Source organism: Paracoccus alkenifer (assembly GCF_900108405.1).
Lineage (GTDB): Bacteria > Pseudomonadota > Alphaproteobacteria > Rhodobacterales > Rhodobacteraceae > Paracoccus > Paracoccus alkenifer.
On the sequence record NZ_FNXG01000002.1, the window covers coordinates 112,338 to 166,292 of the forward strand.

At 68.8% G+C, this 53,955-nt stretch carries 56 protein-coding genes and 2 tRNA genes (2 of these 58 running past the window's edge); 32 read left to right on the forward strand and 26 right to left on the reverse strand.

Features of this window, described 5'->3' with window-relative positions; genetic code table 11:
* The 7 genes from bamA to lpxB all read left to right on the forward strand — a co-directional run.
* A protein-coding gene (gene bamA, locus BLW83_RS04685; protein ID WP_090846161.1) for an outer membrane protein assembly factor BamA crosses the window boundary here: on the forward strand, nt 1-2,041 show its 3' portion. 329 nt of this gene lie to the left of the window's left edge; only the last 2,041 of its 2,370 coding nucleotides appear in the window; its start codon lies beyond the left edge, outside the window; its stop codon occupies nt 2,039-2,041.
* Nucleotides 2,042-2,073: 32 nt separating this feature from the next.
* Entirely contained in the window at nt 2,074-2,964 is an 891-nt protein-coding gene (locus tag BLW83_RS04690) for an OmpH/Skp family outer membrane protein (protein WP_177172494.1), read from the forward strand.
* A 1-nt stretch (nt 2,965) separates the two neighbouring features.
* On the forward strand, nt 2,966-3,589 hold the full coding sequence (locus tag BLW83_RS04695; RefSeq protein WP_090846165.1) for a nicotinate-nucleotide adenylyltransferase: 624 nt from the start codon (nt 2,966-2,968) through the stop codon (nt 3,587-3,589).
* 64 nt (nt 3,590-3,653) lie between these two features.
* Complete coding sequence (gene fabZ / locus BLW83_RS04700; protein ID WP_090846167.1) at nt 3,654-4,139, forward strand: 3-hydroxyacyl-ACP dehydratase FabZ; 486 nt, start codon at nt 3,654-3,656, stop codon at nt 4,137-4,139.
* On the forward strand, nt 4,132-4,920 hold the full coding sequence (gene lpxA / locus BLW83_RS04705) for an acyl-ACP--UDP-N-acetylglucosamine O-acyltransferase (protein WP_090846169.1): 789 nt from the start codon (nt 4,132-4,134) through the stop codon (nt 4,918-4,920). Before fabZ ends, lpxA begins: the two co-directional genes overlap by 8 nt.
* On the forward strand, nt 4,917-5,735 hold the full coding sequence (locus BLW83_RS04710; RefSeq protein WP_090846171.1) for an LpxI family protein: 819 nt from the start codon (nt 4,917-4,919) through the stop codon (nt 5,733-5,735). The genes lpxA and BLW83_RS04710 overlap by 4 nt, the downstream gene beginning before the upstream one ends.
* A 49-nt stretch (nt 5,736-5,784) precedes the next feature.
* On the forward strand, nt 5,785-6,939 hold the full coding sequence (gene lpxB / locus BLW83_RS04715) for a lipid-A-disaccharide synthase (RefSeq protein ID WP_090846173.1): 1,155 nt from the start codon (nt 5,785-5,787) through the stop codon (nt 6,937-6,939).
* Here the strand turns inward: lpxB and BLW83_RS04720 are convergent.
* From BLW83_RS04720 to BLW83_RS04735, 4 genes are all read right to left on the reverse strand, one after another.
* Nucleotides 6,923-7,270 carry a RidA family protein gene (locus tag BLW83_RS04720; protein ID WP_090846175.1) on the reverse strand — a complete coding sequence of 116 codons (348 nt, stop codon included), beginning with the start codon at nt 7,268-7,270 and terminating at the stop codon, nt 6,923-6,925. The genes lpxB and BLW83_RS04720 overlap by 17 nt on opposite strands.
* A 2-nt stretch (nt 7,271-7,272) precedes the next feature.
* Entirely contained in the window at nt 7,273-8,028 is a 756-nt protein-coding gene (locus BLW83_RS04725) for a sulfite exporter TauE/SafE family protein (RefSeq protein ID WP_090846177.1), read from the reverse strand.
* A gap of 133 nt (nt 8,029-8,161) precedes the next feature.
* A tRNA-Gly gene (locus BLW83_RS04730) sits at nt 8,162-8,235 on the reverse strand.
* Nucleotides 8,236-8,353: 118 nt separating this feature from the next.
* Nucleotides 8,354-8,776, reverse strand: a complete 423-nt coding sequence (locus tag BLW83_RS04735) for a DUF1489 family protein (protein WP_090847456.1) — start codon at nt 8,774-8,776, stop codon at nt 8,354-8,356.
* A gap of 145 nt (nt 8,777-8,921) precedes the next feature.
* Between BLW83_RS04735 and BLW83_RS04740 the strand changes: the two genes are divergently transcribed.
* From BLW83_RS04740 to BLW83_RS15675, 5 genes are all read left to right on the forward strand, one after another.
* On the forward strand, nt 8,922-10,130 hold the full coding sequence (locus tag BLW83_RS04740; RefSeq protein WP_245728638.1) for a multidrug effflux MFS transporter: 1,209 nt from the start codon (nt 8,922-8,924) through the stop codon (nt 10,128-10,130).
* A gap of 146 nt (nt 10,131-10,276) precedes the next feature.
* Nucleotides 10,277-10,894, forward strand: coding sequence for a 30S ribosomal protein S4 (rpsD, locus tag BLW83_RS04745; protein WP_090846180.1), 618 nt, complete (start codon nt 10,277-10,279; stop codon nt 10,892-10,894).
* Nucleotides 10,895-11,076: 182 nt separating this feature from the next.
* Nucleotides 11,077-11,841, forward strand: coding sequence for a segregation and condensation protein A (locus tag BLW83_RS04750; protein WP_090847460.1), 765 nt, complete (start codon nt 11,077-11,079; stop codon nt 11,839-11,841).
* Complete coding sequence (scpB, locus tag BLW83_RS04755) at nt 11,838-12,458, forward strand: SMC-Scp complex subunit ScpB (protein ID WP_090846182.1); 621 nt, start codon at nt 11,838-11,840, stop codon at nt 12,456-12,458. Before BLW83_RS04750 ends, scpB begins: the two co-directional genes overlap by 4 nt.
* Nucleotides 12,459-12,510: 52 nt before the next feature.
* On the forward strand, nt 12,511-12,717 hold the full coding sequence (locus tag BLW83_RS15675; RefSeq protein ID WP_090846184.1) for a hypothetical protein: 207 nt from the start codon (nt 12,511-12,513) through the stop codon (nt 12,715-12,717).
* A gap of 3 nt (nt 12,718-12,720) precedes the next feature.
* Here BLW83_RS15675 and BLW83_RS04765 read toward each other — a convergent pair whose 3' ends face one another.
* The 4 genes from BLW83_RS04765 to ihfA form a co-directional block, all read right to left on the reverse strand.
* Nucleotides 12,721-13,791, reverse strand: coding sequence for a 2'-deoxycytidine 5'-triphosphate deaminase (locus BLW83_RS04765; RefSeq protein ID WP_090846186.1), 1,071 nt, complete (start codon nt 13,789-13,791; stop codon nt 12,721-12,723).
* A gap of 62 nt (nt 13,792-13,853) precedes the next feature.
* Nucleotides 13,854-13,931 (reverse strand) — tRNA-Pro (locus BLW83_RS04770).
* 100 nt (nt 13,932-14,031) lie between these two features.
* Entirely contained in the window at nt 14,032-14,652 is a 621-nt protein-coding gene (locus tag BLW83_RS04775) for a MerR family transcriptional regulator (protein ID WP_090846188.1), read from the reverse strand.
* Nucleotides 14,653-14,676: 24 nt separating this feature from the next.
* Complete coding sequence (gene ihfA / locus BLW83_RS04780) at nt 14,677-14,976, reverse strand: integration host factor subunit alpha (RefSeq protein ID WP_073060500.1); 300 nt, start codon at nt 14,974-14,976, stop codon at nt 14,677-14,679.
* A 222-nt stretch (nt 14,977-15,198) separates the two neighbouring features.
* Here ihfA and BLW83_RS04785 point away from each other — a divergent pair, with 222 nt between their 5' ends.
* Nucleotides 15,199-15,468: a DksA/TraR family C4-type zinc finger protein gene (locus BLW83_RS04785; protein WP_090846190.1), complete on the forward strand. Its 270-nt coding sequence runs from the start codon at nt 15,199-15,201 to the stop codon at nt 15,466-15,468.
* A gap of 4 nt (nt 15,469-15,472) precedes the next feature.
* Here BLW83_RS04785 and BLW83_RS04790 read toward each other — a convergent pair whose 3' ends face one another.
* Entirely contained in the window at nt 15,473-16,159 is a 687-nt protein-coding gene (locus tag BLW83_RS04790; RefSeq protein ID WP_245728687.1) for a response regulator, read from the reverse strand.
* Nucleotides 16,160-16,331: 172 nt separating this feature from the next.
* Here BLW83_RS04790 and mce point away from each other — a divergent pair, with 172 nt between their 5' ends.
* On the forward strand, nt 16,332-16,736 hold the full coding sequence (gene mce, locus BLW83_RS04795; protein ID WP_090846194.1) for a methylmalonyl-CoA epimerase: 405 nt from the start codon (nt 16,332-16,334) through the stop codon (nt 16,734-16,736).
* Entirely contained in the window at nt 16,736-17,005 is a 270-nt protein-coding gene (locus BLW83_RS04800) for a DUF1467 family protein (protein ID WP_090846196.1), read from the forward strand. The genes mce and BLW83_RS04800 overlap by 1 nt, the downstream gene beginning before the upstream one ends.
* Before the next feature lie 35 nt (nt 17,006-17,040).
* Here BLW83_RS04800 and BLW83_RS04805 read toward each other — a convergent pair whose 3' ends face one another.
* Nucleotides 17,041-17,604, reverse strand: coding sequence for a nitroreductase family protein (locus tag BLW83_RS04805; RefSeq protein WP_090846198.1), 564 nt, complete (start codon nt 17,602-17,604; stop codon nt 17,041-17,043).
* Nucleotides 17,605-17,704: 100 nt separating this feature from the next.
* Between BLW83_RS04805 and BLW83_RS04810 the strand changes: the two genes are divergently transcribed.
* Nucleotides 17,705-17,968 carry a DUF167 domain-containing protein gene (locus tag BLW83_RS04810; protein ID WP_090846200.1) on the forward strand — a complete coding sequence of 88 codons (264 nt, stop codon included), beginning with the start codon at nt 17,705-17,707 and terminating at the stop codon, nt 17,966-17,968.
* A gap of 3 nt (nt 17,969-17,971) precedes the next feature.
* Here BLW83_RS04810 and BLW83_RS04815 read toward each other — a convergent pair whose 3' ends face one another.
* Nucleotides 17,972-18,214, reverse strand: coding sequence for a hypothetical protein (locus BLW83_RS04815; protein WP_090846202.1), 243 nt, complete (start codon nt 18,212-18,214; stop codon nt 17,972-17,974).
* A 142-nt stretch (nt 18,215-18,356) separates the two neighbouring features.
* Between BLW83_RS04815 and BLW83_RS04820 the strand changes: the two genes are divergently transcribed.
* Complete coding sequence (locus BLW83_RS04820; RefSeq protein WP_245728639.1) at nt 18,357-19,199, forward strand: M48 family metallopeptidase; 843 nt, start codon at nt 18,357-18,359, stop codon at nt 19,197-19,199.
* A 109-nt stretch (nt 19,200-19,308) separates the two neighbouring features.
* Here BLW83_RS04820 and ilvN read toward each other — a convergent pair whose 3' ends face one another.
* The 3 genes from ilvN to BLW83_RS04835 form a co-directional block, all read right to left on the reverse strand.
* Complete coding sequence (gene ilvN, locus BLW83_RS04825; protein WP_090846204.1) at nt 19,309-19,869, reverse strand: acetolactate synthase small subunit; 561 nt, start codon at nt 19,867-19,869, stop codon at nt 19,309-19,311.
* Between the two features lie 9 nt (nt 19,870-19,878).
* Entirely contained in the window at nt 19,879-21,642 is a 1,764-nt protein-coding gene (locus BLW83_RS04830; RefSeq protein ID WP_090846206.1) for an acetolactate synthase 3 large subunit, read from the reverse strand.
* A 207-nt stretch (nt 21,643-21,849) separates the two neighbouring features.
* Nucleotides 21,850-22,659 (reverse strand): arginyltransferase, encoded by an 810-nt coding sequence (locus BLW83_RS04835; protein WP_090846208.1) that lies wholly within the window; start codon nt 22,657-22,659, stop codon nt 21,850-21,852.
* Between the two features lie 284 nt (nt 22,660-22,943).
* Here BLW83_RS04835 and BLW83_RS04840 point away from each other — a divergent pair, with 284 nt between their 5' ends.
* Complete coding sequence (locus BLW83_RS04840; protein ID WP_090846209.1) at nt 22,944-25,769, forward strand: [protein-PII] uridylyltransferase family protein; 2,826 nt, start codon at nt 22,944-22,946, stop codon at nt 25,767-25,769.
* A 13-nt stretch (nt 25,770-25,782) separates the two neighbouring features.
* On the opposite strand, the gene BLW83_RS04845 is transcribed toward BLW83_RS04840, so the two are convergent.
* Nucleotides 25,783-27,747, reverse strand: coding sequence for a glycosyltransferase (locus BLW83_RS04845; protein WP_245728640.1), 1,965 nt, complete (start codon nt 27,745-27,747; stop codon nt 25,783-25,785).
* Between the two features lie 130 nt (nt 27,748-27,877).
* Complete coding sequence (carA, locus tag BLW83_RS04850; protein ID WP_090846212.1) at nt 27,878-29,029, reverse strand: glutamine-hydrolyzing carbamoyl-phosphate synthase small subunit; 1,152 nt, start codon at nt 29,027-29,029, stop codon at nt 27,878-27,880.
* 135 nt (nt 29,030-29,164) lie between these two features.
* On the opposite strand from carA, the gene BLW83_RS04855 reads away from it, so the two are divergent.
* Nucleotides 29,165-29,626, forward strand: a complete 462-nt coding sequence (locus BLW83_RS04855; RefSeq protein ID WP_090846214.1) for a GatB/YqeY domain-containing protein — start codon at nt 29,165-29,167, stop codon at nt 29,624-29,626.
* 89 nt (nt 29,627-29,715) lie between these two features.
* On the opposite strand, the gene BLW83_RS04860 is transcribed toward BLW83_RS04855, so the two are convergent.
* Nucleotides 29,716-30,312 carry a (d)CMP kinase gene (locus BLW83_RS04860; protein ID WP_090847464.1) on the reverse strand — a complete coding sequence of 199 codons (597 nt, stop codon included), beginning with the start codon at nt 30,310-30,312 and terminating at the stop codon, nt 29,716-29,718.
* A gap of 189 nt (nt 30,313-30,501) precedes the next feature.
* On the opposite strand from BLW83_RS04860, the gene BLW83_RS04865 reads away from it, so the two are divergent.
* From BLW83_RS04865 to BLW83_RS04875, 3 genes are read left to right on the forward strand one after another with little or no spacing between them, the layout of a single operon-like run.
* Nucleotides 30,502-30,876: an NADH:ubiquinone oxidoreductase subunit NDUFA12 gene (locus tag BLW83_RS04865; RefSeq protein ID WP_090846216.1), complete on the forward strand. Its 375-nt coding sequence runs from the start codon at nt 30,502-30,504 to the stop codon at nt 30,874-30,876.
* A gap of 7 nt (nt 30,877-30,883) precedes the next feature.
* Nucleotides 30,884-31,375 carry an outer membrane lipid asymmetry maintenance protein MlaD gene (mlaD, locus tag BLW83_RS04870; RefSeq protein ID WP_090846218.1) on the forward strand — a complete coding sequence of 164 codons (492 nt, stop codon included), beginning with the start codon at nt 30,884-30,886 and terminating at the stop codon, nt 31,373-31,375.
* Nucleotides 31,372-31,920, forward strand: a complete 549-nt coding sequence (locus BLW83_RS04875) for a DUF2155 domain-containing protein (RefSeq protein ID WP_090846220.1) — start codon at nt 31,372-31,374, stop codon at nt 31,918-31,920. The genes mlaD and BLW83_RS04875 overlap by 4 nt, the downstream gene beginning before the upstream one ends.
* 12 nt (nt 31,921-31,932) lie before the next feature.
* Here BLW83_RS04875 and aat read toward each other — a convergent pair whose 3' ends face one another.
* The 3 genes from aat to BLW83_RS04890 all read right to left on the reverse strand — a co-directional run bounded on the left by aat (nt 31,933) and on the right by BLW83_RS04890 (nt 35,994).
* Entirely contained in the window at nt 31,933-32,577 is a 645-nt protein-coding gene (gene aat / locus BLW83_RS04880; RefSeq protein ID WP_090846222.1) for a leucyl/phenylalanyl-tRNA--protein transferase, read from the reverse strand.
* 67 nt (nt 32,578-32,644) lie between these two features.
* On the reverse strand, nt 32,645-34,813 hold the full coding sequence (gene purL, locus BLW83_RS04885; RefSeq protein WP_090846224.1) for a phosphoribosylformylglycinamidine synthase subunit PurL: 2,169 nt from the start codon (nt 34,811-34,813) through the stop codon (nt 32,645-32,647).
* A 284-nt stretch (nt 34,814-35,097) separates the two neighbouring features.
* Nucleotides 35,098-35,994, reverse strand: a complete 897-nt coding sequence (locus BLW83_RS04890; RefSeq protein WP_090847467.1) for a LysR family transcriptional regulator — start codon at nt 35,992-35,994, stop codon at nt 35,098-35,100.
* 147 nt (nt 35,995-36,141) lie between these two features.
* On the opposite strand from BLW83_RS04890, the gene BLW83_RS04895 reads away from it, so the two are divergent.
* From BLW83_RS04895 to BLW83_RS04925, 7 genes are all read left to right on the forward strand, one after another.
* On the forward strand, nt 36,142-39,555 hold the full coding sequence (locus BLW83_RS04895; RefSeq protein ID WP_090846226.1) for an indolepyruvate ferredoxin oxidoreductase family protein: 3,414 nt from the start codon (nt 36,142-36,144) through the stop codon (nt 39,553-39,555).
* 162 nt (nt 39,556-39,717) lie between these two features.
* Nucleotides 39,718-40,530 carry a glutamate racemase gene (locus BLW83_RS04900; protein WP_090847469.1) on the forward strand — a complete coding sequence of 271 codons (813 nt, stop codon included), beginning with the start codon at nt 39,718-39,720 and terminating at the stop codon, nt 40,528-40,530.
* An 18-nt stretch (nt 40,531-40,548) separates the two neighbouring features.
* Nucleotides 40,549-40,989 (forward strand): cytochrome c maturation protein CcmE, encoded by a 441-nt coding sequence (gene ccmE, locus BLW83_RS04905; protein WP_090846228.1) that lies wholly within the window; start codon nt 40,549-40,551, stop codon nt 40,987-40,989.
* A gap of 99 nt (nt 40,990-41,088) precedes the next feature.
* On the forward strand, nt 41,089-41,700 hold the full coding sequence (locus BLW83_RS04910; RefSeq protein ID WP_090846230.1) for a holin-associated N-acetylmuramidase: 612 nt from the start codon (nt 41,089-41,091) through the stop codon (nt 41,698-41,700).
* Nucleotides 41,691-42,251, forward strand: a complete 561-nt coding sequence (locus tag BLW83_RS04915) for a 3TM-type holin (RefSeq protein WP_090846232.1) — start codon at nt 41,691-41,693, stop codon at nt 42,249-42,251. Before BLW83_RS04910 ends, BLW83_RS04915 begins: the two co-directional genes overlap by 10 nt.
* 218 nt (nt 42,252-42,469) lie before the next feature.
* Complete coding sequence (locus tag BLW83_RS04920) at nt 42,470-44,431, forward strand: heme lyase CcmF/NrfE family subunit (protein WP_090846234.1); 1,962 nt, start codon at nt 42,470-42,472, stop codon at nt 44,429-44,431.
* A 17-nt stretch (nt 44,432-44,448) separates the two neighbouring features.
* On the forward strand, nt 44,449-44,913 hold the full coding sequence (locus BLW83_RS04925; protein WP_177172522.1) for a cytochrome c-type biogenesis protein: 465 nt from the start codon (nt 44,449-44,451) through the stop codon (nt 44,911-44,913).
* A 2-nt stretch (nt 44,914-44,915) separates the two neighbouring features.
* On the opposite strand, the gene BLW83_RS04930 is transcribed toward BLW83_RS04925, so the two are convergent.
* From BLW83_RS04930 to BLW83_RS04950, 5 genes are all read right to left on the reverse strand, one after another.
* Complete coding sequence (locus BLW83_RS04930; protein WP_090846238.1) at nt 44,916-45,578, reverse strand: NUDIX hydrolase; 663 nt, start codon at nt 45,576-45,578, stop codon at nt 44,916-44,918.
* On the reverse strand, nt 45,575-45,985 hold the full coding sequence (locus tag BLW83_RS04935) for a DUF983 domain-containing protein (RefSeq protein ID WP_090846240.1): 411 nt from the start codon (nt 45,983-45,985) through the stop codon (nt 45,575-45,577). The genes BLW83_RS04930 and BLW83_RS04935 overlap by 4 nt, the downstream gene beginning before the upstream one ends.
* 233 nt (nt 45,986-46,218) lie before the next feature.
* On the reverse strand, nt 46,219-47,496 hold the full coding sequence (gene eno / locus BLW83_RS04940; protein WP_090846242.1) for a phosphopyruvate hydratase: 1,278 nt from the start codon (nt 47,494-47,496) through the stop codon (nt 46,219-46,221).
* Between the two features lie 40 nt (nt 47,497-47,536).
* Nucleotides 47,537-48,337 carry an endonuclease/exonuclease/phosphatase family protein gene (locus BLW83_RS04945; RefSeq protein ID WP_090846244.1) on the reverse strand — a complete coding sequence of 267 codons (801 nt, stop codon included), beginning with the start codon at nt 48,335-48,337 and terminating at the stop codon, nt 47,537-47,539.
* Between the two features lie 17 nt (nt 48,338-48,354).
* A complete protein-coding gene (locus BLW83_RS04950; protein ID WP_090847471.1) occupies nt 48,355-49,767 on the reverse strand; it encodes a protein adenylyltransferase SelO in 1,413 nt (470 codons plus the stop codon).
* 179 nt (nt 49,768-49,946) lie between these two features.
* Between BLW83_RS04950 and obgE the strand changes: the two genes are divergently transcribed.
* Nucleotides 49,947-50,975 carry a GTPase ObgE gene (obgE, locus tag BLW83_RS04955; RefSeq protein WP_090846246.1) on the forward strand — a complete coding sequence of 343 codons (1,029 nt, stop codon included), beginning with the start codon at nt 49,947-49,949 and terminating at the stop codon, nt 50,973-50,975.
* Nucleotides 50,972-52,108: a glutamate 5-kinase gene (proB, locus tag BLW83_RS04960; RefSeq protein ID WP_090846248.1), complete on the forward strand. Its 1,137-nt coding sequence runs from the start codon at nt 50,972-50,974 to the stop codon at nt 52,106-52,108. Before obgE ends, proB begins: the two co-directional genes overlap by 4 nt.
* Before the next feature lie 175 nt (nt 52,109-52,283).
* Here proB and BLW83_RS04965 read toward each other — a convergent pair whose 3' ends face one another.
* Entirely contained in the window at nt 52,284-52,787 is a 504-nt protein-coding gene (locus BLW83_RS04965; protein WP_090846250.1) for a type III secretion system chaperone family protein, read from the reverse strand.
* Nucleotides 52,788-53,022: 235 nt separating this feature from the next.
* Between BLW83_RS04965 and BLW83_RS04970 the strand changes: the two genes are divergently transcribed.
* Nucleotides 53,023-53,955 carry the 5' portion of a glutathionylspermidine synthase family protein gene (locus BLW83_RS04970; RefSeq protein WP_090846252.1) on the forward strand. 285 nt of this gene lie beyond the right edge of the window, so 933 of the gene's 1,218 nt are visible here — the first part of the coding sequence; its start codon is at nt 53,023-53,025; its stop codon lies off the right edge, out of view.

Here is a 53,955-nt window from a genome sequence, read left to right on the forward strand (position 1 = left end):
CAATTTCGAGGGCAACCGCCGCATCAAGGACGACCAGCTGGCCGAGGTGGTGCAGTCGCGTTCGCGCCGGGTGTTCTCGCCCAGCACGGCGGAACAGGACGCGCAGGCCATCGCCGCCGCCTATGCCTCGCAGGGGCGCTATGCCGCGCGCGTCGATCCGCGGGTGATCCGCCGCTCGGGCAACCGCGTCGATCTGGTGTTCGAGATCCGCGAGGGCAAGGTCACCGAGATCGAGCGGATCGGCTTCACCGGCAACCGGGCCTTTTCGGACCGCAAGCTGCGCGACGTGCTGTCGACCAAACAGGCCGGGCTGCTGCGCGCATTCGTCCGCCGCGACACATTCGCGCCCGAACGGATGCAGCTGGATGAAAAGCTGCTGACTGATTTCTATCGCTCGCGCGGCTATGCCGATTTCCGCGTGCAGGCCGTCGCCCCCGAGGTCGCGCGCGAACGCGACGCGTTCTTCGTCACCTACAACATCTACGAAGGCCCGCGTTACAGCTTTGGCAATGTCGCGGTCGTCAGCGAGATTGCGGGTCTGGATGTCGCCCCCTATCAGGCGCAGAACAAGGTGCGCCGCGGGCAGGTCTACAGCCCCTCGGCCGTGGAAAACACCATCCAGCGGATGGAGACGCTGGCCCTGCAACAGGGGCTGAATTTCGTCAGCGTCGAGCCGCGGGTGACCCGCAACATGCGCAACCAGACGCTGGACCTGACGCTGGCGCTGGTGCGCGGCCCGCGCATCTTTGTCGAGCGCATCGACATCGAGGGCAACACCACCACCCTGGACGAGGTTATCCGCCGCCAGTTCCGCACCGTCGAGGGCGACCCCTTCAACCCGCGCGAGATCCGGGCCTCGGCCGAGCGCATCCGGGCGCTGGGGTATTTCAGCGACGCGCAGGTGGAAACACGCGCCGGGTCCACGCCCCAGCAGGTCATTGTCGATGTGAACGTCGAGGAACAGCCCACCGGCACGCTGAGCTTTGGTGCCAGCTACGGCGCGGATGCGGGCGTCGGCTTCAACGCCTCGCTGTCGGAAAACAACTTTCTGGGCCGCGGCCAGACCGTGCAGCTGGGGTTCTCGACGGTCAGCGGCTCGCGCAGCTTTGATTTCAACTTTGTCGAGCCGTATTTCCTGGGGCGCGACCTGCGGGCGCGGTTCTCGGCGTGGTATCGGACCTCGGATTACTACAATGCGCGCTACAACACCCGCAGCATCGGCCTGTCCTCGGGGATCGAATTTCCGGTCAGCGACAACGGCCGGCTGGAACTGCGCTATCGGATCAGCAAGGACAAGCTGTTCGACGTGACCGAGATTCCGGCTTGTAATGAAGAAAGTCCCGTGCCCGCAGACTGCGAATGGATCGGCTCGTCCGATATCCTTGTGCAGGAAGTGGGCGAGCGGATCACCTCGGCGCTGGGCTACAGCTACGGCTATGACAGCCGCATCGTCGGGATCAATCCGCTGACCGCCTACAAGCTGCGCTTCGGTCAGGATTTCGCCGGGCTGGGCGGGGATGTGAAATCGGTCACGACCACGCTGCTGGCGGGGGTCGAAAGCCGCGCCTGGCGCGAGGAAATCACCCTGCGCGCCGAATTCGAGGCCGGCGCCCTGCACATGCTGGGCGACGAGGACAGCCGCATTACCGACCGCTTCCGCAGCACCGGCCGCATCCGCGGGTTCGAGGCCAACGGCTTTGGCCCGCGCGACCTGAACGCGCCCTATCAGGACGCCCTGGGCGGCAATTATTTCTGGGCGCTGCGCACCGAGGCGCAATTCCCCATCGGCGTGCCCGAGGAATACGGCATCTCGGGCGGGTTGTTCGCCGATGCGGGGTCGATCTGGGGGCTGGACAACACCATGGGCGGGACCGGCACCGACCCCGTTGACGACGGCATGAAGGTTCGCGCCGCCGTCGGGGCCTCGCTGTTCTGGACCACGCCCATCGGGCCGCTGCGCTTCAACTTTGCCAAGGCGGTCCGCAAAGAGGACTATGACAAGGACCAGAGCTTCGACCTGTCCATCACGACTCGGTTCTGATGCGCGGGCGGGCGGGGCTGTGCCGGTTATGGGTGCCGGCTGTCGTCGCGCTGCTGGTCGCGGGCGCACCCTTGGGGGCGCAGGAACCCGGCAGCGCGCGGCCGGTCCCGCGCACGGGTGACGCGCCGGCCGCCCAGCCCGTGCAGGGTGCGCCGGGGCTGAACGATGCGGCCAGCGATCTGGCCGGGCCGGCGGCGGCTTTGCCCGCCACCGATGCCCCGGATGCCGCGCCGCAGCCCGACGCGCGGCTGCGGCTGGCGCCTTTGGCCGGCGGACCGGGCGCCGATTCGCTGGCCATGGCCGTGGTCACGGTCGATCAAGAGGCGCTTTACCGGCAGTCGCGCTGGGGAATGCGCGCGCAGGCCGAGCTTGCCGCGCAGTCGCGCCAGGTCGCCGCCGACAACGACCGCGCCTTTGCCGATCTGGTCGCCGACGAGGATGCGCTGACCGCCGCCCGCGCCCGGCTGTCCCCGGCCGAATTCCGCATCCGCGCGGCCGAGTTCGACGAGCGGGTGATGGCCATCCGCCGCGAACGCGACGAGGCGCGCGAGGCGCTGTCCGACACCGCCGAACGCGACCGCGCCATCTTCTTTCAGGCGGCGGCGCCGGTGCTGGGGCGGGTGATGGTGGCGCGTGGCGGGCTGGTGATGCTGGATCAGCGCATGGTGCTGATCGCGGATGAACGCATCGACGTCACCGCCGATTCCATCGCCGCGCTGAACGCCGAGCTGGGCGACGGCCGCGAGATCATCGCCGCCGCGCTCAAGGCGCAGGCCGAACAGGAACGCGCCCGGCCGCAGGAGGCAGAGCCTCCGTCGTCTTCGGGGACCGACCTCGATACCGCCGAGGACGCGCCGCCCGCGGATCCGTCCGCGCCGGACGCCGCACCCGACCCTGACGCCGCCCAGGGCAGGGCCGACTGACATGCGGGCCGTCGCGGGCGACACGCTGATCGCCCTGCCGGGGCAGCGGATCGGGCTGCTGGGCGGTTCGTTCGATCCGCCGCACGCCGGGCATCTGCACATCACCGAAATGGCGCTGCGCCGGTTCCGGCTGGACCGGCTGTGGTGGCTGGTCAGCCCCGGCAACCCGTTGAAACCCCACGGCCCCGCCCCGCTGGCCGACCGCATCGCCTCGGCCCGCGCGCTGGTCCATGACCCCCGCATCCGCGTCACCGGGATCGAGGCGCAGCTGGGCACGCGCTGGACCGCCGACACCATCGCCGCGCTGCGGGCGCGCTGGCCCGGGGTGCGCTTTGTGTGGCTGATGGGGTCGGACAACCTGATCCAGTTCAGCCGCTGGGATCGCTGGCGCGGGATCGCAGCCCAGGTGCCGATCGGGGTGATCGCGCGCCCCGGCACCCGCACGCAGGCGCGCACTTCGCGGGCGGCGCGCATCATGTGGGGCGCGCGTCTGCCCGAATCCCGCGCCGGGCTGCTTGCGGACGCGCCCGCGCCGGCCTGGGTGATGATCAACGGGCCGATGACCGCGCTGTCGTCCTCGGCGATCCGGGCCGCGCGGAACCTCGCCCCCGGCAGCCGGGGCTGAGCGGGCGTCGCTTGCCAAGGCTCCGGCGCATTTGATAGCACGTCCAAAACACCGGAGTGACAGCATGTCCCAGCCAGAGCGCGCGCCCGCCCCCTACACCATCGCCGATCTGGCCCTGATCAAGCGCATCATTCCGCATCGTTATCCGTTCCTGATGATCGACCGGGTGCAGGACATCGTGCCGTTCGAGGGCGGGGTGGGGATCAAATGCGTGACCTCGAACGAGCCGCATTTCCCGGGGCATTTTCCCGATCAGCCGGTGATGCCGGGCGTGCTGCTGGTCGAGGCGATGGCCCAGACCGCGGCCGTGGTGGTGGGGATCACCTGCAACTATATCGACGAAAAGCTGCTGACCTATTTCATGGGCGTGGACAACTGCAAGTTCCGCCGCATGGTCCAGCCCGGCGACGTGGCCGAGCTGCATGTCAAGGTCAAGCGCCCCGGCGGCAAGATCTGGAAATTCACCGGCGAGGTGAAGGTGGACGGGCAGGTCTGCGCCAGCGCCGAATTCACCGCGATGATGGCCGTAAGCGACGCGACCGATGCCTGACACGCAGATTCACCCCTCGGCCATCGTCGAGCCGGGGGCGGAACTGGGGCAGGGGGTCCGCATCGGGCCTTTCTGCCATGTCGGCCCGCAGGTGCGGCTGGGCGACGGCGTCGAGCTGAAATCCCATGTCGTCGTCGCCGGCGAGACCGAGATCGGCGCGGGCACCGCGATCTTTCCCTTTGCCTCGATCGGGCAGGCGCCGCAGGATCTGAAATTCAGCGGCGAGCGCACGCGGCTGATGATCGGCGCCCGCAACCGTATCCGCGAATATGTGACGATGAACCCCGGCACCGCCGGCGGCGGCGGGCTGACGCAGATCGGGGATGACGGGCTGTTCATGTCCAGCAGCCATGTCGCGCATGACTGCCGGATCGGAAACGGGGTGATTCTGGTCAACAGCGTCGCCATCGCCGGGCATTGCGTGATCGAGGACGAGGTGATCGTCGGCGGGCTGTCGGGCGTGCATCAGTTCGTCCGCATCGGCCGCGGCGCGATGATCGGGGCGCTGAGCATGGTCACCGCCGATGTGCTGCCGCACGGTCTGGTGTCGGGTCCGCGCGGGCAGTTCGAGGGGCTGAACCTGGTCGGGCTCAAGCGCCGGGGCGCCAGCAGGGCCGAGATCGCGGACTTGCGCGGGTTGCTGGCGGCGCTGGCATCGGGATCGCTGCGCGAGACCGCGCAGCTGCGCGCCGGGGACGAGGTCACGGCGATGGAACGCGAGGTTCTGGATTTCATCCTCGGACCCAGCGACCGCAGCTTTCTGCGCCCGCAGCTGCGATGAGCGGGGCGCCGAAAACCGCGGTTCTCGCCGGCGAGGGCGCGCTGCCCGGGCTGATCGTGCGCGCGCTGGGCGATGCAGGGACCGCGCCGCTGGTGCTGGCGCTTGAGGGGATGCCCGTCGCCGTTCCCGCCGAGGGTTTCCGGCTGGAACAACTGGTGCCGCTGCTCGACCGGCTGGTGGATCAGGGGTTCGCGCGGGTGGTGTTCGCCGGCGCGATCCGCCGCCCGCGGCTGGACCCGGAACGGTTCGACGCGCGCACCGCCTCGCTGGTGCCGCGGATCCTGACCGCCATGCAGCACGGCGACGACGGCGCGCTGCGCGAGGTGATCGCGATCTTTGAGGAATGGGGGCTTGAGGTCGTGGGCGTCGATGAGGTCTGCCCCGCACTGGTCCCTGACGAGGGCGTGCTTGCGGGCGAGCCTTTGACCGCCGACCGCGCCGACGCTGCCCGCGCCGCTGCGATCCTGTCGGCCACCGGCGCGCTGGACATCGGGCAGGGCTGCGTGGTGGTGCAGGGGCTGTGCCTGGCCTTTGAAACCCTGCCGGGGACCGAGGCGATGCTGGATTTCGCTGCCCTGCACCAAGGGCTGCGCCCCCGCCCCGAGGGCGCACGCGGCGTGTTGTTCAAGGCGCCGAAGCCTGGGCAGGACCGCCGCATCGACCTGCCCGCCATCGGTCCCGACACGGTGGCGCAGGCCGCCCGCGCCGGGCTGGCCGGGATCGCATGGCAGGCCGGCGGCGTTCTGCTGCTGGACCGCGAGGCGACGATCGCCGCGGCCCAGTCGGCGGGGGTGTTTCTGTGGGCAAGGGCGTGATTGGGTATTTGAACCAGAAAGAAGCATCCGGGCCTGCGCGGGTGGCCGCATGAAGGCGTTTCTGATCGCGGGCGAGCCCTCGGGCGACCGCTTGGGCGGCGCGCTGATCGCGGGGCTGCGCGAGCTGGACCCGGGGCTGGAGATCGCCGGGATCGGCGGCGAGGCGATGGCGGCGCAGGGGCTTTCCAGCCTGTTTCCCATGTCCGAGCTGTCGCTGATGGGGATCTGGGAGATCCTGCCCAGATACCGCGCGCTCAAGCGCCGTATCGCGCAGGCCGCACAGGCGGTGGTGGCGGCCGCGCCCGATGTGCTGATCACCATCGACAGCCCCGATTTCGGCCTGCGGGTGGCGCGGCTGGTGCGGGCGGCGGCGCCGGGGATCCGCACGGTGCATTACGTGGCGCCCTCGGTCTGGGCATGGCGGCCGGGGCGGGCGGCGAAAATGGCCGAGGTTGTGGACCATGTGCTGGCGATCCTGCCGTTCGAGCCGCCCTTGATGCACACCGCCGGGATGAGCTGCGATTTCGTCGGCCATCCGGTGGTGGCCGAGCCGGTGGCAACCCCGGCCGAGGCCGCAGCTTTCCGCGCCCGCCACGGCATCGCGCCCGAGGCGCCCCTGGTGCTGTGCCTGCCCGGCTCGCGGCAGGGCGAGGTCGCCCGGCTGGCCCCGCGTTTCGACGAGGCGTTGATCCGGCTGCGCGACCGGGTGCCCGAGCTGCGGGTGGTGCTGCCCACGGTGCCGGGGGTGTCCGCGATGGTGGGGCAGATGGTCAGGCGCTGGCCCACCGCCCCGGTCGTCGTGCAGGACAGCGCGGACAAGCGCGCGGCTTTTGCGGCGGCGGATCTGGCGCTGGCGGCGTCGGGGACGGTCAGTCTGGAACTGGCGGCGAATCAGGTGCCGATGGTGATCGGCTACGACATGGCGCCCATGACGCGGGCGCTGCTGGGGATGCTGCTGAAAACCGACACGGTGACGCTGGTCAACCTGGTCACCGACACCCGCGCGGTGCCTGAATTCCTGGGCAGGCGCTGCCGCCCCGAGCTGATGGCGCCGGCACTGCTGCAACTGCTGGACGACCCGGAGGCGCGCGACGAACAGCTGGCGGCGATGGAGCTGACCATGAACCTGCTGGGCCGGGGGGGCGAGCCGCCCGGCCTGCGCGCGGCCCGCTCGGTCATCAAGGCGGTCAGAGCGCCGCGGTGACGATCACCTCGACCCGGTAGTCCGGGGTCGCCAGCCGCGATTCGCCGGTGGCGCGGGCCGGGCAGTGACCCTGCGGCACCCACGCGTCCCAGACCGCGTTCATTTCCGCGAAATCCGCCATGTCGGCCAGCCAGATCTGGGCGGTCAGCATCCGGGTGCGGTCGGTCCCGGCCTCGGCCAGCAGCCGGTCCACCTCGGCCAGCGCGGTGCGGGTCTGCTGGGCCACGTCGTCGCCCGCCTGGCCGACCTGCCCGGCCAGATAGACGATGCCGTTATGAACGACGCCCATGCTCATCCTGGGGCCGCATTCGATCCGTTCGATCCTGGTCATGGTCACGCTCCGCTTGCCAACCGCCAAAAGAATAGCGCCGTCATGCCGAAACCCACGACCGCGATCAAGCCGCGCAGCACCGGCGCGGGGATGCTGCGCGCGACCGGCGCGCCCATATAGCCGCCGATGATGGTGCCGCCCGCCACCCACAGCGCCGGCCACCACGCGACCTGCCCCCCGGCGGCAAAGATCCCGAGGCTGATCATCGACAGGGCAAAGGACAGCCAGGTCTTCAGCCCGTTCATCTCGACCAGATCGGTCATCCCCCACAGCGCAAACAGCGCCAGCAGCACGATCCCCAGCCCGCCGTTGAAATACCCGCCGTAGACCGCGACCGGAATCATGGTGCCGGCCCCGAACGCCGCGACGCCCCCGCGATAGCGCGAGGCAAAGTCGCGCAGCCGCCCGCCCGCCATGAACACCAGCGTCGCAGCCAGCAGCAGGAACGGGACCAGCACGGCGAAAGCCTCGTTCGAGGACACCAGCAGCAGCGCCGAGCCGGCGGACCCGCCCGCCATTGTCAGCACCGTCAGGCGCAGAAACAGCCTGCGCGGCAGGCGCGCGATTTCCCGGCGGAACCCGATCGCGGCCGACAGATACCCGGGCAGCGCCGCCACCGTGCTGGTCGCATTGGCCGACACCACCGGCACCCCCACGAACACCAGCGCGGGAAAGGTGATGAAGGTGCCGCCCCCGGCCACCGCATTGAGCATCCCCCCGACAAATCCGGCGATGAGCAGCAAGAGGATTTCGGTCACGGACAGCTCCTGTCAGTTGCAGCGCGCGCCACACTGGCCGCAGCCGAGGGGCAGGGCAAGAGCCGCCGCCGGATGGTTTCCGGCAGGCGGGAACGGATGATCCGGCTTGGCCCGGCATCTCGCTGCATGGGATTGGAGCGGGTGAAGGGAATCGAACCCTCGTCGTAAGCTTGGGAAGCTTCTGCTCTACCATTGAGCTACACCCGCGGCTTGGCTGCGATATACAATGCCGCCGCCCGGGTCAAGCGGGCAGTCGGCCGCCGCCGCCGCTTCTTCCTTGGGAAAATATTCCCGCCGGAGGCTCTGGCGCGCGCTCGCGGACCTGCTAGAGCAGCCCCATCTCGGTCAGTTCGCGGACCAGTTCCGGGGGCAGGGCGTCCTCGCTGGCGCGGCCGGGCGGCAGGTCGGGGGGCGCGTCCTTGGGTTGCAGGTAGCGCCAGCCCTGGAACGGCCGGCGGGGCAGGGCGGCCACGCGCACCAGATCCCGGTCGAGGATCAGCGCGCATCGGGTGATGCCGTCGGCGCCGATCCGCTCTTGCAGATCCAGCAGCCGCTGCCGTGCCAGCATCACGCCCCGGAACACCCAGTAGATCGAGCCGCCGTCCAGCAGTTCTTCGGCGCGTTTCGGGCGCATCCGCGTGACATGGACCGCGGGGCCTGCGCCAAAGCGTTCCCGCTGCCATTGTTCCAGATCCTCGGGGCCGTCGGCGCCGACGCACAGCTTCATCATGTGGATGGGGGCGGTCATGGGGCCCATATAATCCCCCTTGCGGCGGGTTAACAGGGGCCGCCCGGTCCGGGCGGAAACCGGCGCAGCCTGGAAAAAGCGCCCGCCTGCCGCGGGTTGCGACCGCCTGCCGCAGGGCGTAGGGGATCGTGGAAAGGATGCTCTCATGACTTCGCAAAACTCTGGTGGTGCCGGGCTGCGGCAGGGGGAACTGATTGCCATGCTGGCATTCCTGTTCGCCACGGTCGCCTTTTCCATGGATGCCATGCTGCCGGCGCTGCCCCAGATCGCGGCCGAGCTGATCCCGGGCGACGTGAACCGTGCGCAGCTGGTGCTGACCAGTTTCATGGCGGGCATGGGGGTGGGCACGCTGTTTGCGGGGCCGGTCTCGGACGCGCTGGGGCGCAAGCCGGCGATGGCGATCGGGCTGACCATCTATCTGGTCTTTTCGATCGTGGCGATGTTCGCCAACTCGCTTGAGGCGCTGCTGCTGGCCCGTTTCGCGCAGGGGCTGGGCGCGGCCTCGCCCCGGATCGTGGGCACCGCGCTGGTGCGCGACCTGTATTCGGGGCGCGAGATGGCGCGGATCACCAGCTTTATCATGATGGTGTTCATGATCGTGCCGGCCATGGCGCCGCTGATCGGGCAGGGCTTCATCGCGGTGCTGGGCTGGCGCGGCGTGTTCATCGGCTGCTTCATGTTCGGGACGATAGGCTGGTTGTGGCTGGGCCTGCGCCAGCCCGAGACGCTGGCCCCGCAGGCCCGCCGTCCCCTGCGTCTGGGCCATCTGTGGGCCGGCATGCGCGAGGTGCTGTCGGACCGGCAGGTGGTGCTGAGCACGATCACCATGACGATGGGGTTCGCGCAGATGTTCGCGCTGCTGTCCACCGCCCAGCAGCTGTTCGGCGAGACCTATGGGCAGGGAGACCGCTTTCCCCTGTGGTTCGCCGCCATGGCGCTGCTGGCGTCGCTGGGCACGTTGATCAATTCGCGGCTGGTGATGCGGGTGGGCATGCGGATGATCGCGCGCACCGCCTATCTGGCGCAGATTTTCGTCTCGGGCGCGTTCCTGCTGGTGCTGGAGGGCGGGCTGCTGCCGCCGGCGCTGCAATTCCCCGTGTTCTTTCTGTGGGCGGTCGGCATCTTTACCATGGCGGGGCTGACGTTTGGCAACCTCAACGCGCTGGCGATGCAGCGGATGGGACATATCGCCGGGCTGACGGCCTCGATCGTGGCGGCGCTGTCCACGCTGGGGGCGGTGCTGATCGCGGCACCGGTGGGGCTGGCCTATGACGGCACCGCCATGCCCGTGGCGGTCGCGGCGCTGGCCTGTTCGGCGCTGGCCTGGGCGATCATGGGGCTGATGCGGGGCTGACGGCCGGGCCGGGCGGTTGACTCTGCCCGCCCCGCGGCTATAAGCGCCGCTTCCATTGGTGTTGGTGGACCCCGCAAGGGGAAGCCTGTCGCCCCATGCGGGGGAAAGGACAACGCCCTTCTGCAACGAACTGAAGGAGATCAGCGATGACCAAACGCACCGCTGCCAAATACAAGATCGACCGCCGCATGGGCGAAAACATCTGGGGCCGTGCCAAATCCCCGGTGAACAAGCGTGAATACGGCCCCGGCCAGCACGGCCAGCGCCGCAAGCAGAAACTGTCGGATTTCGGCACCCAGCTGCGGGCGAAGCAAAAGCTCAAGGGCTATTACGGCGACCTGACCGAAAAGCAGTTCCGCCGCATCTACGCCGAGGCCGTGCGTGTGCGCGGTGACACCGGCGAAAACCTGATCGGCCTGCTGGAGCGTCGGCTGGACGCGGTGGTCTATCGCGCGAAATTCGTGCCGACCATCTTTGCCTCGCGCCAGTTCATCAACCACGGCCATGTGACCGTGAACGGCAAGCCGGTGAACATCGCGTCCTATCGCGTCAAGGAAGGCGACGTGATCGCCGTGCGCGAGCGTTCGCGCCAGCTGGCCATCGTGCTGGAGGCCGTGGGCCTGGCCGAGCGTGACGTGCCCGATTACATCGACGCCGACCACAACAAGATGACCGCGACCTTTGTGCGCACCCCGGAACTGGGCGACGTGCCCTATGCGGTGGTGATGGAACCGAACCTGGTCGTCGAATTCTATTCGCGCTAAGAAGTTCATCCTATTTGCGCAGATTTGGCGCAAACGGGTTGCAAGGGCCGTCCTTCGGGGCGGCCCTTTTTCCTTGCGTCGCCGCCGGACCGGGGCTCTGCCCCGGACCCCGGGATATTTGGGGCAAGATGAAGCAGCGGGCAGAGGTTGACAGCGCGGGCGTCGGTTTCCATGGGTGGGGGATGCAGCAAGTGCCCGCCAATACCGACAGCATCCCGCGCCCCGACGAGGCGCTGATCGTCGATGTGCCCGGTTACGACGGGCCGCTGGACCTGCTTTTGACTCTGGCGCGGACGCAAAAGGTCGATCTGATGCAGATCAGCGTTCTGGCGCTGGCCGAGCAGTATCTGGACTTTATCGAGCGCGCGCGCAGCCTGCGGATCGAGCTGGCGGCGGATTACCTGGTGATGGCGGCGTGGCTGGCCTATCTCAAGTCGCGGCTGCTGCTGCCGCCCGATCCGCTGGCCGAGGGGCCTTCGGCCGAGGATCTGGCCGCGCATCTGGCCTTTCAGCTCGAACGCTTGCAGGCGATGCGCGAGGCGGCGGCGCGGCTGATGGGGCGGGCGCGGCTGGGGCAGGACCGTTTCGCCCGCGGGGCGCCGGAAACCGTGGCGCGGACGCGCGAAATCAGGTGGCAGGCGGGGCTGATCGAGTTGATGCAGGCCTATGCGCGCTTGCGCACCCGCGACGAGTTCCGCCCCTATGCCTATGACCGCCGCGACATCTGGTCGCTTGAGGATGCGTTGGACCGGATGCGCCGGATGATCGGCCACAGGGGCGGCTGGACCGATCTGATGGGCTTTCTGCCCGAGGGCTGGGCCACGCCGGCGCGGCGACGCTCGGCCACGGCGGCGACATTTGCGGCCTCGCTGGAGCTGGCGCGGCAAGGGCGGGTCGAGCTGCGGCAAGAGGCGGTTTTCGCCCCCATCTCGGTGCGCCCGCGATGAATCCGCCACCCGAGGATCAGCAGGAACGCATGGTCGAGGCGCTGCTGTTTGCCGCAGCCCAGCCGCTGAGCGTGCAGGATCTGGCGCGGCGGATGCCGGCGGGCTGCGATCCGGCCGAGGCGCTGCGCCGGCTGCGCGCGCGCCATGTCGGGCGCGGGGTCGAACTGGTCCGCGTGGGTGATGCCTGGGCGTTCCGCACCGCCGCCGACCTGGGATTCCTGATGCAGGAGCAGGTGGTCGAGACCCGCCGCCTGTCCCGCGCCGGGACCGAAACCCTGGCCATCGTCGCCTATCACCAGCCCGTTACCCGCGCCGAGATCGAGGAAATCCGCGGCGTCTCGGTCAGCCGTGGCACGCTGGACCAGCTGATCGAAATGGGCTGGGTCCGGCTGGGCCGCCGCCGCCAGACCCCCGGCCGCCCGGTGACCTTTGTGGTGACCGAGGCGTTTCTGGACCACTTCGGGCTGGCCAGCGCCAGCGATCTGCCGGGGCTGGCAGAGCTGCGAGCGGCCGGGCTGCTGGACAGCCGGGCAGGCGCGATGCCGGGGCTTGCGCCGGATCCTGAGGACGCCGATAGTCATGCGGACGGGCCGGGGGACGATCTTTTCGGCGATTGAGTCGCGCAATCACAATGGCTTGCGCCGAATCCTGCGCATGAGAGGCTGCACCATGAATGCCAATCGCCTGATCTCCATGCTGATCCGCCGCCTGATGAACTGGGGCATGGACAAGGGGATCGACCTCTATGCCCGGCGCAGCGGTGGCACCGCGGCCGACGGCAAGCCCACCCCCGCCGCGCAGAAACAGGCCCGGACCGCGCGTGAGACCGCCAAGCGCGCCCGGCAGGCGGCGCGGATCACCCGCAAGCTGCGCTAGCCCTTAGCCGCGGAACTGCTTGGCGAGCTTCAGCCCCTGGCCCTGGTAGTTCGAGGCGATGCCGGCGCCGTAAAGTCGGTCGGGCGGCGCGGCCATGCGTTCATAGACCAGCCGGCCGACGACCTGCCCGTGTTCCAGCGCGAAAGGCGCCTCGTGGCAGCGCACCTCCAGCACGCCGCGCGCGCCCGCGCCGCCGGGGCCGTGGCCGAAACCGGGGTCGAAGAAACCGGCGTAATGGACCCGGAATTCGCCCACCATCGCCAGATAGGGCGACATTTCCGCAGCATATCCGGGCGGGATCGTCACTGATTCGCGGCTGACGAGGATGTAGAACGCGCCGGGGTCGAGGATCAGGCGGCCTTCGTCCGTGCGCAGCTCGTCCCAGAAGTCCCGCGCGCGGTAGCCGCCGATGCGGTCGAGGTCGATCACCCCGCTGTGCGGGCGCGCCCGATAGCCGACCAGATCGCCCGAAACCGGCCTCAGATCGACCGAGAACCCCAGCCCGCCGTCGATCAGCGGCTCGCCATCGACCAGCGGCTGCGTGCCGTGCAGAGCCGCCAGCGCCGGGTCGTCCAGCGCAGCCTGACCGTGCCGCAGCCGCAGCTGGTTCAGCCGCATCCCCGGCCGCACCAGCACCGAAAAGCTGCGCGGGCAGATCTCGGCGTAAAGCGGGCCGTCGTAGCCGGGGGGAAGGCGGTCGAACTCGGTCCCGTCGTCGGTCACCAGCCGTGTCAGCAGGTCGAGCCGCCCGGTCGAGGATTTGGCGTTCGCGACCGCCTCGACCGCTTGCGGCAGGGCCAGCCGTTCCTGCAACGGCACCAGATAGACGCAGCCTTTTTCCAGCACGGCGCCGCCCGACAGATCCATGCGGTGCATCTCGAAATCCGCCAGCCGGTCGGCGACGCTGCGCCCGCGGCCGGCAAGAAACGACGCCCGCAGCCGCCAGGCGGTCGCGCCCAGCCGCAGGTCAAGGCTGGCCGGCTGGATCTGGTCCGCGGTGATCGGTGTTTCGGCGGTGATGGCACCCTCGGCGATCAGCCGGCGCAGGGCGCTGTCGGGAAGGACTCCGTTCACATCAACCCCGCATCAATCCTGCCATAAGCGAACGCCCACCCCTCGGGGTGGGCGTTTCGTGATGGTCGGGCCGGCGAGATTCGAACTCACGACCTTCCGTCCCCCAGACGGACGCGCTAACCAGACTGCGCCACGGCCCGACGCCGGCCATATAGAGCGAAGCATGAGGGCTGCACAAGGGGGGCGGTGCATCGAAATCGGGTTTCTTCGCCGTTGATTTCATTGGCGGCGACGAACCGGTCACACGGGCTGGCCGGGGGTGCGGTCCATGGCGTCGCGGATCGCGTCGCGCAGGGGGCGGGCCGCGGGCGGCAGGGCCGCGGAATGCTGGCGCAGCGCCCCGGCGGTGGCGGCCAGCCGCGCCAGCCATCCGTGCGAGCCGCCGGCTGAGTCGGCGGCGGGCGTTTCCGCCGGCACCGAGGGGCGGTCGAGTTCGGGAAACAGCGGCAGGTCGCTGCCGGATCGCTGCGGGGCAGGCTGTGAAAGGCGCGCGGTCGCGGGCTTGCGGGTGTTCGGGGCCTTGCGGGCCGGGCCGCGGCCCGAGGCGCGCGAATCACCCGACATCTCGGGCGGGGCAGGGGCCGCGGCCAGACGCTCGCGCCCGCGCTCGCGCAGCCCCTCGCCACGGTCCAGCGCGATCAGCCGGCGGGCGCCGCGGATGGTCAGCCCCTCTTCGCGCATGACCACGCAAAGCCCGGCGGCCAGCTGCACGTCATCGGGGCGGTAATAGCGGCGCCCGTCCGGGCGGCGCACGGGGGCAAGCGCGGGGAACTGGGTTTCCCAGTAACGCAGAACATGGGTCGCGACCCCGATCAGCTGCGCGACCTCGCCGATACTGCGAAAAGCTTGCGGCGATTTCATGTCCCCGGCTCCTGTCGCGCCTTTTTAGCGGTTTCCGGCGGCGATCCGCTCTTTCATCAGATGCGACGGCCGGAATGACAGGACGCGCCGCGGGGTGATCGGGACTTCCTCGCCGGTCTTGGGGTTGCGGCCGATACGCTCGTTCTTGTCGCGCACCGAAAACGTGCCGAAGGACGAAATCTTCACCTGTTCGCCACGCACCAGTGCGTCGGAAATATGCCCCAGCACGCTTTCCACAAGCTGGGCACTTTCGTGGCGGGACAGTCCGACCTCGCGGAAGACCGCCTCGGCCAGATCCATTCGGGTCAGTGTCTTGTCGCTCATTCGCCAGCCTTTCGTTTCTGACAGACTGTTGATCCTCAAGTGCAAAGTCAACATGCCCCAAGGCGGGATCGTTCCGCATCTGGCCGCGATAATCCATCCCGCCCGCGCGACGGGGCCGAAATTCCGCCGCCGGGCGGGCGGCGATACCCCTTGCCTGCGCCGGCAATCACGCCCATTTCTACCTATCGGGCAATGTATTCTTTCCTGGCACGGAGGGTTGCCATGGCCGGCGGATGGGCCACCGATGGCGCGGTGAACGAACAGATCGAGGTCAGCACCGAAGAGGCGCTGGCGCGGATGCGGCTGCGCAACCGCCGAGGCGGCGAAAGCCTGAGCGAATGCGCCGAATGCGACGAGCCGATTCCCGAGGCGCGGCGCCGGGCCGTGCCGGGGGTCACGCTATGCGTCGCCTGCCAGTCCGAGTCCGACCGCCGCTTTGTCCCCGGCGCCGGCATCAACAGGCGCGGTTCCAAGGACAGCCAGCTGCGCTAAGCGACTAGCCGCGCCCCGCCGCCAGCCGATCCTGCACCAGCCCGCTGATCCGCGCGAGATCGGCGGCCAGCGCCCGCCCGGCTGAATGATCCCGCGCCAGGGCGACAGCGGCCTGTTCCAGCGGCTCGTCCCGCGCCGAGCGGGCGACGCCCGCGAGGAACCTGACGATATAGTCGATGGCGCCGGTATCCGAGGCGCTGGCAAGCACATCGGCCACATGGGCCAGGTCGTCGTGCAGGACGCTGGCGTCGGGGCGCAGGGTTTCGCTGGGCACCGCGCGCGGCCCCATCGGCCGTGCGTCGGCGGGCAGGTTGGACAGGATCATGTGCTGGAACAGCGCCAGGCTTTCCACCGGCTTGGCCAGAAAACCGTTCGCGCCCGCGGCCATTGCCCCGGCCTCGGTGTCGGGGTCGCCGGACATGCCCAGCACCACCGGCACCAGCCCGGCCAGCGTCGCGATCAGCTGCGCGCCGTCGCCGTCCGGCAGCCCCATGTCGACGATGGCCACGGCAGGCCGATAGATCTGTAGATGCCGCGCGGCCGTGCGCAGGCAGTCCGCGCGGCGGATCCGCGCGCCCGAGCGCAGGCACAGCAGGCGCACCGCCTCGGACGCAAAGCGCGAATCCTCGACCACCAGCACGGTCAGCCCGGCCAGCGGCCGCCCCGGCGGCGCCACCGGCCACAGCGGCATCGGTGCGTCATGCGCGGCAATCTGATTGGAATTCATGGCAGCATCCCCTCGAATCATCCGTAAGCCCAGATTAACCGCCATTGTCCTAACGCTCGGTTAAGCGCGCTGGCCCCGCGGGACTTTTCCTTGGCCCCCGTCCGGCCTATTGAGGGTGAAAGCTGAGGAGCCTCGCATGATCGGACGCCTGAACCACGTCGCCATCGCCGTGCCGGACCTGGCCGCGGCGGCCGACCAATACCGCAACACGCTGGGCGCAAAGGTCGGCGCGCCGCAGGACGAACCCGACCACGGCGTCACCGTCGTGTTCATCGAGCTGCCCAACACCAAGATCGAACTGCTGTATCCGCTGGGCGAAAACAGCCCGATCAAGGGGTTTCTGGACAAGAACCCCTCGGGCGGCATCCATCACATGTGCTATGAGGTCGAGGATATCCTTGCCGCCCGCGACACGCTGAAATCGCAGGGCGCGCGCATCCTCGGCGACGGAGAGCCGAAGATCGGCGCCCATGGCAAGCCCGTGCTGTTCCTGCATCCCAAGGACTTCAACGGCTGCCTGATCGAGCTGGAGCAGGTCTGATGACGATCACCGGCGGTGCGGTCATGTTCGCAAGTATCTGGTTTCTCGTGATGTTCCTGCTGCTGCCCTGGGGGCAGCAAACCCAGGAAGAGGCCGGGCACATCGTCCCCGGCACGCCCGCCGGCGCCCCGGTGCGCCCGGGGCTGGGGAAAAAGGCGATCTGGGCTACCGTCATTTCGGTGCTGCTGGTCGGGGCGATCTGGATGTTCCTTGCCTCGGGGATCGTGACCCGGGCCGACATGATGGATTTCAACCGGCTGACGCCCTGAGCTGCGGCCCCGCGCGGGGGCCGCAGCCGGCGGTGTCACAAAAAGACCGTCCGCGCCGCGACGTCGGGGCGGGGGCGGTCGGGAACCTCGTCGGGGCCGGTGCCGATATGGATCAGCCCGACGACGCGTTCGCCCTCGGCCACGCCCAGGTGCGCGCGGGCGAAATCGTCGCTTGCCGCGGGGCCTGACAGCCACGCCGCCCCCCAGCCCGCCGCCAGCGCCGCGTTCAGCAGCGACAGGCACACCGCGCCGGCCGACATCTGCTGTTCCCACAACGGGATTTTCGGGCTATCCACCGGCGTCGACACCACCGCGACGATCAGCGGAGAGGCAAAGGCGCTGCTTGCCTTTTCGGCGGCGGCCTCGTCCCCTCCGGTCGCGCGCACATGCTGGGCCAGCAGCGGCGCCAGCCGGTCCAGCGTCGCCCGCTCCAACACCACAAAGCGCCAGGGTTCCAGCTTGCCGTGGTCGGGCACCCGCGCGGCGACGGTCAGCAGCCGGGCCAGTTCCTTGCGATCGGGTCCGGGCGCGTGCAGCAGCTTGGGCGGGCGCGAGCGACGGCCGGCAAGGAAATCGAGCGCGGAGGGGTTGGCGGACATGGGCAGCTCCTGCGGTAAAATGCGGACCGAGGCTACAGCCCGCCCCCGCGGATGGAAAGCCGGGCTTGACGCAGCGCCCCCCGCGCGCCACCCCAAGCCCATGAGCAAGCCGCCCGACCTGTCCGAACTTGCCGTGCCGGGGGCGCGGATCGCGGTGCGCGTGACGCCCCGCGGCGGGCGCGAGGCGCTGACGCGCGATGAGGCCGGCGCCATCCACATCCGCGTCACCGCGCCGCCCGAGGATGGCAAGGCCAACGCGGCCGTGCGCAAGCTGCTGGCCCGTGCGCTGCGGATCGCGCCCTCGCGGCTGACGCTGGTCGGAGGCGCCACCGCGCGCGACAAGCTGTTTCGGGTGGATCCCTAGGGGTCAGGGCGGGGCCAGCCGGTAATTGCCCTCGGGCAGGTTCAGGGCCAGCCGCAGCTCGTTCAGCTGCTCCATGGTCAGCACGATGCGCGAGACGCCGTCGCCGCCCGGCTCCATCTGCTCGATCACCACGCGGTCGTCGAAATTCAGGATTACCACATCCTCGTTCAGCGGCCGGGTGCCGGGGGGTGCCTCGTCCACAAGGGTGATGACGGTGGCGTCGAAATCGTGCTCGATGGTGAACATGGCGGGGCCTTTGCGGAAACGATGTGGGGTGTCTGCAACATTCGCGTGAGCGGCGGGGCCCCGCAACCCCGGAGCTTTGCAGCCGCGCGGTTTAAGCTGTAGCTTTGCCCGCAGGAACAATACGCGTGTGGGACGGGTGGACATGACGACAGCGGCGGGAATCGCGGCAACGACTGCGATTGCGGCAGCGAACCGGGGGGACGCGGGAAAAACCGCGCAGCCCGCGGGCAGGGCGGGGCTGCGCTGGCTGGTGCTGGCCGCGGTCGCGGTGCTGGCCGGCTGCGGCGTGCCCGGCGACATCCCGATGCCGCCGCCGGGGACGCCGCCCGCCGATCCGGTGATCATCAAGACCACATCGGGCGCGCCGGCCACACCGCAGGCGGCGGCATCGAATTTCACCGCCGTGATCCGCGTGATGGAACCGGCGGTCGAGCGCGAATGCATGTTGCGCCGCACCCAGCCGATCAACTGTGATTTCCAGTTTGTGGTGGACGACCGCTCGGGGCTGGACATCAACGCATTCCAGACGCTGGACGACAACGGCCGGCCGATCATCGGCTTTACGCTGGCGCTGATCGCGGCGGCCCGGAATGCCGATGAGCTGGCGTTCGTGGTGGGGCACGAAGCCTCGCACCATATTCTCAACCATATCGGCCAGCGCAGCGGTGCGGCCCGGGCCGGGGCGGTGATCATGTCGGGGATCGTTGCGGCCTCGGGGGCGGATCTCGCGACGATTCAGGCGGCCCAGCAGATGGGGGCGCAGGTAGGCGCGCGCTATTATTCCCGCGACTGGGAATTGCAGGCCGATTATCTGGGCGCGATCCTGACGCTGAACGCAGGGTTCGACCCGATCCGCGGGGCCGAGTTCTTTGCCCGCATCCCCGACCCCGGCGACCGGATCCTGGGCAGCCACCCGTCGAACGCGCAGCGGCAGGCGCAGGTCGCGCGGGCGGTCGCGGATGTGAGGGCGGGACGCGCGCGGTAAGCGGGACCGCCGCGCCTGTGTCGCGGCCGCAATGGGTATTTGGACCAGAAAGAAGCCCCGCGGTGCGCATGGAGGCACCGCGGGGCTGGTCATTTCCGGAGTTGAAGGCTCAGTGGCCGCGGGCGAGGGCCGCGACGCCGGTGCGGGCGACCTCGGCCAGACCCAGCGGGCGCATCAGATCGGCAAAGGCGTCCAGCTTTTCCGGGGCGCCGGTGATCTCGAACACAAAGCTTTCCAGCGTCGAATCAACGACATTGGCGCGGAAGATGTCGCTGATGCGCAGCGCCTCGACCCGCTTTTCGCCGCTGCCGACCACCTTGAACAGCCCCAGCTCACGCTCGACCGAGGCGCCCTCGACGGTCAGGTCGTGGACCTCGTGCACCGGGATGATGCGGCTGAGCTGCGCCTTGATCTGCTCGATCACCGCCGGGGTGCCCCGGGTGACCACCGTGATGCGCGAGGTGTGGCCGGTGTGGTCCACCTCGGCCACGGTCAGGCTGTCGATATTATAGCCGCGCCCGGAAAACAGCCCGATGACGCGGGCCAGCACCCCGGCCTCGTTATCGACGATCACGGACAGGGTGTGCCGTTCCTCGCCCGCTGCGTGATAGTCGCGCAGGTCATAGGCCGAGTGGCTGGATGCGCCGCGTTCGATCTTGAGTGCAGACATGACGCCCCCTTACACCAGCACCGCGCCGTCGGACTTGATCGCCGAGCCGATGTCGTCGGCCGCGATCTCGTCGCCCAGCAGCATTTCGTTATGCGGCTTGCCCGACGGGATCATCGGGAAGCAGTTTTCGTGTTTTTCCACCAGCACGTCGAGGATGAAGGGCACGTCGCTGTCGATCATCTCGCGGATGGCGTCGTCCAGATCGGCCGGGTCGTGGACCTGGCGGCCCTTGCAGCCGAATGCCTCGGCCAGCTTGACGAAATCGGGCAGGCTTTCCGACCAGCTCTGGCTGTAGCGTTCGCCGTGCAGCAGCTGCTGCCATTGGCGGACCATCCCCAGCCGTTCGTTGTTCAGGATGAACTGCTTGACCGGCGCGCGGAACTGCACGGCCGTGCCCATTTCCTGCATGTTCATCAGCCAGCTGGCATCGCCCGCGACGTTGATCACAAGCGCCTCGGGGTGGGCGACCTGCACGCCGATCGAGGCCGGCAGCCCGTAGCCCATGGTCCCCAGCCCGCCGCTGGTCATCCAGCGGTTCGGCCCCTCGAAATGCAGGAACTGCGCGGCCCACATCTGGTGCTGGCCGACCTCGGTCGTGATATAGCGGTCGCGGCCGGCGGTCAGCGCCTCAAGCCGTTCCAGCGCGTGCTGCGGCTTGATCAGCTTGTCCGAGGGCTTGTAGGCCAGACAGTCGCGCGCCCGCCACTGTTCGATCTGCGCCCACCATTGTTGCAGGGCGGGGCTGGTCTTGCGGCCGCGGGCCTTCCAGATTTTCAGCAGATCTTCCAGCACATGGCCGACATCGCCCAGAATCGGCAACTCGACCGGGATCACCTTGTTGATCGAGCTGGGGTCGATGTCGACATGCGCCTTGATCGAGCCGGGGCTGAAATCGGCCACCCGCCCGGTGATGCGGTCGTCGAAACGCGCGCCCAGGTTGATCATCAGGTCGCAGCCGTGCATGGCCATGTTGGCCTCGTACAGCCCGTGCATCCCCAGCATTCCCAGCCAGCTCTTGCCGCTGGCCGGATAGGCACCCAGCCCCATCAGCGTCGAGGTGACGGGGAATCCGGTCGCGTCCACCAGCTCGGTCAGCAGCTGGCTGGCGGCGGGGCCCGAGTTGATGACGCCGCCGCCGGTATAGAACACCGGCCGCTCGGCGGTCTCGATCAGCTCGACCAGCCGGGTGATTGCGTCGGCGTCGCCCTTGCGTGCGGGCTGATAGCGCGAGGGCGCGATCTGTTTCGGTCCCAGATAGGTGCCGGTCGCGAACTGCACGTCCTTGGGGATGTCGATCAGCACCGGCCCCGGCCGGCCCGCGGTCGCTACGTGAAAGGCGCGGTGGATGGTTTCGGCCAGGCTGTCGGTGTCGTTGACCAGCCAGTTGTGCTTGGTGCAGGGGCGGGTGATGCCCACGGTGTCGGCCTCTTGAAACCCGTCGGTGCCGATCATGAAGGTCGGAACCTGGCCCGTCAGCACCACCAGCGGGATCGAATCCATCAGCGCATCGGTCAGCCCGGTGACCGCATTGGTCGCGCCCGGCCCCGAGGTCACCAGCACCACCCCCGGCTTGCCGGTGGAACGCGCATAGCCCTCGGCCATGTGGACCGCGCCCTGTTCGTGGCGCACAAGGATGTGCTTGATGTCGTTTTGCTGGAAAATCTCGTCGTAGATCGGCAGGACGGCGCCCCCGGGATAGCCGAATACGGTATCGACGCCCTGATCGCGCAGCGCCTCGACCACCATTCTTGCACCCGTCATGCTTCGGGACATCTCCGACCCCCTGTTCGCGTAAGATTTGCGGCAAAGCGGCGGGCTCTGCTGCGCTGCCGCAAGCTAGTCGGCGAGTTGGGGCGGGTCAATGCCGTGATTTGGGAAAAATGGCGCGGCCGTGCGGTTTGGCGCAAGAAAATTACGATAGCACGGGGCGCCGCGCAACCTGTGGCGTCAAAGCCGGCCGTTCGAGGGCCGGAGCCGGTCTCAGGGCAGGTGGATTCGCGCCACCTGCTCGACAATCGGGTCCACGGACAGGGGGTGAGCCTCATCCTCGTGATCCTCGGGGCGGCCGATGTCCTGCCAGACGCCGCCCTTGTGGATTTCCAGCGCGCCAAAGCCGGCCTTGTAGGCCATCTTGCGGCTGCCCGGCACCCAGTAGCCCAGATAGACATAGGGCAGCCCGGCCGCCCGCGCCATCTCGACATGATCCAGCACCATCCAGGTGCCCAGGCTGTCGGGGCGGCGTTCGGGGTCGTAAAAGCTGTAGACGAGGCTCAGCCCGTCGTCGAGGATATCCGTCAGGCAGACCGCGGCCAGCGGCGCCTGCTCGTCGGCGGGATGATCGCGGTATTCAAAGACCCGCGTGCGCACCGGGGTTTCCTCGATCATCGCGGCGAATTCAAAGATATCCATGTCGGCCATGCCGCCATCGGCGTGCCGGCGGTCGAGATAGCGGCGAAACAATTCAAACTGTTCGTCGGTGGCCCAGGCGCTGGTGCCCAGCCGGATCAGCCCTGCATTGCGTTTCAGCACCCGGCGCTGGCTGCGCGAGGGGCAGAAATCGGCGACCCTGATCCGGGCCGACATGCAGGCGACGCAGCTTTCGCAGCTGGGCCGATAGACCACGTTCTGCGAGCGGCGAAACCCCTGTCGCGACAGCGCGTTGTTCAATTCGCGCGCGCGGTCGCCGGTCAGCGCAGTGAAAAGCTTGCGTTCGGCCCGGCCATGCAGATACGGGCAGGGCTGCGGCCCGGTCACATAGAACTGCGGTGCGTTCAGTCCGGAATGCCGCATCACACGCCCCGCCTGGAAGGATCCATGGCTGGTCCGGGTCCGGGGGGGCTGGCAGGGACGATGAACATGCGCAGGGGCCGGAAAATTGCGTCGCTTCGCGGGAATCACTCGACGGTAGCAACTGCCGCGGTGCTGGACAAGCGCCGAAGACACGCGCTGGCTCGCAACTGTCCAGCCGCGCATGTTCCCGCCGATCCCGTCACGGGATTTCTGGCTGGTGCCGGGGGCGGTGGCGCGCGCGGTGGCGCGGCCGGTGAAACGGAAATCGCCAGCGGGGCAGGGGCATGAAGCTTTCCGACAACATTACCCGCCTGCCGCTGCCGGTGGACCGTGCCCGGGCCGCCGCCGCCAGCCTGCCCGGTGCTGGGCCGCAGCTGTCGGCGCTGATTGCCGGTGCGGCGGGGTCCAGCCCTTATCTGGCCGGGCTGATCGCGCGCGAGGCCGATTGGCTGGCCGCTGCCTCCGATCGCGGCCAGACCCCCGCCACGCTGGTTGCAACCGAAACCACCGGCTTTGGGTCGCTGCCGCCGCCCGAGCTGGGGCCGGCCCTGCGCCAGGCCAAGCGGCGGGTGGCCCTGTTCGCGGCGCTGGCCGATCTGGGGGGCGCGTGGTCGCTGGATCAGGTGACGGACGCGCTGACCCGGCTTGCCGATCGTGCGACGGACCTCGCCCTGCGCGCCCATGTCGAGGCAGAGATCCGGCGCGGCAAGCTGCCGGCCGCCCGGCCGGGGGCAAGCCCGGATGCGGCGGGGATCTTTGCGCTGGCCATGGGAAAGATGGGCGCGCATGAGCTGAACTATTCCTCGGACATCGACCTGATCGTGCTTTACGACGATGATGCCTATGCGCCCGAGGACCAGCACGAGGTCCGCGCGGCGCTGATCCGCGCCACCCGCAAGGCGGCGGCGACGTTGTCGGACCTGACCGCGCACGGCTATGTGTTCCGCACCGATCTGCGGCTGCGTCCCGACCCGTCGGTGACGCCGGTCTGCATCTCTGCCTCGGCCGCGCTGGCGTATTACGAGGGCGAGGGCCGCAGCTGGGAACGCGCCGCCTATATCAAGGCCCGGCCCTGCGCGGGCGATCTGGCGGCAGGGGCGCGGTTTCTGGCGGCGCTGCGGCCCTTTGTCTGGCGGCGGCACCTGGATTTCGCGACCGTCGAGGATACCCACGACATGCGGCGCCGGATTCGTGATCACAAGGGGCTGCATGGCGGCATCCATGCGCCGGGTCACGATCTGAAGCTGGGGCGGGGGGGCATCCGTGAAATCGAGTTCTTTGCCCAGACCCGCCAACTTATCGCCGGCGGTCGCGACCCGGACCTGCGCTCTCGCCGCACGGTCGAGGCGCTGGCTTCGCTGGCCGAAAAGGGCTGGATTCCGCCCGATGTCGCCGCCGATCTGTCCGCCCATTACCGCGAACACCGCGAGATCGAGCATCGCATCCAGATGGTGAATGATGCGCAGACCCATGTGGTCCCCACCACTGACGATGCCATTGCCCTGATCGTGGGGCTGTCGGGCGAGAGCGACCGCTCTGGCTGGGTCTCGCGGCTGGAGGCGCGGCTGCAACGGGTCGAGCATCTGACCGGCGATTTTTTCGCACCCGCCGCTGCGCCGGACACCGCCCGTCCGGAACTGACCGAGGAGCAGTCCTCGGTGGTCGAGGGCTGGCAGGGCTATCCGGCCCTGCGCTCGGCCCGCGCCCGGCATCTGTTCGGGCGGATCGAGCCGCAGGTGCTGGCCAGCCTGTTCCGCGCGGCGCGTCCGGACGAGGCATTGGCGCGCTTTGACAGTTTCCTGCGCGGGTTGCCTGCGGGCGTGCAGCTGTTTTCGATGTTCGAATCGAATCCCTCGTTGATCGACCTGCTGGGCGATATCTGCGCGACCTCGCCGGCGCTGGCCTCGTATCTGGCACGCCACCCCGAGGTGCTGGACGCGGTGATCGCGGGGCGGTTCTTTGCGCCCTGGCCCGGTCTGGCCACGCTGCGCGCCGGGCTTGCCGAAACGCTGGACCGGACCATGGCCGCCCCCGACGGCGGGTATGAGCGTGCGCTGGATGCGGCGCGGCGCTGGGCGCATGAATGGCAGTTCCGCGTCGGCGTGCACCATCTGCGCGGCTTGATCGAGGCCGAGCAGGCGGGCCAGCATTACGCGGATCTGGCCGAGGCCGCGCTGTCGGCGCTGGCCCCGCTGGTGGCCGGGGAATTCGCCCGCCGCCACGGGCCGGCCCCGGGAATGGGCGCGGCGGTGCTGGGCATGGGGTCGCTGGGGGCGCGGCAGATGAATGCGCTGTCCGACCTCGACCTGCTGGTGATCTATGACGCCAACGGGGCCGAGGCGTCCGAGGGACCGCGGCCCCTGGCCACGCGCGCCTATTACGCGCGGCTGACGCAGGCGCTGCTGGCGGCGCTGACCGCGCCCACCGCGGCCGGGCGGCTTTATCAGGTGGACATGCGGCTGCGACCCTCGGGGCGGCAGGGGCCGGTCGCGACCTCGATCGGGGCGTTTTCCGACTATCAGCTGCACGAGGCGTGGACCTGGGAACATCTTGCCCTGACCCGCGCCCGCGTGGTTGCGGTGATTCCGGGATCGGCCACCGCAGACATCGCGCCCCTGTCGCTGCGAATCGAAGCCTTGCGGCATGAAATCCTGGCCCGCTGCGGCACCAATCCGCGGGTGATGCCGGATTTCCAGCAGATGCGGGCGCGAATTTTCAGCAGCCTGGGCGATGACACAGCCCTGACACGCCGTCTGGGTCGCGGCCGGTTGCAAGATATCGAGCTTTTCGCCCAGACGCTGGCACTGCGGGCGGGATCCGTCTCTCGTCGGGCCGGGATGCAGATCCGCGCCGGGGTCAAGGCCGGGCTGGTCGGGGCCGAGGCTGCCGAGCGGCTGGTGCGGGCGCATGAGTTCCTGTGGAGGCTCTATTGCGGCGCGCGACTGCTGACCGAACGCCCGCTTGACCTGGAAACCATCGGGCAGGGCGGGCAAGAGTTCCTGCTGCGCGAAACCGGCTGCGATGATGTTGCCGCATTGCGCGCGCGGCTGGAGCGGCTGATCGCGGCGGCCGGGGACATCATCGACGCGCAATCGCCGCCGGAGGGCTGAGGCTATCACTCCGTCACCCGATCATGCCGGTGACCGGAACCGTCGGCCCCGGGGGCGATTGCGCGGCACCGGCGGTTTCGTCGGCCGTCTGGTCGAACACCCCGTGCAGGGTCTTGTCCCAGTAAAACGGCTTGGCCACGATTTCATAGGCGGCCTTCCACGCGGCCAGACAGGCGAGCGGGAAATAGAAATACAGCGTTGGCGCCCACAGCCCGAGCCCGGGATGGGTGCGCCGGACCGCCCAGACCGCGACCGCGATGTTCAGCGCCTCGGAGATCAGAAACAGTGCGATGATCGCCGCACCCATCCACGCGCCGGTCAGGCTTGCCAGCGGGTGGACGAACCCCAGCGAGAACAGCCAGAAGCTCCATAATACCGGGGCGAGCAGGAACTGCTGGACGGTGGCGAGCATTTGCAGGTGGAACCCCACGGTAGGCCAGAAACCGATTTCGCGCACCAGTTGCATGGGGCTGCGCATATGCACGCCCCATGTCATCGCGAATCCCTTGAGCCAGCGCGAGCGCTGCTTGACCCACGGCAGGGGGCGGCAATTGGCCTCTTCATGGGTGGTGGTCGCGACGATTTCGGTGCGGTAGCCCAGCCGGGCCAGGCGCACCCCGAGATCGGCGTCCTCGGTCACGTTCCACGCGTCCCAGCCGCCGGCCTCGGCCAGCGCGGTGCGACGGATAAAAAAGGTCGTCCCGCCCAGCGGCACCACCAGCCCCATCCGGGCCAGCCCCGGCAGCACCCCGCGGAACCAGGCGGAATATTCCAGAGTAAAGCAGCGGGCCAGCCAGTTGGTGCGCGGGTTGTAGAAATCCAGCGCGCCCTGCACGCAGGCGACCTGTGGCGGCGCGAAATGCAGGTGGCGCGCGACGCGGTGCAGCTGGTCGGGTTCGGGGCGATCCTCGGCGTCCCAGACCCCGATGATGTCGCCGCGGCAGAAATTCAGCGCGTAGTTCAGCGCCCGCGGCTTGGTGCGGATCGGGCCGTCGGGCACGGTCACAACCCGCATCCAGAAAGGCAGTTTTACCCCGTCCAGCGCGGCGCGGGTGACGCGGTCGGTTTCCTCGACCACCAGCAGCACGTCGGTCAGCTCGCGCGGATAGGTCAGCCCGGCCAGCCGCCCGACCAGCCGGTCGGCGATGCTTTCCTCGCGGAACATGGGCACCATCACCGAAATCATCGGCCATTTCCCGTCCATCGGCGGGTCCAGCGCGGGTGCCGGCGCCTCGCGCAGGTCGCGCAGCGTGCGGCGGAACGCCAGCGCCTTGAGCAGCGTCGTCGCCACCAGCGTCAGGATGGTCAGCAGGCTGACCACCACCAGCACCAGTAGCGGCGCCAGCCACAATCCCAGCGCCAGCGTCGCCATCAATCCCAGCAGCATCCGCCCCAGCCGGGCTTCGTTGCGGGTGCGGCAGCTGTATTCGGGGGGAACGCAGCTTTCCGCCTGCCGGATCAGCGCGGTGCGGCGGGTGGCCAGCAGTGCCGAGGAACAGTCGCTGTCGGTGCACAGCAGCATCCGCACCGGGCCGAGGCGCGATTCGAGATGCTGTCGCGCGCCCTGAAACCGCTCGGGCCAGGCGGCGGCCACAAAGGTGACGCCGCCCGTGCGCCGCCATGGCACGATGCCATGCGTCAGGCACCAGTCGGCACCGGCCAGGTCGATTAGCCGCGGATCGGGCGGCATCGCCGTCAGGTCCACGCTGCTGGTCCGCCATTGTTTCGACAGCGCGCGGGTCAGCGCCTGCGCGGTCACCCAGCCGCGCGCCAGCAGGATTTCCCCCAGCCGCGCCGATTCCGCGCGGTTGACGATCAGCGCCTTGAACAGGTTGCCCGCATCGACTGCGCCGTCGTCCAGCAGGATCTGGCCCAACGCGCGTTCGTCGCGCCCGCTGGGGCGGGCCGCAGGCCGGTCGTCGGGCCGCGCCGCCCGCAGCCGGAACGGCGGCGCCCGGTCCGGCAGAGGGCCTGTCACAGGGCCTGTCGGGCGCGTTTCGGCAGCGGCTTTTCTAAAATTCGTGACGGACATCGGTGCACCCGGAGCGACGGAATCGCCCCTTGATGCACCCAAATGTTTAAACGGCCGTTAACGGGCGCCCGGGTTTTCAGCCGGCGCGGCGGTCCTGCATCGCCTTGCCGAAACGGGTGAACAGATGGTCGCTGTCATGCGGCCCCGGGCTGGCTTCGGGGTGATACTGCACTGAAAACACGGGACGATCCGCCATGCGCAGCCCGCAGTTAGATCCGTCGAACAGGCTGACATGGGTTTCGACCACCCCTTCGGGCAGGGTCTGCGAATCGACCGCAAAACCGTGGTTCATCGAGGTGATCTCGACCCGGCCGGTCTCGATGTCGCGCACGGGATGGTTCGCGCCGTGGTGTCCGTGGGGCATCTTGACCGTCTGCCCGCCAAGCGCGAGCGCGAGCAGCTGGTGGCCTAGGCAGACCCCGAAGATGGGCAGGTCGCGGGCGATCAGTTCGCGGATCATCGGCACCGCGTATTCGCCGGTTGCGGCCGGATCGCCGGGGCCGTTGGACAGGAACACGCCCTCGGGGTTGTGGCACAGCACGTCCTCGGCAGTGGCGGTGGCGGGCAGCACGGTGACATCGGCGCCCGATTCCGCCAGCGAACGCAGGATGTTGCGCTTGGCGCCATAGTCGATCGCCACCACCCGCAGCGGGTTTTCCGGACGGGTCTGGTTAAAGCCGCCGGGCCAGGTCCAGTGCCCCTCGGACCAGCGATAGCTTTGGGTGCAGCTGACCTCGCGCGCGAGATCCATCCCCACCAGCCCCGGCCAGTCGCGGGCGCGGGCGACCATGGCGGCGGTGTCGAAATTGCCCTGCGGATCATGGGCCAGCACCGCATGGGGCGCACCCTGTTCGCGGATGGCGCGGGTCAGGCGCCGCGTGTCGATGCCGCCGATGCCGATGCGCCCGTGTTTTTCCATCCACGAGGCAAGATCTGAGGTGGCGCGCCAGTTCGAGGGCTCGCCCGGATCCCATTTCACCACGATGCCGGCGGCGACCGCGTCAGGGGATTCGTCGTCCTCGGGGGTGATGCCGGTGTTGCCGATATGGGGAAAGGTAAAGGTCACGACCTGCGACGCATAGCTGGGGTCGGTCATGATTTCCTGATAGCCCGACATCGCCGTGTTGAAGACAAGCTCTGCCACGACCTCGCCGCTCGCGCCGAAGCCGCGGCCATAGAAGATCGTCCCGTCGGCCAGTGCCAGGCACGCGGTCGGTTTCTGTTCCATCTTGAACCCCCGGAAAATCGGCCGAGTGCTAGGGGAAGCAGCCGGCAGGGTCAAGGGCGCGATCATGGGGACGCTGCGGGTTGACGGTGGCGGGGCGCAGGGGCAACCCTGACGGGTCAGGTAACGGGGAACGACATGGAACTGCGCGAGCGTATCCAGAACGCCACCAAAGAGGCGATGAAGGCGAGAGACCAGCTGCGGCTGTCGACGCTGCGGCTGATCGGGGCCGCGATCAAGGATCGCGAGATCGCCGCAAGGGGCGAGCCGGGCGAGGGCCGGCTGACCGAAGGCGACCTGGTCGCGCTGCTGTCGCGCATGGTCAAGCAGCGCCAGGAATCGGCGCGCGCCTATGAAGAGGGCGGGCGGCTGGAGCTGGCCGAGCGCGAACAGGCCGAGATCGGCATCATCCAGGAGTTCCTGCCCCGGCAGATGGACGAATCAGAGGTCGCGGCCGCGATCGACGCGGTGATCGCCGAGCTGGGCGCGACCGGGGTGCGCGATATGGGCCGCGTCATGGGCGCGCTGCGCGAGCGCCACGCCGGGCAGATGGATTTCGGCGCTGCCGGCGCGCTGGTGAAGGCGCGGCTGATGGGGTGATGAACGGGGCCACGCCGGGCCGGGGGCCAGCCCCCGGACCCCCGGGATATTTGGATGATGAAGAAAAGGCGCCAGCGGCGCGGGCCGCGTCAGCTTGCGGGGTTGTTCAGCCGTTCGCGCACCATGGCGGCGGCGGCGGCGACGGCCTGTTCGATGCTCATCGCGGTGGTGTCGAGGATCACCGCGTCGGGGGCGGCGCGCAGGGGGGCGGTGTCGCGGGCGGCGTCGCGGGCGTCGCGTTCACGCAGCTCCGCCAGCATCGCCGCCGGATCGGCGCCCAGTTCCGCCGCTCGGCGCGCGGCGCGGGTCTGGTCGTCGGCGATGACATAGAGCTTGAGCTCGGCGCCGGGGCAGATCACCGTGCCGATGTCGCGCCCGTCGAGGATCGCCCCCGGCTCTTGCCGCGAAAACCGGCGTTGGAATTCGATCAGCGCGCCGCGGACCTCGGGGATGGCGGCCACGCGCGATGCGGCCTGTCCGGCCTCGGCGGTGCGCAACCCCGGGCGCAGCAGGTCGTCGGGCGTCAGGCTGCGGGCCGCCGTGGTCGGGTCGCCGCCGATGGCGCCCACCGCCCGGTAAAGCAGCCCTGTATCGAGATGCGGAAAGCCGAATTCCCGCGCGAGCGCCCGCGCGATCGTGCCCTTGCCCGAGGCGGCGGGGCCGTCGATGGCGATGGTAAAGGGCATGGCGGTCTCCGGTTGCGGGGCGGGCAGGGGGGTCATGCCATATCGGCGGGCAGGGGGAAAGCGGGGCAAGGGCTGGGCGGGGGTGTTTCAATTCAGCGCCGGCCGGGGCCGCAGGCTGCGCAAGGCGCTGGACCTTGGCGCCTTGATGCGCGATATGGTGGGCCAGTCGCGCCAGAGCGGAGTTGCCCCATGTGGATCGTCGATCGCATTTTGACCTGGTGGAACGGCCAGACCCTGGGAACGCAGGTCTGGACCCGCCGTTTCGGCAACAAGGTCGGCGAGGACCAGCAGGGCAATATCTATTACCAGACCGCTGACGGCAAGCGCCGCTGGGTGATCTACAACGGCGAATCCGAGGCAAGCCGCGTGCCGCCCGAATGGCATGGCTGGCTGCACCACACCTGGGACGAGCCTCCGACCCGCGCGCCGTTGCCGCAAAAACCGTGGGAGCGCCCGCATCTGCCGAACCTGACCGGCCTGCCGGGCGCCTATCGCCCGACCGGGTCGCTGTTGCAGGCCGAGCCGGCGCGCCGCCGCGACTACGACGCCTGGCAGCCCGAGTAAGCCCGCGGTGTCCGCCGCCGCCGAAAGGGCCGAACTGCTGGTCGGCGCCGCCGTGCTGGTGGTGGCCGTGGGGTTTCTGGCGTGGTCGGCGGGCGGCTGGGCCGGGGCCGGGCGGGGCAGCTATCCGCTGATCGCCTCGTTTCCGAATGTCGCCGGCGTCGAAAAGGGCACCGAGGTGCGGCTGGCCGGGGTGCGCGTCGGCCGCGTCTCGGACATTCGCCTGAACCCGCAGACCTACTATGCCGAGGCCGAGATGCGCCTGCCCCGGGACATCCTGCTGCCCGCCGACAGCGCCGCGCTGATCCAGTCGGACGGGCTGCTGGGCGGATCCTATATCGAGCTGCGCCCCGGCGGCGCGGTCGAGCTGTTGGGGCCGGGCGACGAGATCGAGGATGTGCAGGGTGCCGTCAGCCTGCTGGCCCTGCTGATGAAATTCGCCGATTCGCAGGGCGCGCCCGCGGATGGTCCGGGCGATCCGGACACGGGGGGGGCGCAATGATCCGTCCCGCCCTGATGGTCGCGCTGGCCGTGGCGGCCGCGCCCGCGTGGTCGCAGGTGCCGCCCGTGCGGCCCAGCACCGACATCGCGCCGGGCACCCGCGCCGAATCGGTCTCGCCTCTGGTGCAGGGGCAGGTGACGCGGGCCAATGCGGCGCTGCTGCGCGGGCTGGACAAGGTGTCGGGACAAAGCACCGACCTGCCGCTGCTGGTGGGCGACAGCCTGGTCTTTGGCCGGCTGGAGGTGCGGCTGGGCGAGTGTCGCTATCCCGCCGCCGACCCCGATTCGGATGCGTTTGCGCAGCTGACCATCACCGACACCCACAGCCGCCGCACCCTGTTCACCGGCTGGATGATCGCCTCGTCCCCGGCGCTGTCGGCGCTGGACGATTCGCGCTATGACATCTGGGTGGTGACCTGCGACGACGGCAGCGGGCTGGCGCTGCCCGACCTGACCTATGAGCCGGACACCGCCGAGCCAGAGGGCGGCGAGGGCATGGACCCGGACGGAGAGACCACCCCCGTCGAGGATGACGACGACGGCTGAGCCGCGCTTGCGCTATGGGGTCGCGGCCCGGGCCAGCTCGGCCGCGGTCCGCAGCGGCTGCGCGTGGAAATCCGCCGGCTGTTGCAGCGCCCGGGACAGCCTTGCGCGATAGCTGTCGCGGCTGATTTCCACCCCGCCCATGCTGGCCAGATGCGGGGTCAGGAATTGCGTGTCGAACAGGGTGAACCCGCAGCGCGCCAGATGGTCCGACAGCCACACCAGCGCCATTTTCGAGCCGTTGGTGCGGGTGGAAAACATGCTTTCCCCAAAGAACGCCCCGCCCAGCACCACGCCGAAGATCCCTCCGGCCAGCGCGCCGCCCTGATGGACCGCCAGCGCCTGCGCGTGGCCGCGTTCGTGCAGCCTTGCATAAAGCTCTTGCAGCGGCGCGTTGATCCATGTCTCGGGGCGGTCGGCGCAATGCGCGACGATGCGGTTGAAATCGGGGCGCGCGTCGGCTTGCCACCCCCCGCGCAACAGGCTGCGACGCAGCGAGCGCGACATATGCACGCCGCCCACGGGCAGGATCCCGCGGCGCGGCGGGTTGAACCAGTAAAGCCGCGGATCGGTCGCCGAGCGGGCCATCGGAAAGATGCCCTGCGCATAGCCGGCCAGCAGCTGCGTCGGATCAAGGCTCAGGGGATGGTCGCGGTTCATCGCCCGAAACTAGCGGATTTCGCAGGCAAGGGGCAGGGGTGGCCGCACCCGGGGGCGCGGCCGGATTTCAGGCGCCGGTGATCGCGCGCGCAAAGGCCGAGCGATACAGCGCCGACAATTCCGCCAGCGGCGCCGAGTCGCCCCCAAGCGACACGCGTTCGCCGTGAAAGCTGCCGACGCGGGCGACCGGCACCCCGGCTTTCGCGCCCAGCTCGATCAGGCTTTCGGCGTCGGCCGCGGGGGCGGCGACCAGATAGCGGGCCTGATCCTCGCCAAACAGCGTCGGGATGTCGGCGGCGGCAAGTTCGACCCCCAGTCCCGTACCCTCGGCCATCTCGAACGCGGCCAGCGCCAGCCCGCCGTCCGACAGGTCGCTGGCGGCGCGGATGTGGTTGCGGTGGGCCAGCAGGAACTCGCCATGCGCGCGCTCGGCCGCCAGATCGACGGGCGGAGGCTCGCCCGCCTCGATCCCCCACGCCTCGGCCGCCAGCGCCGACTGGCCCATGTGGCCGGCGGTCGCGCCGATCACCAGCGCCACGTCGCCCGCATGGGGCAGCCCGCCGATCAGCTGGTCCAGATGCGCGACCAGCCCGACGCCGCCGATGGTGGGGGTGGGCAGGATCGCCTGTCCGTCGGTTTCGTTGTAAAGGCTGACGTTGCCCGACACGATGGGGAAATCCAGCGCCCGGCAGGCCTCGCCGATGCCTTTGATCGCGCCGACCAGCTGGCCCATGATTTCCGGCTTTTCGGGGTTGCCAAAGTTCAGGTTGTCGGTCGCGGCCAAGGGTCGCGCGCCGGCGGCGACCAGATTGCGCCACGCCTCGGCCACCGCCTGCTTGCCGCCCATCACCGGATTGGCGCGGACATAGCGCGGGGTCACGTCGCTGGTGAATGCCAGCGCCTTGTCGGTGCCGTGGACGCGGACCACGCCCGCGCCGATGCCGGGGCGGCGGATGGTGTCGGCGCCGACCTGGGTGTCGTATTGTTCCCACACCCAGCCCTTGTGCGCGTAGTTCGGGCTGCCGATCAGCGCCCGCAGCGCCGCGATGGGGGCGATTTCGGGCAGCGCGCCCAGCGGCTTGGGCGCGGGGGTTTCCACCCATGGCCGGTCGTATTCCGGCGCGGCCGAGGACAGCTTGGACAGCGGCAAATCGGCCATGACCTCATTGCCATGCAGGATCAGGAAACGGTCCTCGGCGATGGTTTCACCCACGATGGCGAAGTCGAGATCCCATTTCTCGAAAATCTCGCGGGCCTCGGCCTCTTTTTCCGGCTTCAGCACCATGAGCATCCGCTCCTGGCTTTCGGACAGCATCATCTCGTATGCGGTCATGGCGGTTTCGCGCTGGGGCACATGGTCCAGCGTCAGCTTGATGCCCAGCCCGCCCTTGTCGCCCATTTCCACCGCCGAGCAGGTCAACCCCGCCGCGCCCATGTCCTGGATCGAGATCACCGCGTCGGTGGCCATCAGTTCCAGACAGGCTTCCAGCAGGCATTTTTCGGTAAAGGGGTCGCCGGCCTGCACGGTGGGGCGCTTGTCCTCGATCGATTCGTCGAACTCGGCGCTGGCCATGGTGGCACCGCCGACGCCGTCGCGGCCGGTCTTGGCGCCCAGATAGACCACCGGCATTCCCACGCCCGAGGCGGCGGAATAAAAGATGCGGTCCGATTGCGCGAGCCCGGCGGCAAAGGCGTTGACCAGACAATTGCCGTCATAGGCGGCGTGGAAACGCACCTCGCCGCCCACGTTCGGCACGCCAAAGGCGTTGCCATAGGCGCCGATGCCCTCGACCACGCCCTTGACCAGATGGGGGGTGCGCGGGTGCTCGGGGCGGCCAAAGGACAGCGCGTCCATGGCGGCGATGGGGCGCGCGCCCATGGTGAACACGTCGCGCAGGATGCCGCCGACGCCGGTTGCGGCGCCCTGATGCGGCTCGATATAGCTGGGGTGGTTGTGGCTTTCCATCTTGAACACCACGGCCTGCCCGTCGCCGATATCCACCACGCCCGCGTTCTCGCCCGGGCCGCAGATCACCTGCGGGCCGTCGGTCGGCAGGGTGCGCAGCCATTTCTTGGACGATTTATAGGAACAATGCTCGTTCCACATCGCCGAGAAGATGCCCAGCTCGGTAAAGGTCGGCTCGCGGCCGATGATGTCGAGGATGCGCTGATATTCGTCGGGTTTCAGCCCATGCGAGGCAATCAGTTCATCGGTGATCGCCGGTTCGTTCTGCATGATCCAACCCCCTTTGCGGCATTTGCCGCCTAATAGGCCGCGCCGCCTCGCTTGGAAAGATGGCCCGTCCGCGCTGCGACGCAGAAACGGCGCGAGCGTGGAAAAAAAGAGCCGGGCACGATGGCCCGGCCAAGTCCAACAGGGAGGTTGAAGAAACGACAAGAAATCGCGCTTCCTCAATTCCCAATAAAGCTGCTCATGCCGGGGATTTCAAGGATTCCCGGCGATTATTGCAGCATGACCGCCATGCAGGCTGTGCATGGCAGCGGTTTTCCGCCCGGATTTCAGCTTTCGCCAGGGTTGCGCCGCAGGGATTGGATCTCTTCTACCACGAAATCGCGGAATGCTGCGATGCGGCGGGACGAGCGCAATTCTTCGGGGAAGGCAAGGAAAACCGGAACCTCGGCTGATTCCACGTCGGGCATGGCGCGGATCAGATGCGGCGACTCGGATTCCATGTAGTCGGGCAGGATGCCGACGCCCAGATGGCCGAGCACCCCCTGCAACACCCCGAAATAGCTGTTGACCAGCAGGGTGGCGCTGACATGGTGCGTCAGCAGCGACTGCGACAGCACCGCCCCGGCCGAGACCTGCGGCGTGGTCGGGTTCTGGCAGATCAGCCGGTGCGAGGACAGCTCTTCCAGGGTCTGCGGTATCCCGCGCAGCGCCGCGTATTCAGGCGAAACGTAAAGCCGCATCCGGATGTTCAGCAGCCTGCGCCGGATCAGATCGGCCTGGCTGGGTTCCTTCATGCGGATGGCCATGTCTGCCTCGCGCATCGGCAGGTCCAGAACCCGTTCTTCCAGCATCAGGTCGATCTTGAGATCCGGATAGCGTTCGTAAAGCTTGCCCAGCCGGGGCACCAGCCACAGCGTGCCGAACCCGGTGGTGGTGGTGATCTTCAACTCGCCCGCGACATGTTCCTCGCTGTCGCGGATGCGGGCGGTGGTGGTGTCGAGCTTGCGGCTCATCGCCTTGGTGGCGTCGAACAGCATCTCGCCCTGTTCGGTCAGGATCAGCCCGCGGGCGTGGCGGTGAAACAGGGTCGAGCCCAGCATTTCTTCCAGCGCGCGGACCTGCCGGCTGACGGCCGATTGCGACAGGTGCAGCACGTCGCCGGCATGGGTCAGGCTGCCCGCGTCGGCGACCGCATGAAAGATGCGCAACTTGTCCCAATCCACCATTCCGACCATCCCTGCTGGGTAAGACCTGCCATGCAATAAGTGCAATACATAGGGTTCCAGGGGGGATTCACAAAGGGCTTTATCGGTCAACGATCCTGACCTATACTGAACCCGAGTCATCGACGCCCCCGGGGAGGAAGCAAGATGAGCATACAGGACATTTCCCTTGCCGATCGTTTCGACGTCACCAAGCGCCATGTGCTGCTGAACGGCACGCAGGCGCTGGTGCGTCTGATGCTGATGCAGGCCGCCCGCGACCGCGCGGCCGGGCTGAACACGGCGGGGCTGGTGACGGGCTATCGCGGCAGCCCGCTGGGCGCGGTGGATTTGCAGATGATGCGGGCGGAAAAGCTGCTTTCCCCTGCCAATATCCGCTTTCAGCCCGGGCTGAACGAGGATCTGGCCGCCACCGCCATCTGGGGCAGCCAGCAGGCCGAGCTGCGGGGCGAGGGCAGATACGACGGCGTGTTCGCGCTGTGGTATGGCAAGGGGCCGGGGGTGGACCGATCGGGCGACGTGATGCGCCATGCCAACATGGCCGGATCGTCGCCCAACGGCGGCGTGGTCATGGCGATGGGCGACGACCACACCGGCGAATCCTCGACGGTGCTGCACCAGTCCGACTGGGCGATGGTCGATGCCTATATGCCGGTGCTGTCGCCGGCGGGGGTGCAGGAAATCCTCGACTACGGGCTTTACGGCTGGGCGCTGTCGCGTTTCGCCGGGGTGTGGACCGGGCTCAAGACCATGAAGGACACGGTCGAGGCAACCAGCGTCGTCGATGGCGACCCCTTTCGCATGAGCTTTGGCGTGCCGGTGGATTTCGCCATGCCCGAGGGCGGGCTGAACATCCGGCTGGGCGACAATCCTGTCGCGCAGGAAGCGCGGATGATCGACTACAAGCGCTTTGCGGCCGAGGCTTTCGCCCGCGCCAACCGCATCGACCGCCGCGTCTGGGGCAAGCCCGGCGCGAAAATCGGCATCGCTGCCGCCGGCAAGAACTGGCTGGACGTGGTGCACGCGCTGGGGCTGCTGGGCATCGACGCCGCCGAGGCCGAACGGCTGGGCATCACCACCTACAAGATCGGCCAGACCTGGCCGCTGGACATGGTCAGCTTTCACGAATGGGCCGAGGGGCTGGACCTGATCATCGTGGTCGAGGAAAAGCGCAAGCTGATCGAGGTTCAGGTCAAAGAGGCGATCTTTGACGACCGCCGCGGCCGCCGCGTCTATGGCTGGCACAAGGGCGACACCTGGGAACACGGCCGCCGGCTGGAGCTGTTCCCGACCCGCTATGCGCTGGACCCGGTGCTGGTCGCCGAACGGCTTGGCGGCATCCTGATCGACGAGGGCCGGCGCACCGACCGGCTGGACGCGGCGCTGTCCCGGCTGGCCGACACGCGGTGCAACGACAATGCCCCCGAAATCGCGGTGCGCACGCCGTGGTTCTGTTCGGGCTGTCCGCACAATACCTCGACCAAGGTGCCGGACGGCAGCCGCGCCTATGCCGGGATCGGCTGTCACTACATGGTGCAGTGGATGGACCGCGAGACCTCTGGCTTTACCCAGATGGGCGGCGAGGGCGCGAACTGGATCGGCGAGGCGCCGTTTTCCAACCGTCCGCATGTGTTCCAGAACCTCGGCGACGGCACCTATAACCACTCGGGGTCGCTTGCGATCCGCGCGGCCAAGGCGGCGGGCACCAACATCACCTACAAGATCCTGTTCAACGACGCGGTGGCGATGACCGGCGGCCAGCCGAATGAGGGCGGGCTGACCGCGCCGCAGATCGTGCGGGAATTGCAGGCGCTGGGCGTGCCGGTGGTGCTGGTCCACGACGAAAAAGAGGACGTGGACCCGAAATCGTTCCCTCACGGGCTGCGGATCGAGACGCGCGACAGTCTGATGGGCGTGCAGCGCGAACTGGCGCAGGTGCCGGGCGTGACCGCCATCGTCTATGTCCAGACCTGCGCCGCCGAAAAGCGCCGCCGCCGCAAGCGCGGTAGCTTTCCCGACCCCGACCGGCGCATCTGGATCAACCCCGAGGTCTGCGAGGGCTGCGGCGATTGCTCGGTCCAGTCGAACTGCGTCTCGGTCGTGCCCTTCGACACGAAACTGGGCCGCAAGCGCGCCATCGACCAGTCGTCGTGCAACAAGGATTATAGCTGCGTCACAGGCTTCTGCCCCAGCTTTGTCAGCGTGTCCGGCGGCAAACTGCGCCGCCCGGCCGCGCAGGCGCTCGACCTGCCCGACTTGCCCGCGCCGACGCTGCCTGCCATCGACGGCACGCACAATATCGTGATCACCGGGGTCGGCGGCACCGGCGTCGTGACCATCGGCGCGGTGCTGGCGCAGGCCGCGCAGCTGGACGGCAAGGGCGCCGGCATGATGGAGATGGCCGGCCTCGCGCAAAAGGGCGGCGCGGTCCATATCCACCTGCGGCTGGCCAACGCGCCTGCGGACATCAGCGCCATCCGGGTTGCCGTGGGCGAGGCCGATGCCGTGATCGGCGGCGATTTGGTGGTGACCGCGGGGGCCAGAACCGTCGGGCTGATGACCCATGGCCGCACCGGCGCGGTGGTCAACGACCATGAAATCATCACCGGGGAATTCACCCGCAACCGCGATTTCCACGTCCCCGGCGACCGGCTGAAACTGTCCTTGCAGGCGCGGCTGGGGGAACGCGCCGCTTTCCTCGACGCTGTAAGACTGGCCGAACGTTACCTGGGCGATTCGATCTATTCCAACATGCTGGTCACCGGCGCGGCATGGCAGCAGGGGCTGATCCCGCTGTCGGAACAGGCGATCCTGCGCGCCATCGAGCTGAACGGGGCCAAGGCCGCGGAAAACCAGCGCGCCTTTCAGATCGGCCGCTGGGCGGTGCTGTTTCCGCAGCAGGCCGAGCCGGCGCCGGCCGTGGCCGAGGCGCACGACCCCGTCGCCTATCGGGCGGCCCGGCTGGTCGGCTATCAGGGTCCGCGGCTGAAACGCCGTTTCCTGCGGCTGGTGGACATGGCGCCCCCGGAACTGCGCGAAACCGTGGCGGAAAGCTTTTACCGGCTGCTGGCGATCAAGGACGAATACGAGGTCGCCCGCCTGCACCTGACCACAGCCGAGGGCGTGGCCCGCAGCTTCGAGGGCGATCTGAACCTGACCTTCCACCTTGCCCCGCCCTTCCTTGGCGGCAAGACCCCCGACGGCCGCCCGCGCAAGCGTGATTTCGGGCCGTGGATCCTGCTGGTGTTCCGGGCGCTGTCGGCGCTGCGCGGCCTGCGCGGCACGCCGCTGGACCTGTTCGGCTGGCAGGGCGAGCGCCGGTTCGAGCGCGCGCTGGCCCGCCAATACGAACGCGACATGGCAGAGATGCTGCCCAGGGTGACGCCCGCGACGGCCGATATCGCCCGCGAACTCGCCGCCCTGCCGCAGGACATCCGCGGCTACGGCTTCATCAAGCACGAGGCCGCCGAAAAAGCCGCCGCCCGGCGCGAGGAACTGCTGGCGGCCTTTCGTGCCGGCGGCTGGCCCTCGCAGCCGGAACTGCGCGTGGCGGCGGAATGACAGCGCGCCTGCGCGTTCTGTCCGGATCGGCGGGCATCTTCTGTCTTCAAATATCCCGGGGGTCCGGGGGCTGGCCCCCGGTCCTGCCGCGACAACATGACCGAGGTCATGGATTCCGGGCGCCAGTGCCTCTACATGACACGGGACAACACGGAGGAACGGATGGCAGTCGGCGTTTTCGATTCGGGGCTGGGCGGGCTGACCGTCCATCAGGCCATTGCCCGCCGGATGCCGGATCTGCCGCTGGTCTATCTGGGCGACAACGCCCATGCGCCCTATGGGGTGCGCACAGCGGATAATATCTATGACCTGACCTGTCGCGCCGTCGAGCGGCTGTGGGACGAGGGTTGCGACCTGGTGATCCTGGCCTGCAACACGGCCAGCGCCGCCGCCCTGCGCCGGATGCAGGAAAACTGGCTGCCTGCTGACAAGCGGGTGCTGGGCGTGTTCGTGCCGCTGATCGAGGCGATGACCGAACGGCAATGGGGCGACAATTCCCCCCCGCGCGAGGTCGCTGTGCGCCATGTGGCGCTGTTCGCCACCCCCGCCACCGTCGCCAGCCGCGCATTCCAGCGCGAACTCGCGTTCCGCGCCATCGGCGTGGATGTCGAGGCCCAGCCCTGCGGCGGTGTCGTCGATGCGATCGAGGACGGCGACGAGATGCTGGCCGAGGCGCTGGTGCGGTCCCATGTCGAGGCGCTCAAGCGCCGGATGCCGCGTCCGCAGGCCGCGGTGCTGGGCTGCACCCATTACCCGCTGATGGAGCAGACCTTTCGCGAGGCGCTGGGCGAGGGGGTTCGGGTGTTTTCGCAGGCCGATCTCGTGGCGGAAAGCCTTGATGACTATCTGCGCCGGCGGCCCGAATTCATCGGCCCCGGCACGCGCTCGCGGTTTCTGACCACCGGCGATCCCGCGCGGGTCACCGCCAAGGCGACGCAATTCCTGCGCCAGCCGATCCATTTTGAAGCATTCTGAACAGGCAGGGAAAACACAATGAAATCCCTAAAGAAAAAACGCCGCGTCCAGGTTCTGATCGCCACTGCCGTGGCCTTGATGATCGCGACCGTGCTGATCGGCTATGGGTTCCGCGACGGGATCAACCTGTATCGCTCGCCCAGCGAACTGGCCGACAGGCCGCCCGCCGTCGGCGAGGTGTTCCGGCTGGGCGGCATGGTCGAGGAAGGCTCGCTGATTCGGGGCGAGGGCACCACGGTCAGCTTTTCGGTCACCGACGGCGGCGACAGGGTGCAGGTCAGCTTTACCGGCGTGCTGCCCGATCTGTTCGCCGAAAATTCGGGCATGATCGGCACCGGCCAGATGGTTGACGGCGTGTTCGTCGCCAACGAGATCCTGGCCAAGCACGACGAAGATTACATGCCGCGCGAGCTGGCCGATTCGCTTGAGCAGCATTCCTATCAGGCGCCGAACAGCTGATGCGGGGCGGCCGGCCGGCGCCCTCGCAACGCACGACGGGTTAACGAAAGCTTAACCCGCCCGCGCAACCCTGCCGCTCTTGGACGAAAGGGGGCAGGGATGCAGACAGTCGAACAGCTCGCGGCCGCGATCGTGGCGCGCGAAGGGGGGTATGTGAACGACCCCGACGACCCCGGCGGGGCCACGAATTTCGGGGTGACCATCGGGACCATGCGCAGCCTTGGGCTGGACCTGAACGGCGACGGGCGCGTGGATGCGGCGGATGTCCGCAAGCTGGATCGCGCGCAGGCGGCGCAGATCTATATCGAGCATTATTTCCGCAAGCCCCGGCTGGACCGCCTGCCGCCGGCGCTGCACGCCAGCGTCTTTGACATGCAGGTGAACGCCGGCGCCAATGCGGTCAAGATCCTGCAACGGCTGGTCGCGCGCATGGGTTTCGCCTGTGCCGACGACGGCATCGTCGGCCCAAAGACCGAAGCTGCCGCGACCGCCGCCGCCGCCGCCGCGCCCGCTCATATCGCCGACGCCTACGGAATCGCGCGGCGCAATTACTATTACGCGCTTGCCGACGCACGCGCCGCCAGCCGAAAATACGCCCGCCGCAAGGATGGCGGCAAGGGCGGCTGGATCACCCGCGCCGAGGAATTCATCTCGGCCCGCTATCACCTGACCGACGCGCAGCACAGGGAAAGGACCGCCTCATGGGCCTGATCGAGCGACTGAAAGACCGCAGCCAGCAGGTTTCCTCGGCGGCCGAGGCTGCCTCGCGTGCGGCAAAAATCCTGGGCGTGGGCAAGGCCGCGGTCCGGCCCGAGACCGCTGACGCGATTGCCCGGATCGAGGCCGAGTTCGCCCGCGGGGGCTTTGACGGGCTGGTGAACGGGCTGAACCGCCTGCCGCGCCCGCTGCTGATGCTGGGGGCGGTGGCGGTCGGCGCCTATGCGATGCTGGATCCCGCAGGATTTGCCGCGCGGGCGCAGGCGCTGGCCGGGATGCCCGAGCCGCTGTGGTGGCTGTCGGGTGCGATGCTGGGGCTGCATTTCATCGGGCGCGAGGGGCATTACTGGCGCAACCGCCTGCGCGGAATTGCGGATACGCCAGAGCTGCCGGTTGCGCCCGACGCCGGGGCGGCGGGTCCGGACCAGCCTGCGGTCGCGCCCGCGCCCGAGCCGCCGGTGGTCGCGGTGCCGCAGGGCGACGGCTTTGCCGATAATGCGGCGCTGCGGGACTGGGCGGCCGCAGCAGCAGCGGCGGCGCGCTGACGGCAGCGTCGCGATGGGGGGCGTCTGCCCCCCGTTGCCTATGGCAACTCCCCCCGAGGATATTTGGGACCGCCCGAAGATCGCCGGCTCTGTGAAGGAGGAGCCGGCGGGCGAGGGGTGTTGACGGGGCTGTGACAACGGGCCTCGCAGGCGGGGCTGGTGGCGCCGCCGCGCAGGGCTTAGTCTGACCCCCGGTTCCAACGCTGGGGGTTATTCGTATGGTTGCCGAAATCGGGCATTTCGCGCTGATCCTTGCGCTGGGAATCGCGCTGTTCCAGACCGTGGTGCCGATGCTGGGCGCCGCACGCGGGCAGGCCGCATGGATGGACAGCGCCCGCCCCGCCGCCGTCGCGCAATTCGGGCTGCTGGCGATTTCCTTTGCGGCGCTGACGTTTTCCTTTGTCACCTCGGATTTCAGCGTGGCGCTGGTCTATGAAAACAGCCACTCGGCCAAGCCCATGCTTTACAAGGTTACCGGCGTTTGGGGGAACCACGAAGGTTCGATGCTGCTGTGGGTGCTGATCCTGGCGCTGTTCGGCGCTGCTGCGGCGGTATTCGGCGAACATCTGCCGCCGGGGCTGCGCGCAAGGGTGCTGTCGGTGCAGGGCGCGATCGGGGCGGCGTTTCTGGGGTTCATCGTGTTCACCTCGAACCCGTTTGCGCGGATGCCGCTGCCGGCATTTGACGGGCGCGACCTGAACCCGCTGTTGCAAGACCCCGGGTTGGCGTTCCATCCGCCGTTTCTTTACCTTGGCTATGTCGGGCTTTCGATGTCGTTCAGCTTTGCGGTGGCCGCGCTGATCGAGGGGCGGGTGGACGCGGCCTGGGCGCGCTGGGTGCGGCCGTGGACGCTGGCGGCCTGGGTGTTTCTGACCATCGGCATCGCGCTGGGGTCGTGGTGGGCCTATTACGAGCTGGGCTGGGGCGGGTTCTGGTTCTGGGATCCGGTGGAAAACGCCAGCTTCATGCCTTGGCTGTTCGCCGCGGCACTGCTGCATTCCGCCATCGTCGTGGAAAAGCGCGAGACCCTGAAAAGCTGGACCATCCTGCTGGCCATCGTTGCCTTTGGGTTTTCGCTGATCGGCACCTTTATCGTGCGCTCGGGGGTGATCACCTCGGTCCACAGCTTTGCCAGCGACCCGGCGCGGGGCGTGTTCATCCTGGCGATCCTGGCGCTGTTCATGGGGGGCGCGCTGACGCTGTTTGCCGCCCGCGCGGGCGCGATGACCGCCAAGGGCGTGTTCTCGCCCGTTTCGCGCGAAGGGGCGTTGCTGCTCAACAACATGCTGCTGGCGGTGGCCTCGCTGGTGGTGTTCATCGGCACGATCTGGCCGCTGGTGGCCGAGATGTTCTGGGCCCGCAAGCTGTCGGTGGGGGCGCCGTTCTTCAACCAGGCGTTCACGCCCTTCATGGTGGTGCTGGCCATCGCGCTGCCCATCGGCGCCATCCTGCCGTGGAAACGCGGCAAGCTGGGCCGGGCCGCGCGCACGCTGGTGCCGGCGATGCTGCTGGCGGTGGCGGTGGCGGCGCTGACCTATGCGGTCTCGACCGGCAACAGCGGGCTGGCGGTGGTCGGCGCGGCGCTGGGGACGTGGCTGGTCGCCGGCGCCGCGGTCGACATCTGGCAACGCGCCGGCGGGCAGGCCGGGCGGCTGGCGCGGCTGCCGCGCGCCGACTGGGGCCGGGTGGTGGCCCATGCCGGGCTGGGCGTGACCTTTATCGGGATCAGCCTGCTGATGGCCTGGTCGATCGAGGATATCCGCGTCGCGCGCGAGGGCGAAAGCTTTGAGGTGGCCGGCTACCGGATCACCCTTGTCGATGTCTCGGACGTGCCGGGGCCGAACTATACCTCGACCACCGCCACCATGCGGGTGGAACGGGACGGGCGGCAGGTGGCGATGCTGCATCCCGAAAAGCGGGTGTATCCGGTGCAGTCGATGCCGACGACCGAGGCTTCGATCCGCTCGTCCTTCTTTGGCGACATCTATCTGGTGATCGGCGATGAACAGCAGGGCGGCGGCTGGGCGGTGCGCAGCTATATCAAGCCCTTTGCGATGTGGCTGTGGCTGGGCTGCGGGCTGATGGCGCTGGGCGGGCTGATCAGCCTGACCGACCGGCGCTGGCGGGTGGCGGTCTCGGCCCGCCGGGCCGCACCCGCGCGCGCGGTGCCCGCGGAATGAGCGCGCGTCTGCAAGGCGTGCGGCTGGCGCTGGCGGTGCTGGCGCTGGGGATCGCGCAGGGGGCATGGGCGGTGCAGCCCGACGAGGTGCTGGCCGACCCGGCGCTGGAACACCGCGCCCGCCAGATCGGGCAGGTGCTGCGCTGCCCGGTCTGCCAGGGCGAAAACATCGACGAATCGAACGCCGCGATCAGCCGCGACCTGCGGCTTTACGTGCGCGAGCGGCTGGTCGAGGGCGACAGCGATACGCAGGTGATCCGGGCCGTCACCGACCGCTACGGCGAATATGTGCTGTTCGAGCCGCGGGCCGAGGGCGCGAACCTTATCCTCTATTGGGCCGGGCCGCTGATGGCGCTGGTCGCGGCCATCGTCGCGTTCCTGTTCCTGCGCGCCCGCCGCCCCGAGGCCGCGCCCGCCCCCCCGGTGCTGACGGATGAGGAACGCGCCCGGCTGGAGGCGCTGATGCGCGATCAGGACAGCTGAAGTCAGGACAGCTGACGAAAGCGCGTCTCGGCGTTGCGGTTGTCGAAAAACGGCACGCTCAGCGGCACCGACAGCGGGCCGGGGCCGGCCTCGCACACCATCTGCGCGACCTCGGCCAGCACCACCTCGGTGATGAAGGGCAGGTCCAGCGCGCGCGCCTCGGCCAGCGGCACCCAGTGCAGGTGGCTCAGCTCGTCGCAGGCGGCCGAGAAATCATCACGATCGCCGATGATGTTGCGCGCGTCGATCAGGAAGAATCGCGCGTCAAAGCGGCGCGGCCGTCCGGGGGGCGTGATGGCGCGGAACACGAACAGCAGCGGATCGTCGGCGCTGGGCGCCAGTTGCAGGCCGGTTTCCTCGGCCATCTCGCGCAGCGCGGCGCCGGCCAGCGCGTCGGGGTTGATGGCGGCGGCCGTCACCGGATGCGCCGCCAGCCGGGCGCGGCAGGCGTCCGACAGCGCGTCGCGCAGCGGGTGTTCGTCGCCCGGATCCACCGCGCCGCCGGGAAACACGTATTTCGACGGCATGAAGGCCGCGCCGGCGCCGCGCATCCCCATCAGCACCGACGGCCCGTCGCTGCGGTCGCGGTCGATCAGGACCACGGTCGAGGCGTCGCGGATCCGGTCGGGGGCCGGCTTGCCGGGTGCAAGCGGCGTGTCGGTCATGGCTCGGGCGCCCGGTCGGGCTGACCCCCGAAACCATGCATCCGCTTGGCCCACTGCATCCCCACGAACCCGCCCTTGATGATCGGCAGCAGGATCAGCGAGGCCACCAGCGAGCCGCTGAGGAACGTCGCCACCAGCATCCCCGTCGACGGGCGGTAGAGCAGATAGGTCGCCAGCAGCAGCGCCGTCGCGATATGCGAGACGATGAGGATGGTCAGATAGGCCGGCCCGTCGTCGGCGCGGTGGTGATGCAGTGCCTCGCCGCAGCCGCTGCAATGGTCCTTGACCCGCAGATAGCCGGTGAACATTCGCGCATCGCCACAGGACGGGCAGCGCCCCGAGGCGCCGCGCCGCATCGCTTCCCCAAGGGGTCGGTCGGGGGTCGCCGGATCGCTGAGTGCAGTCATGTCATCCCTTCGGAATTGCCTTGGCAGGAAAGATAGGGACTGACCGCGCCGGACGCCACCGCCATCTGCAACATTTCGCCGCATGGGTGCAGGGGCGGGGCCGTATCGGGGCGCTGCCCCGGGATATTTAAGGCAAGATGAAAGGACGCGGGCCGCGAGGGCAGCAGCCGGGCGCAAGTGCTGGCGAGGCCGCAGGAAGGGGGCGCCCGGCGTGCGGCCGCCCCGGTTGCGGCTTAGCCGCGCAGGATCGAGCGGCCGGCGTATTCGGCGGTGGCGCCCAGCATTTCCTCGATGCGGATCAGCTGGTTGTATTTCGCCAGCCGGTCCGAGCGGGCAAGGCTGCCGGTCTTGATCTGGCCGCAGTTGGTGGCCACGGCAAGGTCGGCGATGGTGGCGTCCTCGGTCTCGCCCGAGCGGTGCGACATCACCGATGTATAGCCCGCGCGGTCGGCCATCATCACCGCATCCAGCGTTTCCGACAGGGTGCCGATCTGGTTGACCTTGACCAGCAGGCTGTTGCCGCAGCCGCGCGCGATGCCGTCCGCCAGCCGCGCGGGGTTGGTCACGAACAGATCGTCCCCGACCAGCTGCACGCTGTCGCCCAGCCGCTCGGTCAGCAGTTGCCAGCCGTCCCAGTCATCCTCGGCGCAGCCGTCCTCGATCGACAGGATCGGATAATCGGCGCACAGCGCGGCAAGGTAATCGACGTTTTCGGCCGAGGTCAGGGTTTTGCCCTCGCCGGTCATCTCATAGTGGCCGTTCTTGAAATATTCCGTGGACGCGCAGTCCAGCGCCAGCATGATGTCGTCGCCCGGCTTGTAGCCCGCCTTTTCCACCGCCCGCAGGATGAAATCCAGCGCGTCGCGGGCCGAGGACAGGTTCGGGGCAAAGCCGCCCTCGTCGCCGATGCCGGTGGACAGGCCGGCGGCCGAGAGTTCCTTTTTCAGGGTGTGGAACACCTCGGCGCCCATGCGCACGGCCTCGCGGATATTGTCCGCGGAAACCGGCATGATCATGAATTCCTGGATGTCGATAGGGTTGTCGGCATGTTCGCCGCCGTTGATGATGTTCATCATCGGCACCGGCAGGATGCGCGCGCCTGTGCCGCCGACATAGCGGTAAAGCGGCTGCGCGGTCGCGTCGGCCGCGGCCTTGGCCACCGCCAGCGACACACCCAGGATCGCGTTCGCGCCCAGCCGGGACTTGTTGGGGGTGCCGTCCAGTTCACACATCATCATGTCGATGGCGCGCTGCTCGGTCGCATCCTCGCCGATCAGGTTCTCGGCCAGCTCGCCGTTGACGGATGCCACGGCCTCGAGCACGCCCTTGCCCAGATAGCGCGCCTTGTCGCCGTCGCGCTTTTCCACTGCCTCATGCGCGCCGGTGGACGCGCCCGAGGGCACGGCGGCGCGGCCCATGGTGCCGTCTTCGAGCGTCACATCGACCTCGACCGTGGGGTTGCCGCGGCTGTCGAGGATCTCGCGCGCGAAGATGTCGATGATGGCGGTCATGGGGCAAGTCCTGTGCTGAGAGGCGGGATTTGCCCGCGTCTTAGCCGTTTGCCCGCCCCGGAGGAACCCCGTCCGCCGCTGTTTGCGCAACCAGCGCGCGGTTGTAGTCGGAAACATTGTCGGCCGCGCGCAGCGGCCGGTCGTCGGGCAGTGCCGGGCGCGTCACATGCAGGTCGGCCCAGATCGGCAGGTGGTCCGAGGCCATGCGCGCAAGTGGCGTGTCCAACACGCCGCTGGCCGCGACGGTGATGCCGGACGACACCGCGATCCGGTCCAGCCGCAACTGCGGAGCCAGCGCCGGCCAGCTGCGCCCGGGCGCGATCACGTCCAGTTCGGTCAGCGCCTCAAGCCCGCGATCATCGCGCCATTCGTTGAAATCCCCGGTCAGCACCACCGGGTCACCGTCCAGCCGCCCGGCCTTGGCCGCCAGCCGCGCCAGCTGTGCGCGACGGGACGAACGCATCAGCCCCAGATGCACCGCCATCACCGTCAGCCCCGGCAGGTGCAGCGCCACCGCGCCGCGCGGCTCGATCCCCGGCAGCGCCACGGGGCGCGACCGCGCCACCGCCGCCAGTTCCGGGCGCAGCAGGATGGTCTGCCCGTGCCAGCCCAGCGACTGGTCCGAGGTGCGCCGGTGCTGCATCGGCACCAGCCCGGTGCGGGCCTCGATCAGCATCCGCGGCAGGGCCTCGGGGCGGTCGCCCATGCGGAAATCGACCTCTTGCAGCGCCACGATGTCGGCGCCGAGCTGGGCGATCACGTCAAGATTGCGTTCAGGCGCAAAGGGGCCGAACGAGCCGCGGCATTTATGCAGGTTGTAGCTGACAAGTCGGATGCGCATGGTTTTTCCCCGTCGGGTCAGGTGCCGCAATAGGTGACGCGGACTTCCTGTCCCGGCGCGGGCGGATCGGCCAGATCGGCCCAGTCCGGGCGGTCGTCAAAGGGCTGGGTCACCGCCGCGACCAGCCGGTGAAAGGGCGCGAAATCGCCCCCCAGCCCGGCGTCGATTGCCTGCTGGATACGGTGGTTGCGGGGGATGCGGGCGGGGTTGGCACTGGCCGCAAGCGCAGGATCGGGGCCGCGCGCCTGCCAGTCCCGCGCCCAGGCGTCAAAGGCGGCGGGGTCGCGGAACTCGTCGCGCGCGGCGCCGGTGGCCAGCCCGCGGAATACCCGGGTGAAATCGGCCTGCTGCGCGGCCATCAGCGCCAGCAGCCGCTCGATCAGCGCCCGGTCGGATTCACCGGGCTGCGCCAGCCCCAGCTTGGCACCAAAGCGCCGCAGCCACGCAGCATCGTATAGCGCGGGAAAACCGTGGACGATGCGGGTCGCGTCGGGGACCGCCGCATCGGCATCGCCCATCAGCGGCAGCAGGCAAGACGCCAGCTGCGCAAGGTTCCACACCGCCACATGCGGCTGTTCCGACCACGCATAGCGCCCCGCCCGGTCGATCGAGGAAAACACGCGGTCCGGATCGAACCCGTCCATGAAGGCGCAAGGGCCATAGTCGATGGTTTCACCCGATACGGCCATGTTGTCGGTGTTCATCACCCCGTGGATGAACCCCAGCGCCATCCATTGCGCGATGGTTTCAGCCTGCGCCGCCACCACGCGCTCCAGCAGCTGCATGGGGGAGTCCGCGTCGGGATAGTGGCGGGCGATCACATGCTCGGCCAGCGCCCGCAGCCGCTCGACATCGCCGCGGATCGCGAAGAACTCGAACGTGCCGACCCGGATATGGCTGGAGGCCACGCGGGTCAGCACCGCGCCGGGCAGGGCGGTCTCGCGCCACACGGTTTCGCCGGTCAGGGCGGCGGCAAGGGCGCGGGTGGTGGGGACGCCGGCGGCGGCCATGAACTCGCTGACCGCATATTCGCGCAGCACCGGACCCAGCCACGACCGCCCGTCGCCGCGGCGCGAAAACGGGGTGGGGCCGGAGCCTTTCAGTTGCAGGTCGAAACGCGCCCCGTCGGGGGCCACCACCTCGCCCAGCAGCACCGCGCGCCCGTCGCCCAGCTGCGGCGACAGCCCGCCGAACTGGTGGCCGGCGTAAGCCTGCGCGATGGGCTCCGCCCCCGGCGGCGCGGCATTGCCCGCCACCATCGCCAGCCCCTGCGGGCCGCGCAGCCAGTCCGGGTCGATCCCCAGCCGCCGGGCCAGCGTCTCGTTCACCGCGATCAGCGCTGGTCCCTGCACCGGGGTCGGCGCGGTCCGCGTGTAGAAGCCGGCGCCGAGCCGGGCATAGGAATTGTCAAAGGCGATGGGCTGGGTCATTCCGACCATGTGGGTAAAGCGGCCGCGGATTGTAAGGGCGGGAAACATCGGGTGGGGGCTCTGCCCCCGCGCTGCGCGCTCCCCCGGGATATTTGGGACCGCCCGAATCTGCCCCAGCCGCTGCTTGCGAACGGGGGGCGGGGCGCGTATCCCTGCAAGGTCACGCCAAGGAAGCTGCCATGAAATTCCTCGATCTAGCCAAGGTCTATATCCGCTCGGGCGGGGGCGGGGCCGGCTGCGTGTCCTTTCGGCGCGAGAAGTTCATCGAGTTCGGCGGCCCCGACGGCGGCGACGGCGGCCGCGGCGGCGATGTCTGGGCCGAGGCCGTGGACGGGCTGAACACGCTGATAGATTTCCGCTATCAGCAGCATTTCTTTGCGAAATCCGGCCAGCACGGCATGGGCAGCCAGCGCACCGGCGCCAGCGGTGCCGACATCGTGCTGAAGGTGCCGGCGGGGACCGAGATCCTTGACGAGGATCAGGAAACCGTCGTCGCGGACCTGACCGAGCCGGGGCAGCGGGTGTTGCTGGCCAAGGGCGGAAATGGCGGCTTTGGCAACCTGCATTTCAAGACCTCGACCAACCGCGCGCCGCGCCGGGCCAATCCCGGCCTGCCGGGGGTGGAACGCACCCTGTGGCTGCGGCTGAAGCTGATCGCCGATGCCGGGCTGGTGGGCTTGCCGAATGCGGGGAAATCGACGTTTCTGGCGGCGGTGTCGAATGCGCGCCCCAAGATTGCGGATTACCCGTTCACCACGCTGGTGCCGAATCTGGGGGTGGTGGGGATCGACGGGCATGAATTCGTCATGGCCGACATCCCCGGCCTGATCGAGGGCGCCAGCGAAGGCCGCGGCCTTGGCGATCAGTTCCTGGGCCATGTGGAACGCTCCAATGTGCTGCTGCATCTGGTCGACGGCACCTCGGACGACGTGGCGGCGGATGCGCGCACCATCCTGACCGAGCTTGCCGCCTATTCCCCGGTGCTGGCCGAAAAGCCCCGCATCACCGTGCTGAACAAGATCGACGCGCTGGACGACGAGACGCGGGCCGAGCGGCTGGCCGCCTTGCAGGCCGAGATCGGAGGCGAGGCGCTGACCATGTCCGCCGTGTCCTGCGAAGGCGTGACCGAGGTGCTGCGCGCGCTGTGGGCGCAGATCGAGCCGTCGCGCGTCATGGACACGCGCGACGCCGAGCCGTGGCGGCCATGAGCCTTGCGGTGGGCGGGGCGGTCGTGACCCCCGACATCGCCCGCGCCCGGCGGCTGGTGGTCAAGATCGGCAGCGCGCTGCTGGTGGACGACGCCGGGCTGCGCGCGGGCTGGCTGCGCGGCTTGTGCGAGGACGTGGCCGAGTGGCGCGCGCGCGGGGCGGATGTGGTGCTGGTCTCCTCGGGGTCGATTGCGCTGGGGCGGCGGGTGCTGGGCCTGCCCGCCGGGCCGCTGACGCTGGAACAAAGCCAGGCGGCGGCGGCGGTCGGACAGATCCGCCTTGCCCGCGCCTATGAAGAAATGCTGGCCCCCCACGGCGTCATCACCGCGCAGATCCTGGTGACGCTGGAGGATACCGAGAATCGCCGCCGTTACCTCAACAGCCGCGCGACGGTGGGAACCCTGCTGGGGCTGGGGGTGGTGCCGATCGTGAACGAAAACGACACCGTGGCCACCGACGAGATCCGCTATGGCGACAACGACCGGCTGGCCGCGCAGGTCGCGGTGACCTGCGGCGCCGACCAACTGCTGCTGCTGTCGGACGTGGACGGGCTTTATACCGCGAACCCCAAGACCGATCCCACGGCCCGGCATCTGCCGGTGGTGGCGCATCTGACCCCCGAGATCGAGGCGATGGGCGGCGATCCGGTGTCCGGGCTATCCAAGGGCGGGATGAAGACCAAGCTGATGGCGGCGCGCACCGCGGTATCGGGCGGCTGCGCCATGGCGATTGCCGAGGGTTCGGTGATCCGGCCGCTGTCGGCGGTGGCGCAGGGCGCGCGGGTGACGTGGTTCCTGCCCGAGGGCGACCCCCAGGCCGCCCGCAAGCGCTGGATCGCGGCGATGAAACCCAAGGGGGAACTGGTGGTGGATGAGGGTGCGGCAAGGGCGCTGGCCGACGGCCGCTCGCTGCTGCCGGCGGGGGTGCGGCAGGTCAGCGGCGTGTTTCACCGCGGCGATCCGGTGCTGATCCGCGGTCCCTCGGGCGCGGCGCTGGCGCAGGGGCTGGCGCGCTATGATTCCACCGACGCGGCCCGTATCGCTGGCCGGCGCAGCGATGAAATCGCCGCGATCCTTGGCGGCAATATCCGCGCGGCGCTGGTCCACCGCGACGACATGGCGGTCAATCGCTGATCCGCCGCAGGGGGGCTGTCTGCCCCCCATTGCCTGCGGCAATTCCCCCCGAGGATATTTGCGGACAGAAGAGGCGCGCTGCGGCGGCCTTGTCTTTGCTGTGACACGTCTTTGGTGTGAAAATATCCCGGGGATCGTCGTATACGACGATGGGGCTGGCCCCGCTGACTGCGGTTCAGGCGCGGCCGTAGGCCTCGGCCATGGCGATCTCGATCGCCTCTTGCGGCGAGGGCTGGCCCCAGCAGGCCAGTTGAAAGGCCGGGTAGAAACGTTCGCAGGATTCGATGGCGCGGCGGATCATGTGGTCGATCTGTTCGGTGCCGGCCACTGCCTCGCCCGCCAGCACCAGCCCGTAGCGCCACACCATCAGCCGCTGTTGCGTCCAATAGGTGAAGCTGCCGTCCCAGACCTCGTCATTGGCCAGGTTCAGCACCTCGTAAAGTGCGGGCATCCGCGCGTGGGGCGGATCCAGGTCGAAGCTGCACACCAGTCGCAGCATCTCTTCGCGCGGCGACCAGGCGAGGGTCAGCGAATAGTTGCGCCACTGGCCCTCGACCGCCATGGCGATCTGGTCGTCGGCCAGCCGGTCGAAATCCCATGCGCGATGGGCCGCCACGGATTCCGCGATGTCGATGGGGTGAATCTCGTCGCTGTGGATGAAACGATCCAGCTGGGCCATGTTCCGCTCGCCTCTGTCCCGGGTGGCGGGGTTTATCCCCAACCTGTTGTCACGCCCACTATACCGCGAGTTCAGGGGCCTGCCTCATACCATATATTGGTCTGGCAGAATCGCGCGCGAAGTAAAGCGGAATTTGCGGGCCATGGCCGGCAGGCGGCGGAATTGCGCGGGCGCGGCTTGCATCATTCGTCCCCGCTTGCCACATCGGGGCGACCACAGGGGCAGGGACGACCGGATGCAGAAAATCATGCTGGCCGAGCGGCCCGGCTGGCGCGAGCGCGCGGCCGAGCTTGGATTCACCTTTGCCGACATGGGCGGCGAGCCTTACTGGGACGAGACCTCGGCCTATCGATTTACCCTGTCGCAGATCGAGGACGACATCGAGGATCCGGCGACCGAACTGCACGGGATGTGCCGCGAGGCGGTGGCCCATGCGGTGGCGTCCGAGGAATGGCTGACGCGGCTGGACATCCCCCGCGCGCATTGGGATTTCGTCGAACGTTCCTGGGCCAACGGCGAGCCAGAGCTTTACGGGCGCCTTGACCTTGCCTATGACGGCAGCGGCCCGGCCAAGCTGTTGGAATACAACGCCGACACGCCCACCTCGCTGTATGAATCCGCCTCGTTCCAGTGGCTGTGGTTCGAGGAATGCCGCGCCGCCGGCGTGCTTGGCCCCGACACCGACCAGTTCAACCGCATCCACGAGGCGCTGGCCGAACGCTGGGCCGCGATCTGCGCCCCGGGCGAGGACGTGCATTTCGCCGCCGACCGCGACAACCCCGAGGATTACGCCACCGTCGAGGCGCTGGCCTGGGCCGCGCGCGAGGCGGGCTTGGGCGCGCATTTCACCGCGCTGTCCGGGATCGGCCTGACCGACGAGGGCCAGCTTGCCGACGACCGCGACCGGGTGATCGGCACCCTGTTCAAGCTGTATCCGTGGGAAGACATGCTGCGCGACGATTTCGCGCCGAACCTGCAACCCTCGCAGACCCGCTTCATCGAGCCGCCGTGGAAGGCCGTCTTGTCGAACAAGGGGCTGCTGGCGCTGCTGTGGCATCTGTTCCCCGACCACCCCAACCTGCTGCCGGCGTTCTTTCAGGCCGACCTGGATGCCGCGCGGCGGGGGGATGCGAGCCAATTTGCCGATGCCATCGCCGCTGCCGGGCCG

What these genes read in the sequence shown, in the direction of transcription:
- BLW83_RS04865 (WP_090846216.1), top strand. Translation starts at nt 30,502, where the DNA reads ATGTGGATCGTCGATCGCATTTTGACCTGGTGGAACGGCCAGACCCTG.
- lpxA (WP_090846169.1), top strand. Translation starts at nt 4,132, where the DNA reads ATGCCTGACACGCAGATTCACCCCTCGGCCATCGTCGAGCCGGGGGCG.
- proB (WP_090846248.1), top strand. Translation starts at nt 50,972, where the DNA reads ATGAGCCTTGCGGTGGGCGGGGCGGTCGTGACCCCCGACATCGCCCGC.
- BLW83_RS04915 (WP_090846232.1), top strand. Translation starts at nt 41,691, where the DNA reads ATGGGCCTGATCGAGCGACTGAAAGACCGCAGCCAGCAGGTTTCCTCG.
- BLW83_RS04695 (WP_090846165.1), top strand. Translation starts at nt 2,966, where the DNA reads ATGCGGGCCGTCGCGGGCGACACGCTGATCGCCCTGCCGGGGCAGCGG.
- BLW83_RS04855 (WP_090846214.1), top strand. Translation starts at nt 29,165, where the DNA reads ATGGAACTGCGCGAGCGTATCCAGAACGCCACCAAAGAGGCGATGAAG.
- lpxB (WP_090846173.1), top strand. Translation starts at nt 5,785, where the DNA reads ATGAAGGCGTTTCTGATCGCGGGCGAGCCCTCGGGCGACCGCTTGGGC.
- BLW83_RS04900 (WP_090847469.1), top strand. Translation starts at nt 39,718, where the DNA reads ATGGCAGTCGGCGTTTTCGATTCGGGGCTGGGCGGGCTGACCGTCCAT.
- BLW83_RS04800 (WP_090846196.1), top strand. Translation starts at nt 16,736, where the DNA reads ATGACGATCACCGGCGGTGCGGTCATGTTCGCAAGTATCTGGTTTCTC.
- carA (WP_090846212.1), bottom strand. Translation starts at nt 29,029, where the DNA reads ATGGAACAGAAACCGACCGCGTGCCTGGCACTGGCCGACGGGACGATC.
- BLW83_RS04805 (WP_090846198.1), bottom strand. Translation starts at nt 17,604, where the DNA reads ATGTCCGCCAACCCCTCCGCGCTCGATTTCCTTGCCGGCCGTCGCTCG.
- BLW83_RS04920 (WP_090846234.1), top strand. Translation starts at nt 42,470, where the DNA reads ATGGTTGCCGAAATCGGGCATTTCGCGCTGATCCTTGCGCTGGGAATC.
- BLW83_RS04950 (WP_090847471.1), bottom strand. Translation starts at nt 49,767, where the DNA reads ATGACCCAGCCCATCGCCTTTGACAATTCCTATGCCCGGCTCGGCGCC.
- BLW83_RS04840 (WP_090846209.1), top strand. Translation starts at nt 22,944, where the DNA reads ATGAAGCTTTCCGACAACATTACCCGCCTGCCGCTGCCGGTGGACCGT.
- BLW83_RS04965 (WP_090846250.1), bottom strand. Translation starts at nt 52,787, where the DNA reads ATGGCCCAGCTGGATCGTTTCATCCACAGCGACGAGATTCACCCCATC.
- BLW83_RS15675 (WP_090846184.1), top strand. Translation starts at nt 12,511, where the DNA reads ATGAATGCCAATCGCCTGATCTCCATGCTGATCCGCCGCCTGATGAAC.
- BLW83_RS04815 (WP_090846202.1), bottom strand. Translation starts at nt 18,214, where the DNA reads ATGTTCACCATCGAGCACGATTTCGACGCCACCGTCATCACCCTTGTG.
- fabZ (WP_090846167.1), top strand. Translation starts at nt 3,654, where the DNA reads ATGTCCCAGCCAGAGCGCGCGCCCGCCCCCTACACCATCGCCGATCTG.
- BLW83_RS04785 (WP_090846190.1), top strand. Translation starts at nt 15,199, where the DNA reads ATGGCCGGCGGATGGGCCACCGATGGCGCGGTGAACGAACAGATCGAG.
- purL (WP_090846224.1), bottom strand. Translation starts at nt 34,813, where the DNA reads ATGCAGAACGAACCGGCGATCACCGATGAACTGATTGCCTCGCATGGG.
- eno (WP_090846242.1), bottom strand. Translation starts at nt 47,496, where the DNA reads ATGACCGCCATCATCGACATCTTCGCGCGCGAGATCCTCGACAGCCGC.
- BLW83_RS04875 (WP_090846220.1), top strand. Translation starts at nt 31,372, where the DNA reads ATGATCCGTCCCGCCCTGATGGTCGCGCTGGCCGTGGCGGCCGCGCCC.
- obgE (WP_090846246.1), top strand. Translation starts at nt 49,947, where the DNA reads ATGAAATTCCTCGATCTAGCCAAGGTCTATATCCGCTCGGGCGGGGGC.
- BLW83_RS04835 (WP_090846208.1), bottom strand. Translation starts at nt 22,659, where the DNA reads ATGCGGCATTCCGGACTGAACGCACCGCAGTTCTATGTGACCGGGCCG.
- BLW83_RS04860 (WP_090847464.1), bottom strand. Translation starts at nt 30,312, where the DNA reads ATGCCCTTTACCATCGCCATCGACGGCCCCGCCGCCTCGGGCAAGGGC.
- BLW83_RS04775 (WP_090846188.1), bottom strand. Translation starts at nt 14,652, where the DNA reads ATGAAATCGCCGCAAGCTTTTCGCAGTATCGGCGAGGTCGCGCAGCTG.
- BLW83_RS04910 (WP_090846230.1), top strand. Translation starts at nt 41,089, where the DNA reads ATGCAGACAGTCGAACAGCTCGCGGCCGCGATCGTGGCGCGCGAAGGG.
- BLW83_RS04895 (WP_090846226.1), top strand. Translation starts at nt 36,142, where the DNA reads ATGAGCATACAGGACATTTCCCTTGCCGATCGTTTCGACGTCACCAAG.
- ihfA (WP_073060500.1), bottom strand. Translation starts at nt 14,976, where the DNA reads ATGAGCGACAAGACACTGACCCGAATGGATCTGGCCGAGGCGGTCTTC.
- BLW83_RS04740 (WP_245728638.1), top strand. Translation starts at nt 8,922, where the DNA reads ATGACTTCGCAAAACTCTGGTGGTGCCGGGCTGCGGCAGGGGGAACTG.
- ilvN (WP_090846204.1), bottom strand. Translation starts at nt 19,869, where the DNA reads ATGTCTGCACTCAAGATCGAACGCGGCGCATCCAGCCACTCGGCCTAT.
- scpB (WP_090846182.1), top strand. Translation starts at nt 11,838, where the DNA reads ATGAATCCGCCACCCGAGGATCAGCAGGAACGCATGGTCGAGGCGCTG.
- BLW83_RS04750 (WP_090847460.1), top strand. Translation starts at nt 11,077, where the DNA reads ATGCAGCAAGTGCCCGCCAATACCGACAGCATCCCGCGCCCCGACGAG.
- BLW83_RS04935 (WP_090846240.1), bottom strand. Translation starts at nt 45,985, where the DNA reads ATGACTGCACTCAGCGATCCGGCGACCCCCGACCGACCCCTTGGGGAA.
- BLW83_RS04735 (WP_090847456.1), bottom strand. Translation starts at nt 8,776, where the DNA reads ATGACCGCCCCCATCCACATGATGAAGCTGTGCGTCGGCGCCGACGGC.
- mce (WP_090846194.1), top strand. Translation starts at nt 16,332, where the DNA reads ATGATCGGACGCCTGAACCACGTCGCCATCGCCGTGCCGGACCTGGCC.
- BLW83_RS04820 (WP_245728639.1), top strand. Translation starts at nt 18,357, where the DNA reads ATGACGACAGCGGCGGGAATCGCGGCAACGACTGCGATTGCGGCAGCG.
- BLW83_RS04930 (WP_090846238.1), bottom strand. Translation starts at nt 45,578, where the DNA reads ATGACCGACACGCCGCTTGCACCCGGCAAGCCGGCCCCCGACCGGATC.
- aat (WP_090846222.1), bottom strand. Translation starts at nt 32,577, where the DNA reads ATGAACCGCGACCATCCCCTGAGCCTTGATCCGACGCAGCTGCTGGCC.
- BLW83_RS04710 (WP_090846171.1), top strand. Translation starts at nt 4,917, where the DNA reads ATGAGCGGGGCGCCGAAAACCGCGGTTCTCGCCGGCGAGGGCGCGCTG.
- rpsD (WP_090846180.1), top strand. Translation starts at nt 10,277, where the DNA reads ATGACCAAACGCACCGCTGCCAAATACAAGATCGACCGCCGCATGGGC.
- BLW83_RS04945 (WP_090846244.1), bottom strand. Translation starts at nt 48,337, where the DNA reads ATGCGCATCCGACTTGTCAGCTACAACCTGCATAAATGCCGCGGCTCG.
- BLW83_RS04720 (WP_090846175.1), bottom strand. Translation starts at nt 7,270, where the DNA reads ATGACCAGGATCGAACGGATCGAATGCGGCCCCAGGATGAGCATGGGC.
- BLW83_RS04810 (WP_090846200.1), top strand. Translation starts at nt 17,705, where the DNA reads ATGAGCAAGCCGCCCGACCTGTCCGAACTTGCCGTGCCGGGGGCGCGG.
- BLW83_RS04790 (WP_245728687.1), bottom strand. Translation starts at nt 16,159, where the DNA reads ATGCCGCTGTGGCCGGTGGCGCCGCCGGGGCGGCCGCTGGCCGGGCTG.
- BLW83_RS04830 (WP_090846206.1), bottom strand. Translation starts at nt 21,642, where the DNA reads ATGTCCCGAAGCATGACGGGTGCAAGAATGGTGGTCGAGGCGCTGCGC.
- ccmE (WP_090846228.1), top strand. Translation starts at nt 40,549, where the DNA reads ATGAAATCCCTAAAGAAAAAACGCCGCGTCCAGGTTCTGATCGCCACT.